The sequence below is a fragment of the Streptomyces sp. NPDC020780 genome (genome assembly GCF_044334475.1).
Lineage (GTDB): Bacteria > Actinomycetota > Actinomycetes > Streptomycetales > Streptomycetaceae > Streptomyces.
This window is the reverse complement of the sequence record NZ_JBIRTB010000022.1, coordinates 1-56,835: the sequence shown is the minus strand read 5'-3', so window position 1 is coordinate 56,835 and position 56,835 is coordinate 1. Positions and strand designations below refer to the sequence as shown.

Sequence of the window (56,835 nt, the reverse complement as noted above, 5' to 3'; positions counted from 1 at the left end):
TCGTCGTCCATGGGAAAGATCCTGGAGCCTCCAGCCGCTGGAGACTCAAGAGCCTCAGTGCGACCACCCGTGAGTTCTCCAGAGCTCTGCTGAGTTCCCTCACCCCCGCCGGCGCCGACAGCATGCGCCTCCTCGCTTTCGATCAGACCGCAGATTGATCAGATCGAATGAGGAAACCTCAGGAATTCCGAAGTTACGTCACCCGCTGGCCGAGCACGCAAACGAGACTGAGCCCCAGGCCAGGGGCTCAGGACCCCAGCAGGGGCGACGGGAACTCACGAGATGTCGCACATTCGCGCCGGGCGCGTCGTCTATGCCGAAAGAAAAGACCCCCCTCGCCTGCCGTTCCCTGGGAAAGGGTCGTGGGGTCGGTTCCGTTGATGTGTGGAGGTAGCCCGTGGGCCTGGACCTGAGCCGTGTGATGCGCTCTTCGCCGTACTGGCCGGTGATCAGTCACACGACGCTGCGGCGGGTCCTCCCGGGGTTCGCCGTCTCCTCGCTGGGTGACGGCATGGCCGTGGTGGCGGTGAGCTGGCTGGCGATCGAGCTGGCGCCGGCCGCGGAGCGTAGCGTCTGGGTGGCGCTGGCGGCGGCCGCCTACACCCTGTCCGGGGCGGTGGGCGCGCTGCTGCTCGGCCGCTTCCTGCGCCACCGCCGTCCCACCCAACTGGCTGGCTGGGATGCGGCGTTGCGGGCGGGCGCGCTGGGGGCCATCCCGGTGCTGCACGCCTTCGGAGCGCTCGGCATCGAAGGGTACGTCGCGCTGCTGGCGGTCTCCTCTGTACTGCATGCCTGGGGGCAGGCGGGTGTCTACACGCTGATCGCCAGGGTGCTGCCGGAACGCGACCACCTGGCGGGCAACGCCGTGCTGTCCGGTGTGGGGTCGATCGCCACGGTGGTCGGGCCGCCCCTGGCCACGCTGCTGATCGTGTTCGGGGGCCCAGCGACGGTGCTGGCCGTGGACGCGACGACGTTCCTCGTCCTTGCGGTCACCCACCTCGTCGCCGTCCCCAAGGACGCGGTCCCGGAGCCCGAGGACGACACGGCCTCGCGAACGGCCGGTTTCGCGGTGATCCAGCGCATCCCCGCACTGTCCGGCCTCCTCGCCCTGAGCTTCGCGTTCTTCTTCCTCTTCGGCCCGGTGTACGTGGCACTCCCGCTGCACGTGTCGGACGACCTGGGCGCCTCGGCCGGTGTGCTGGCGGCGTTCTACACGGCCTTCGGCATCGGCGCGGTACTGGGTTCGGTGCTCACCGGCTTCCTCAGCCGGTGGCGGTTGTGGCCCACAACGGTCGGCATCGTCATCGGCTTCGGCGCGCTGATGCTCCCCCTGGGCCTGGGTGCCCCGACGGCCGTGTCGGTCGTCTGCTTCGGGATGACCGGACTGCTCTGGCCGCCGTACTCGTCGCTGTCGACCGCCCTCTTCCAGCGCTCGGCACCCAGCGCGCTGCTGCCGCAGGCACTCGCGGCGAGCTCCGCCGTCCGGGTGCTGTCGGTGCCCCTGGGCACCGCACTCGGCGGACCGCTGGTGGCCGGCCTCGGCGCGGTCGGAGCGCTGCGCCTGTCCGGTGCGGGCATCGCGGTGGTGGGTGTGGTCGCCGCCGCCGCGCTGACCCTGCGCGCCGCGCACACGCGCCCCGAGCCGACGGCGGGCGCCACGGAGTCGGCCGGCACGGACACGGGGACAGGGGCGGAGGCACGGCCGTAGCCCGGCAGCTGAGGGCTACCGCCTGGGCGGGGGCGCGATAGGCCTGTTCGGGTCGGCGACCTTCAAGGCCGAACAGGTCCTGCGGCGCCGCCCCAGCTACGACGAACGCTCACCCGACAGGGTGGCCCGTGGTCACGAGCCTCCGACGGGATCGCTGCACCCCGCCCCAGTCATTGGCAACTGTAGTTGACTATCTTCGTTAGTCAACTACAGTTGCTTGCATGTCCGTCGGTGAGAATTCCCTTCCTCCTGAGCCCGCTGACGCTCTGGCGGCTGTCGTGGCGTTGCGGCGTCTTGCCGATCAACTGGAGGACGCCGCTGTCGAGCAGGCCATGCGGACGGGCTGGAGCTGGCCGCAGGTCTCCGAGGCTCTCGGTGTAACCCGCCAAGCCGTCCACAAGAAGCACGCCAAGCGGCTCATCGCTTCCGGAGTCAAGCTGAGGAGGCGCGGCGATGAGCGCGTTTGACAAGTACCTGCATGCGGTCATCGTGCGGGCGATGGACGAAGCTCAGGATGATGGGTCGGCGACCATCGACGCGCACCATCTTCTGTTGTCGCTCGCCGCCGATCAGGGGTCTACCGCTCAGCAGGTCCTGGCCTCGGCCGGGCTCGATCGCGCTGCTGTCCGCGAGGCACTGGATCGAGAGTTCGAGCACAGCCTGAGCATGGTTGGAGTGTCTCCAGCCGCATATGGCCTTCCCCAGCCGGGCCACGCTTCCCAGCAGCCAAAGATGGGTGCGTCCGCCAGACTCGCACTGGAGCGGAGCTTCGCCTCCGCTCGCAAGGAGGACCTGCAGTCAGCGCATCTGCTGCTCGGGATCCTGCAGGCTCGAATCGGCACCGTGCCACGTGCTCTCGCCTTGGCCGGTGTCGATCCGGCCAAGCTGGCGGACCGCGCACGGCAGACGCTCACCAGCCAGGATCAGTGACCACCGGAAACAGCTGACCCAGCCAGTTCACCCGGCGGCCGTGCCCTTGCCGTGGTGTGCAGTGAGTCCTGAGGCGTGCGTGATGTATCGCACGCTGAGCTGGGCACTAAGCCCCAGGTGAGAGCGGGTTGGCCAGTGATTCACGCTGTGGAGAGGGGCCGGGCGGTCATCCACGGGTCACATACGACAAGGAGGACCACATGCACCAACACACCGCTCATACAGACAACGGCCGACCGGGTGCCGAACCGGCCAAAGCCGGGGACGCGGTATCCGAGTCCGCGCCGGCCTCAGGGGCCGAGGGCCACGAGGCGGTCCAGCGCTTACTTCAGCAAGCTGTGACTCAAGGTGGCCTTCCGGGCATTCTCGCTGAGATTTGCGACGGCGACCGGCAGTGGTTCGGGATCGCAGGTGTGGCCGACACCCGAACCGGCCGCAAGCGTTCACAGCAGGACCGGTTCCGCATCGGTAGCATCAGTAAGACGTTCGTGGCCACCGTCGTGCTGCAGCTGGCGGCGGAAGGCAGGCTGAGCCTGGATGACACCACGGAACAGTGGCTGCCCGGCGTGATCCACGGCCACCACCACGACGGTGCCAGGGTGAACATCAGGACGCTGCTCAACCACACCAGCGGGATCTTCAACTACACCGATGACCAGGAAGCGCTGAACCGTTACGAGACACACCCGCCTGAGTCGCTGGTGCAGATCGCCATGTCCCATCCGCCCACCTTCACCCCGGGTTCGGGCTGGGCGTATTCCAACACCAACTACGTCCTCGCGGGCATGATCATCGAACGGGCCACCGGCCGCGCGCTTGCCGAGGAGATCACAGAGCGGATATCCCACCCATTCGGCCTGACTGGTACGTACCTGCCGCACAACAGCGACCCGACGATCCACGGGCCACACTCCCGGCACTACACGAAGCTGTTCCAGATCGACCCCGGCGCGCCGGTCCACGACGCGACCGAACTTGATTCATCCATGTTCTGGGCAGCCGGCGGCATGATCTCCACCGCCGGGGACCTCAACCGGTTCTTCCGCGCCCTGCTGGGGGGCCGGATACTGCCACCGGACCAACAACGCGACATGTTCACCACCGTGCCCACCCACGACTGGATTCCCAACGCCGCCTACGGCCTCGGCGTATCCTCAGTGAGACTGCCCTGCCGGGAAACGGTCTGGGGCATGGGGGGTGCGCTCTTCGGATCGTGGTCCTATGCCTACGGCAGCCGCGATGGCGAACAGATGATCACCATCAACGTCAACGGTGACTGGAGCAATGGCGGTTGGGACGACCCCATCGGCATCTTCACCGATCTACTTCAGGCGAAGTTCTGCCGCCGGAGCCATACCTGAACACCGATCACGGGTTGGCCTTGGCCGGCTCCTGATACTCACGCCTGCCCGTCGTCGTCCTCGTCCAGCTCCGGCGCACCCGGGTCGTACAGCGGGCGCAGACCACCGTCGACCGGGGTGGACGTGCCTGTCCTCGGCGTGTATGTGAGGGCACTGTGGCGGAGCCGGTGGAGCGTCCAGCCACCAGGTCCTCGATGTCGTTAGGTGAGGCCAGCGGATTGGCCAGCAGCCGTGTGTTCTCCTCGAAGATCTCCTCGGCCCGGCGGTAGGAGAGCCGGGCCCGGCGGGTCTCCTCGCACACGTCCAGCGTCGCCGTCCCGGCCGGCGCCCTTCGGCCGGTGCGAACAGCGGGCCGCGCGGGCGGCGGGCGATGAGGCGGGGCAGGGGCGGGGCGGTGCCGGACTGACTGCCAGTGGATCCACTCCGTCGCCCCGCCCTTCGCAGTGATCTTCCCGCGCTTGTCCTGCGGGTATAGATCCTCCGCGCTCAGGCAGAGCACGTCATCGGCGCGGGCGGCGGATTCGTAGAGCATCCTCCAGAACGACTTCTCCCGCAGGGCGACGTCGAGACGCCACAGAGCGGCGATCTGGTTCTCCGCGAGGGCTTCGGTGCGGTCCGACGGTGCCCTCCGCCGCTCGATGCCGATCGTCGAATCGCCGAGGATCCAGCCCTGGCGCTGCCACCAGCCGATCGCCTTGCGTACAATGGACTGCTCTCGGTTGACGGTATCGGCGTCCATCTCGTCAGCCCGCGCGGCAACCGGCTCCGCCAGGACCTCTGGCAGCGCGGGAGTGTCGATTGCGGCCACCGGGGAAACGGGCGGCTTCGCACCCTGGCGGGCCGGCCCGGTCTGCGGCGATTCGCCGGCGAACATCCACCCCATGTCGGCAGCGAGATCCGGTAGACCCTGGCGGAGGACTTCGCGATGCCCGCGCCGGTGAGGTATCGCTCGACCGCTGCGGTGAACGTGGCCGGAGGCGCGGACAGGGGCTTCACCCGGGCGCGCGGCAACCTGAGCGCGCCCCCGGTCGCGATGATCACAGTAGGGGCTCTGGCGCGGTAGATCCGACACTTACTGCGGCCGCACCCTGATGAGCCATCGGGCCACGAAAGTCCGAGAAGCCGACCTTGCAACCGCATCGTCGCTGCCAACCGCTGCACCGCAAACCTTCACGGCGAACGCACCCCCGAGCGTTACCCAGCGCTACATGTCCGTTCGCCGTAGCCACTCGAGAACAGGGCCTGGACGACCGGGGACGGCCGTAAGCCGTTCTTCGACGCAGCTGCGGGATGGCTGCGCGGCACTGGGAGGACATCCCCGACAGTTGGCCGGCCGTCTCACTGGTCGCGCCGTTGTGCGCTGGTGACGGCGAGCACGGCTGCGGTGAGCGCCCACACCGCATAGACGGTCCAGGCTCCGCCGGTCGTCCACGGGAAGTCGGTCTGGCGGGGGCCTACCTCCACGAGCCGCAACCACGCCTGATAGAGCGTGGCGTGCCCGGCGACCGCCGACCAGTGGCGGCCTTCGGTGAAGACGATGGGCAGCACGAGGATGACCGCCACCGCGGCGATCATGGTGGCCGAGGTGTGCCTGATGACGGAGCCGATGGCCATGCCGACGACCGCGCACACGGGCGCAAGGAGGGCGGACGCCACTACGGCACGCAGGGCGCCCGGGTAGCTGATCGAGATGCCTGCGTCCCGGCCGTCGAGGATCGCCTGCGTCAGGCCGAACGAGGCCCCCGCGACGATCAAGCCGAAGACGGTGGCGACCGCGGTGACGACCACCGTTTTGGCGGCCATCACCGAACGGCGGGCCGGAACGGCCGCGAACGTCGTACGAATGGTGCCCGTGCTGTACTCGCCGATGATCGCGACTGCGCCGATGGCACCGAGGGCGAGCATCATGACCACGGCGGCGTTCGCCGTGAACGCCTCCTGCAGCGGAATTCCGGCCCGGACGTAGTCGGCCCGGTCTGCCGCGCTCCGCTCCGGCCAGTAGTTGTAGGTGTCGTAGGCGGTCCCCGCGTTGAACGCGATGACGGCCAGGGCGCTGGCCCCGTACGCGATCCAGGTCGAGCGCAGCGACCGGAGCTTGATCCACTCGGCGACCACCAGGTCGTAATAGCGGGCGCGGGGTTCGTCGGGGCCAAGTCCGCCAACGGGAGCGTACGTCGTGGTCACTGGGGGTCTCCTGCGAGGTATTGCACGCTGTCGGCGGTGAGCTCCATGAACGCCTCTTCCAAGGAGGCGGACCGGGTGCTGAGGTGATGCAGCGGAATACGCTGCTCCATGGCGATCTCACCGATCCGGACCGCGGTCACACCAGTCACAGCAAGCAGTTCGCCCGCCGTGTCCACTACCGCGCCCTCGGCCGTCAGCAGATCTCTCAGGACGTCAGCGGCGGGCGTACCCACCGTGACGCTCAGCCCAGTGCCGCTAGCGGAGAACTCCGTGAGGCTCTCGGCCGCAATCAGCTCACCGCGGCCGATGACGATCAGCTCGTCGGCGGTGTGCTCCATCTCGGACATGAGATGGCTGGAGACAAACACCGTGCGGCCCTCGGCGGCCAGACGCCTGAACAGGTCACGCACCCACTTCACGCCTTCCGGGTCAAGGCCGTTGAGCGGCTCGTCGAAGAGCAATACCGGTGGTTCGCCAAGCAGGGCGGAAGCGATGCCGAGCCGCTGCTTCATGCCGAGCGAGAATCCGCCGATGCGGCGCCGGGCGACCTCGGCGAGGCCGACCTCCCGCAGAACCTCCTCCACCCGGCGCTGCGGGATGCGGTTGCTGCGGGCCAGGGCGGACAGCTGCGCCACCGCGCTGCGCCCGCCGTGCACATCGTGCGCGTCGAGAAGGGAGCCGACATGACGCAGGCCGCGGGGCCGGTCGCGGAAAGGGCGGCCGTCGACGGTGACGGTGCCACTGGTGGGCTCATGCAAGCCGAGGATCATCCGCAGCGTGGTGCTCTTGCCGGCGCCGTTCGGACCGAGAAACCCGGTCACCTGGCCGGGCCGCACAGTGAAGGTCAGATCTTTGACGGCCGTCGTGCCGCCGTATCGCTTCGTGAGCTCGTTGACTTGGATCACGGGGACAACGGTGCCGGTGGGCGACCCCGCCCGTAATCGGACCACCGATGACAATCGGAGAGGACGGGTGTCAACCCTGGTTGTACGGCCACGGTCGGATGTGCCGTCAGATGCAGGTGCCTACGATCAATGCATGTCCGCCTCACCGCCGCTGCCGTTGCCATTGGTCAAACGCATACCGCCGGGCCTGTGGACGGCACTGGCGTGGTACGCGGCAGCAGTGGAACCCATCGTCGAGTACGTAGTGATGCCGCAAGTGCCGACATACTCGCTCAACTACCCCCAGGACGGGCTCGACTCGCTCGGAGCCCAGGCGCTGCTCGCCGTCGCCTTCGTGCTGATCCTGGCCGGCAGCGCGGTGCTGCGTCGCAGGACCTCCGCGGCGTACGGTCTGGTGATCGTCGGTACGGTCATCTCGACGGCGGCCTGGCGTCAGGATGAGATTCCGCCCACGCAGTTCCTGGCCGTGGATATCGCCCTCTGCTACATCGCAGCCACCCGGCCTCGGCGGAGCTCGCTCACCGCGGCCGCCGCAGCGCTCGGCACACTCGCCGGCTACCTCGTCCTGCGGTTGATCACGGGCGACGATTCCAGCATCGCACAGGAGCCGTTCGTGGCGCTGACCGTGGTCATCGCCTGGCTCATCGGTAATTCGTCGCATCAGGCCCGGGCCCACACCGCAGAGTTGCACGCCCGGGCCGCCGCCGAGGCCGTCACCGCCGAACGGCTGCGCATCGCCCGCGAGATGCACGACACCGTCGCCCACAGCATCGGCATCATCGCCCTGCAGGCCGGCGCCGCAGCCCGGGTCATCGAAACCCAGCCAGCCAAAGCCCGCGAGGCGATGCTCACCGTGGAGATGGCGGGCCGCGAGACGCTGTCCGGGCTGCGAAGGATGCTCGGCGCGCTGCGCCAGGCCGACCACGGTGAGGAACGCCAAGGCCGTGCGCACGGGCCGGCGCCCCTGCGCCAGGCCGCCGGCCTGGCGAACGTGGAACAGCTCGCCGCGACGACCACGGCCGCCGGAGTCCGCGTGGAGGTGCGGTGGCAGGGCAGGCGTCGCCCGCTGCCAGCCGACATCGACCTCGCGGCGTTCCGGATCGTCCAGGAGTCGGTGACCAACGCCGTACGGCACTCGGGTGCCGATTCCTGCCAGGTGCGCCTCGACTACCGCGCGGACGAACTCGCCGTCGAGGTCTCGGACCGAGGGAAAGGCGGCGGCACCAGCACGGACACCGGATACGGCCTGATCGGCATGCGCGAGCGGGCCGCCCTGCTGCATGGCGATTTCACGGCCGGGCCCCGTCCCGGGGGCGGCTTCCTGGTAGCGGCCAGACTCCCGGTACCGGCCGGGACCGAGGCAGAAGCGAAGGCAGGAGCCAGATGACCATCCGTGTCGTGCTCACCGACGACCAGCCCCTGGTCCGGGCCGCCCTGCAGATGGTCATCACCGACACCGCTGACATCGAGGTGGTGGGCGAGGCAGAAGACGGCGCGGAAGCGGTACGACTGACGGAGGAACTCGCCCCCGACGTCGTCGTGATGGACCTCCGGATGCCCGGCATGGACGGCATCGAGGCCACCCGGCTGATCACGACGGGCACCGGCTCCACACGCGTCGTCGTCCTCACGACTTTCGACGACGACGACTACGTCTACGGGGCGCTGTACGCCGGCGCCTCCGGATTCCTCGTCAAGGACATGGCCCTGGACGACATCCTCGCCGCAATCCGGATCATTGCCGCCGGGGACGCTCTGATCGCACCAGCCGTCACACGCAGGCTGATCAAAAGGTTCACCACCCGACCCCCAGCGTCACCGCCGCGGCGGTCGGAGCTCGACGGCATCACCGCCCGGGAACGCGAGGTGCTGACCCTCGTCGGCCGGGGCCTGTCCAACACGGAGATCGCAGGCGAGCTCTCCATCAGCATCGCCACCGCCAAGACCTACCTGACCCGCCTGCTCGCCAAGCTCAATGCCCGTGACCGGGTGCAGCTGGTGATCCTGGCCTACGAGGCGGGCCTGGTGGCAACATCCCAGTGAGTGGACGGACTCCCCGCACAGCGAGCACCGGCGGACGGTGCGCGATCCACCCGAGTCCTATCCAACCCCGCCTGCCGTCACCCTCTCTGTCAGCCTTGGGTGAGACACCTCGCCGCGGTGGGTTAGCCTGAGAGGGCACGACAGGAGAATCACCCCTTATGCCACGCGCTGAGCCCGTCGGGTCCGATCCGGCGCCGAGGCCGAAGCGCCGTACCTTCACCTCGGAGTACAAGCTGCGAATGGCTGCTGCTGATCACGCCCTGCAGGACAGATCGTTGCCAGCGGGTGAGGAACTGCTCGGCTCTCCTGCTGGAATGCGCGAGAGGAGTTGCCCATCACCGCGGCGACCGGTGCGTAACGGAGACCAGCTCTTTCGTCCTTGCAGGGTCTCGCGTTTGAAGGTCGCGTTGAAGGACTCGGCGAGTGCGTTGTCCGCGCTGGACCCGACCGCGCTCATGCCGCGCCGGACCCCTGCTGATCTGCAGGCTTCGGCGAATGCCCTGCTGGCGTACTGGGCTCCGTGGTGGGTGTGCATGATCGATCCGGCGAAGCTGCCGCCGGTGCGGACTGCCGCGGCGAGGCCGCCGGTGAGGAGGTCCGCGCGCATGTGGTCGGCGATCGCCCAGCCGGCCAGACAGCGCGAGGCGAGGTCGATGACGGTCGCCAGGTAACAGAACGTCCCGCCGCCGATGGGCAAGTAGGCGATGTCGCTCTCGTGGTCACTGACGAAGAACATGGTGTGATCGCCGCCGCCGATCACGCCAAGCTGGGCATTACTGTTCCTGACCCCCAGGCGTGAACGGACCGCTCGCGGGGGCCACGCATGTCTCGACGACGGTCGCCTCGCCGGCCGCCGATCCCTCCAGGCAGAGCCGGCCGCCCTTCTCCCGCAGGTCGAGGAAGAACCGCGTGGTCGCACCGGACTGCTCCAGGTCATAGATGCGCTCGTCGACGTAGCCCAGGTTATTCAGGATCGTCTTGACCTTCGTGGGGGTGGGGTCCGCCAGATCCCAGAGGGCCTGGGCGATGCGCTCCTCGTGGAGGTGGCTCGCGCACCAGTCGCGCCCGTCCAGCTCCACTTCCGGTCCCGCCGTGGGCGAGATCGGCACGACCGTGTCGAGCGGCGGCTCCACGCCGGGCGGTGCCGCCGGCGGAGTGCTCGGCTGGGCCACGGGCGGGGCGCCCGGAGGGGGGCACGACCGCTCGATGTACTCCTGTATCTCCGCAAGGGGCGGATCAGGCTGCTGGCTTTCCACGGCCTGTGCGCGCACGACCTGCTCTTCGCCGGCGGTCGTCTTCATGGTGCCGCACCCGCCCAGTGCCAGCACGGCGAGGGCGGTAAGGGCCAGGGTGAGCCGCGGCCGACCCGAGGAGCGGGTGAATGTTCTGGTCGAGGCGGGGATTCGTCTCATGGGCACAGCCTCTACTCAAGCCGCCCCCCGAGCGTGAGTACGCGTACTCACGTGGGCCGCAAGAGTCACTCACACCTTGGTGACGGGCCAGGACGTCGAGGCGCGGGCCGGCGGTGTCCCCCTCGGGCGGGACGTACCGCAGGGCGACACGGGATCCGTCGCGCCCCGCCGGGGAGCCGGCCGCTGAGGGAGCGCGCGGTGAGCCCGGGTGTGCTGTACCTGGGCAGAGGGCGGCCTGGTTGCTCCTGCCAGGTGGGCCGAGGCTGGGGTCACCGTCCCCCCGGCCCGGGCTCCGCGCCCTGGCCCGATGAACAGGATCCCCTCTTGAGTTCCTCCGACACCACCAGCCCGGCTGTGCTCGAACAGCTTCAGCAGCGGTCCGCCGACCCGAGGCGGCGCGTCCTGTTCGCCGGGGCGACCCTCGTCACCATGGACGCGGACCTCGGTGTCCTGCACGGCGCCGACCTGCTCGTCGAGGGCGACACGATCACCGCGATCGGTACCGGCCTGAGTCGGGACGGTGCGGTGGTCGTCGACGCGGCGGGCACGATCCTCACTCCGGGCTTCGTCGACACCCACCGACACGCCTGGCAGACGCAGCTGCGCCGGATCATGCCGGACGTCGACGACCTCGGCGCCTACGTGATGTCCACCCTCGCCGGATATGCCACCGTCTACCGGCCCCACGACATGTACGTCGGCACGAAACTGGCCGCGCTGACGGCGATCGACAGCGGCATCACGACCATGCTCGACTTCTCCCACAACTCCCGCACTCCCGAGCACTCCGACGCCGCCGTCCAGGCGCTGATCGACACGGGCATCCGCGGGGTGCACGCCTCGATGGGGCCGCACTTCGGGGACTGGGACAAGCAGTGGCCCGGTAACCTGGCCCGGCTCAAGGACTCGTACTTCGCCGCCGGGGACCAGATGCTGACCCTGCGCCTGGCCGCTCTGGCCACCGACGAGATCGCCGGGCCCGCTCTCGCCTACGGTCCCGAACTCGCCCGCACGGCCATGGATCTGGGCATCGGGGTGAGCGTCGACGCCGTCTTCGGTGCCTCCTCCTCGGCGGCCGTCGTGAAGTGGGCGAAGGACGGCCTTCTGGGTCCGGACCTCACCCTCGTCCACGCCACCGGGCTGACCCAGGCGGCGTGGAAGGCGGTCGGGGAAAGCGGTACGACGATCGCCCTGGCCCCGACCTCGGACGCCCAGATCGGTCTGGAGACCGCGATCCCCGCGATCGACGAGGCCCTGGCCGTCGGGGTGCGACCCGGGTTGAGTATCGACGTGGAGGTGGCACTGGTCAGCGACATGTTCACGCAGATGCGGACCCTGCACGCCATCCAGCGGATGCGCGCGGTCAACGCCGTCCACGGCACCGAGCAGCAGCCTGCCCGGATCACCACCCACGACGTCCTGGACTTCGCCACCCTCCAAGGCGCCCGCACCAACGGCCTGGAAGGCGTCACCGGCTCGCTCACCCCGGGCAAGAAGGCCGACCTGCTGGTCATCCGGGCCGAGGACCTCAACAACATGCCGCTCAACGACGCCGTCGGCACCGTCGTGCTCGGCTCCGACGCCCGCAACATCAGCGCCGTCCTCGTCAACGGGCAGCCCCGCAAGTGGAACGGCCAGGTCCTCGACGTCGACCTGCCCGCCCTGCGCGACGAGGTCCACGCTTCCCGCGAGTACGTACTGAACACCCCGGCGGCCTGATCCCGCCGCTCCTTCCGGCCGCGACGGCCCCCTCCCCCTGCTGCCCCTCCTGCTTCCCGCAGGGCGGCAGTAGGGGCAGCCGCTCTCCTCTCCTTGCGACCGAAGCAGGTACTGGCATGTCCTTCGCCCTTGGTTGAGCCCTCACCGTGACGGCAGCGCGCTGCGTGACCCGCGCACACCGCCTCGCCACAGCGAGCGGCTTGTCCTCGCGGCTGGGCCTGGCCGCGGTCACCGTGCCGGCAGCGTTCCTGCTCCGCGGCCCCGGTCGTGCTGGTGGTGGCGCGGCTGAAGTTCGCGGCGCCGTAGCGACCGCGGCACCCGCCGTCGTCGAGACCGTCGACGCCACCACCCGGCACGCGGTGCGGCCGTCACCCTCTACGGGTGCACCACGAGTAACCGGGTGCGGGGCTCTGCACCGGGGTTACTGCTCCGGGGCGCTCCCCCGCTGGTGAGTGGCGTGGAGACTACCGAGCAGCGAGAGCGCCTGGGCGCTGGAGCTTCCCGGTCCGGCGTGGTAGATCACCAGCTGCTGGCCCGGCGCACCGCGGACGTCGAAGGTCTGATAAGTGAGATCGAGGCGTCCGACGTCGGGGTGGAGAAGGACCTTGCCATCACCTGACTTCCCGTGGACGGTGTGCGAGGCCCATAGGGCGGCGAACTCCTCGCTCTCTTCGGTCAGAGATTCGACGAGGTCGTGCAGGCGCGCATAGTGCGGGTCGAGACCCGTGGCGTGGCGCAGTCCGGCGACGACCGCCTTCGCCGCCCGCTCCCACTGGGTGAAGAAGCTCCGGGCGGCGGGGTCGAGGAAGGTCATGCGGGCCAGGTTGTCCATGGTCTCGAACGGGGAGAACAGCGCGTCGGCCAGCGCGTTCGAGGCCAGGAAGTCGTCGGCCGGGTTCAGGACGAACGCCGCGGCGTGCGGGTATCCGTCCAGCAGCTGCCGCAACGGGGTACTCACCACTTCTCTCGGCCGGGGACGCTCGCCTTCCGGTGCGGTGCCTGCCAGGCGGAACATGTGCTGGCGCGCTGCATCGTCCATCAGCAGCGCGCTGCTGATCGCTTCGAGGATCTGCGGAGACGGGCTGCGCTCACGGCCCTGTTCGAGACGCGCGTAGTAGTCGCTGTTCATGCCCGCCAGGACGGCGACCTCCTCCCGTCGCAGCCCCGCCACCCGCCGGGCGCCGTAAGAGGCGAGCCCGACGTCGTCAGGGCGCAGGCGGGCGCGGTGGGCGCGCAGGAATTCTCCAAGATCGTTGCTGGTCACCCCTGCAGGCTAAGCCGCGCCCTGGCCCATGTCCTGGGTGCGCCGTACCCAGGCACGACTCGCCCTGGCTCCCTTCCCCCGTACCGAACAGGCTGGTGGCCACACCCCCCGAGCGAGAAGGAGCGCATCGTGAGGAACCAGTCAGGCCCGCCGCAGCACGCTGTCGGGCGACGGGCCGGTGACGTGGACGTGGTCGGGATGTGGGTGACCGCAGACGGGCACATCCGCCAGGAACTGCGTGCTGACGGCCGCTACGATGAAGCGCGCGGCACCCGCCCCAGCGCGTACACCGGCCGCTACACGGTCACCGGCAACCACCTCGACTACGTCGACGACACCGGCTTCACCGCCACCGGCGACATCCGCGACGGCGTGCTCTTCCACGAGCACCTCGTCCTGTACAGGGAAGATTTCCCCCGGGAGGGGACGACGGGTGAGTAGACGCCCCACCCGGTACGAAACCGCAGGTGAGAGGGGTGTCAAGACAGCGCCAAGACAGCAGGGAAGCCTCACACGGTGCCCGCCGCCTCCGGGCAGGACGCCGTGGTCGGGCCCGTCGGTCCGGCAGCCGTTCTGCATGGCTACCGGGTCCCGGATGACAGCTCCCACGGCACAGCGTCTGACATTCTCGCCGCAGCCGACACATCTGCGGACTTGACGAGCACCGGGCCGCATGTGGTCCGCGGACAACACGCGAGACCGAGGCGCCCCTGAGGCTACGGCGACGTCGTCAGGCCCTGGACCATCGGGAAGGTCACTGTCTCGGCGAAGAAGGACACCGGGCCTGGTCACCCGCGGTGCGTGCGGACTTGGGCACCCCGGACCTGCTCGCGCTCGTCAGCGCCGTCTCGCTCGCCGCGGTGGACGACGACGGCACGCAGGCGGACCGGCTGCTGGGCATCACGATCGACGGACTACGCCCACGCGCCTGAGTCGGGGGCTCCACGGTCATGGCTCCTGTCCTCACAACCCCGCAGCAGACCGGCGCGTCGAGTCGGCAAGTCGGCCAAGCGCCTGAAGTCTTCTCCCTGACCACCCGCCCCGTCGGCGGATCAGGAAAGCGCCGGAAGCCGGTGTGACGGAGGAAAGACGGGAGGCCAGGATGAACAACCCCATCCGCCTGTATATGTCGATGTCGCTCGACGGCTATATCGCCGGCCCGGACGATCAACCAGGGCAGGAGCTCGGACGCGACGGTGGACGGCTCTTCAACTGGCTGGACGACCGGGAGTCCGACAGTCCGAGCGGCCAGGTCTACCGCGAAGCGCTGGCGACCGGCGCGCTGATCTCCGGCCGTCGGACCTTCGAACTCGCCGGGCGCTGGCAGGGCGATCACCACGACGGCGTGCCGATCTTCGTCCTCACCCACCAGGTGGATGACGGGGACGTGCCACCCGGCCACGCGCGTTTCGTCACCGATGTAGAGGAGTGCGCGCGTCTGGCTCGCGCAGCTGCTGGTGACCGGCCGGTCATGGTCCATGGGGCGGCGGCAGCCCAAGCACTGCTCCGCGCCGGGCAGATGGACGAGATGGAGATCCACCTGATTCCGGTCCTCCTCGGGGACGGTCGACAGCTGTTCGATCACGTGGGGAGCGAGCACATCGAACTCGACCTCGTGCGAAGGCTCGAGGACCGAGACGTGACGCATCTCCGCTACCGAGTGCATCGACCCGGGGAGGCGTGAAGACACTCTTCACCTGGGCCGCGCAGATCGCGCCGCACCACCCCTGGCCGGACAAGAAGGACAAGTCGTTCGGCCCCCTGTGGACCGGCTGGGCCGGAGCGGACCGTACGGCGCTGCACACCCTGACCCTTCCCACGCTCCCCTGGGGCTCCCATGCCCGCTGAACTGAAGGATCGATGCAGGAGTTACCGCTCATATCGAGTGCCGACCCCACACGCGCCCTCGACGCGCTGTTCGTGAACGCGCCGCTGCGCGACTACGGCCGGCGGCCTCGCACCAACGACTACACCCTGCCGGTACTGGGCATGGCGTACATCGCCACGTACGCCCAGCGGGCCGGCTTCAACGTCGGGGTACTCGACGCGGAGGCACACGGACTCGGCCTTGCCGAGACCGCCGAACTCGTCAACACTCCCAGGCCCCGGTGGGCGGCCATGAACCTCCTCCCCCCACCTATGAGATGTCCGCACGCATCGCGGCCCGCCTCGACCCCGGCATCGCACTGATGGTCGGCGGTCACCACGCCAAGGCGATGCCCGACCGGATTCTGGCCGACCCGCGTATGGCCCATCTTCGGGCCCTCGTTCTCGGGGAGGGAGAGCTACGCGTCGCCGCGCTCCTGGAGGACGAACAGCGTCGCCGTGAGCTGCCCGGGGTGCTCTGGCGCGACCGGCTGCTCGGCACCCGGGCCGCCGGCATCCCGTCGGGCAGACCGAACCCGCGGACCAACCGCAGCACCTCCTCCACCGGGGATTCAGAGGGAGCGCGGAGAGCCGCCCATCCGGTGCGGCCCACGGCCTACGCAGGAAGGCAGCTCGGATGCGTGGCCCAAAGCTTGACGTGCAGCAACCCAAAGGGGAAAAACTTCCTGTCCGCCGCAAAAGCGACGCACAGAATGATGCCCTGGAGGGCCGAACTCGACCTTCTCGGTATGGCGAGACCTGTGCGTACCCGAAAGGCTCGCAGGTGGGCATACGGTCGTTTCCTGCCTCCCCTGGGCGGAGGGAAGGCGCCCGAGAGGCTGGAATCGGCTCCGGTGGTCGAGCGACCAAGCTGACCCATCGGCTCTTGAGTGACTGCTGACGCAGAGAACCGAACCGGACGCCCCCAGCTGTCACCCGTGCGCGAGACTGCAAGGACGGCCAACGTGGCGGCTCCCACCGGCAACAGGGTCCGGACTGCGGGGTCGGTGCGAGCGCTTTCGCGGTGCGCCGGTGAGACGTTCGTTCAATGCCGCTCAAACGCGGCCTGGTGGTCATCGAGCAGAACACGCAGCAGTCGCTGGTCAGCCGTCAGGATCCCGGGGGGCGACGCCTTCTGTCCCGCGACTACGCCATCCCGGGTCGCGGTGTCGGGTGATGCTGTGGGCATGCGCGCTGACGCCGATGACGCGGCGGAACCACGTGGCGAAGCTCATGGCCCCCTACAGTGCGCTGACCAAGCGCAACGACTCAGGGGGCCGGGCATGTTCGGCGGCTCACAGGGGCGATGCGGGCCGGTAGATGGGCCGAGACGACCGGGACGCAAGACCAATGAGTCATGCGGACAGCAACTGGTTCAGCTTCAACGAGGAAGGGCAATATTACGGCGTAATACTCTTCTTTACTAGCGCGCCTATCCTCACTCTGACCTTGCGTGTTAGTAAGGTATCCACCATGACTTCGCCCTCCCCCAGCGGCGACCGCGAGAAGGTCGTCTCCAAGATCCCTGCGTCGCTGCAGCTTGACCTCAAGATCAGGGCCGCCCAGCACGGGATCGACATCCAGCACGCAGTCGAGGCCGGCATCGAGGCATGGCGTGGCCTCGGTGCCAACCTCTCCCCCATCGATACCTCAGGCGCCAAGTCCTTTGCCACCTTCCTCCCGGAAGGCCAGTGGGACGGCTTCCGCGCCGACTGCTCCTCCCGCGGTGTATCCCTCATCCAAGGACTGGCGCAGTCCATCCAGATGTGGCTCGAGACCAACCCCGCACCCACCGTCGTGCGTCCTGAGCACCCGCGACGGATCGTCGTCTGCAACCAGAAGGGCGGTGTCGGAAAAACCGCAATCACAGCCGGTACCGGCGAAGCGTTCGCTGAGGACGCCAACCAGCTCCACCCCGTGCGGATCTCCAAGCACTTCGCGGCCGCGCTCTCCGAACCGGACGATTCCCCACTCCAGTACGAAGACCTCCCCGGCATCGGCCTGCGCGTCCTGCTGGTGGACTTCGACCCGCAAAACCACCTCACCAAGCAACTCGGTCAAGAACCCCTGCCGCTGGACGGTGACAGCCTCACCAAACACATGGCCGGCGAAGCCAAGGGTGACCTCCGTGACTTGATCGTGCCGGTAGCAGATCCGCGCTTCGGAGACCGTCTACACCTGCTGCCTGCCTGCACCGACGCCTTCCTCCTGGACGTCAAGCTCTCGGGCGTACGCGCACGCGAGGCCGCCCTGGAAAGAGCCCTGGCCCCGATCGAAGACGACTATGACGCCATCCTGATCGACTGTCCTCCCAGCCTCGGCCTGAGCATGGACGCCGCGGCCTACTACGGTCGCCGTCGCTCAGCAGAAGCCCCGGGCAACTCAGGCATCCTGGTGGTCGTTCAGGCCGAAGACAGCTCCGCTGATGCCTACGGGCTGCTTACGTCCCAGATCGAGGACCTGCGAAACGACATGCACCTCGAGCTCGACTACCTGGGAATCGTGGTGAACCACTACGACGCACGGCGCGGCTACATCGCCACCTCTTCCCTCGATTCGTGGATGGACATAAAGGACCCGCGAGTGGTCGGCGTGATCGGCGACCTCAAGGAACAGAAGGAAGCGGTCCGGGTGAAGAAGCCCTTGTTGGCCTACTCCCCCCGCTGTGACCAGGCCGTCGGAATGCGGGCACTCGCCCGGGAGATCTCATGAGCAAGGCAGCCAAGCTGGGAGCTGGCACATCGTTCGGCCAGACACAGACCATCAGCGCACGCCGCGCGGCAATCAACGCAGTCGCTGCAGCGCCTACGGAAGGGGCTCCCCCGCCCGTCAAGTTGTCGGTCGATCTCGTCAGCCTGAACCCTGACAACCCGCGTACTGTGCTGGGTGATCTGACGGACCTCGGAGCCAGCCTCCGGGACCACGGCCAGAAGACCGCGATCAGCATCATGGGCCGCTTCGCCTACATCGAAGGCAACCCTGGGCGGGAAGCGGACCTGGAGCCAGGTACCAAGTACGTCGTCGTTGACGGGAACTCTCGTCTTGCCGCCGCTCGAGAGGTCGGGCTCACCGAGATCAAGGTCATGCTCGACGACGAACTCGGCAGTGACCCCGACGGGATACTGGAGTCGGCCCTCGTCGCCAACATCCACCGTCAAGACCTCGACCCACTCGACGAGGCGAAAGCCCTTGAGCAACTCCTCAAGGCACACGGCACGCAGGAAGCTCTCGCGCAACGGCTACACCGCTCACAGGGATGGGTCTCCCAGCGACTCGCCCTCCTCACTCTCACCCCCGAACTGAAGCAGAAGCTGCAAGCAGGTGAAGAATCAGCCGCCCTCCTGCGCCGGGTGGGGAAGAAGAAGGCAGAGGAACAAGAGGAGCACCTCAAGCGGCTGAAGGAGAAGGCCACCCGACAGACAGCAGACGCAGGCCAACTGGCTGAGCAGCGCTCCAGCAGTGACGTCGAGCACAAGGCGCCCGTAGCCCAGCCTCGCGCCGGCGCGGCAACCACCCGGCGGACGATTGAGCAGCCGTCGCACACCTCGACCCAGGCACTAGGCCAGCCGCACACAAACAGTCCCGGCGCTGGCCGATCGCAGCTTCCGTCGCACGACCCCGAGACCCTGTACGAAGTGATCATTGCCGAGCTCGACGTTCCGACGAGACGACGGCTCACCGAACTGCTGGTGGACTACAAGATCAAAGAGTCGCTGCGGATGAAGGGCGAAGGAGAACCAACTCCCTGACACCACTGACGAACCATGCAACGGCCCCGCCGCCTTCTCACTGGAAAGCAGCGGGGCCGTTGCATGTCCCAGGGAAGGATGGCGGGCCTGCGACCTCGACGGCGATTATTACGCCGTAATGAACCAGCGGGTGCTGGCGCCAAACAGTCCGTCATTGGCGTTGCGTCCCGCCGTCAGCTGTGGCTGCCCCCGTGACAGACGCCCGGTCCTCGGGTGGCCGTGACCGGCTAGTGCTCAGACCACATTGGCTCGCCGGTTCGGTGGTCAGGACGCGTGGATGTGCGGTGATGTCCAGTCCGAGGACTGGGGGTGCGGTGGCCGAGCTCGTCCGCGTCCGCGGGTTGACCGACCAGGAGGGGCAGAAACTGCTGCAGATCCTCCGCCGAGGCGGCACCCGGAGGTCGCGCAGGAGGTGAGGCGCTCGGTCGCTTCCGAGGAGGCTTCACCACCACCATTCACCTGACTGCCGACGGGCGCTGCCGTGCACTTCCCCTGTTACTGACGGCAGGCCAGCGGGCGGACTGTACGCAGTTCAAGCCAGTCACAGGAACGCATTCGGGTGTCTCGACTCGGGCCCGGCCGCCCGCGCACCACACCGGACAGCGTGAGCGCCGATAGCGCGTACAGCAATCGCCGGACCCACCGCTACCTGCAGCGGCGCGGTATCCGCCACGTCATCCCGGAGAAGAGCGATCAGGCCGTGAACCGCGTACGCCGGGACCGGGCACGAGGGCAGCTCACGTACACCAGCAGCATGGCCTCCATACCGGCACCGTCTGCGCCCGGCCGGACCCCGGGAGCCCCCGTGCAAGGCGCGCACAACCAAGGTGTCTTGGCCTTGTCAACGCCACTGGCGGGAGACTTGCCCAGCTCAGGTCGAAACTGTGTTCACCGCGGACCGGCGCGGTCTTGAGGGCTGTCTCATCGCCGACAGACTGTCGTGGATGCGGCAACGTACTTGGGGGATGCGTGGTGCTGGTGTCAGAGTTCTCGACCGAGAATCTGCCCGTGGCCGAACGGGTGGTTCGGCTCCTGGCGCGACATGACGACCAGCGCGTTGATACCGAACGCGCTCCGCAGCGACCACGAGGCGGACTTCCGGGCGAGCGTGCGACTGCTGGCCCTGAGGCGCGTTGCAGGTGCCCCCGTCGGCCCACCCCCCGCCGGAGACCCGCCGGACGGCGAAGCTGATCCGGCCCTCCGATCCCGAGTCCTACCAGTTGATGCTGAACCTGCGCGGGAGCCACCGGCTCGTCCAAGGCGGCCGGGACAACGCCAGCGGCCGCCCTTTCCGCCGCCACTACACCCCAGGCGTCGCCCGCCGGGCGTATCGAAAGCGTGATGCCCTCAGCCCCAGGGCGGGGGCGCGGCAGGCCGCGCCCGTAACGATGAGACCAGCCGGGACAGCCAACCCGCTCTCTTCGTCACTCCTCGCCGAGGCTTCCGAATCCGTGCAGAGGGCGCGGGCCCTCCAGTAACTCAGGGAGCTGGGGGGCAAACGCCAAAGAAGCCTGGGGCGCGCGGACGGGGCGGCAGTGCTGTAGTCGGGCGCCCTCGAGGCAGGGGGACCGAACCTCTTCAGTCCCTGGTCCGTTCAGTCCCTCTGCAAAAGCCCAGGTCAGAGCGATCTGCTCGGGACCGAAGGGACTGAAGGGACCGAAACTCCCTGTTCCAGCTGCGTGGGCGCGTGCGTATGCGCGCGTACGTAAAACGTAGTACCTATATCTCTGGTGCGCTCATAACTAGAGAAATGAGTCCCTTCAGTCCCTCGGTACCTGGCCACATGTGCTCTGACCTGCGGAAATAGGAGCGGGACTGAAAGGGGACCGATGAGTCCCTCGCCCTTGGCAGGCTTTCGGTCCCTCCGGGGGGCACGGTCGGGGCGGACCTGCCGGGGCACTGGCCCCCCTCGCAGGCGGAGGGACCGAAGGGACTGATTCTGCAATACGTGCTCATGCCTCCCACGGAGACACGGTGCCGTGCGCTACGCTCGATCCGCTATATGGAAAGTTCAGTCCCTTCAGTCCCTCAGTCCCTCGCTTCACCTTTTCTGAGCTGGGGAAACTGTGAGCTCGGGGGAGGAGGGACCAAGTCTCACCGCACAAGAGGACGGATCGACGAACGTGCAGCGCCCCGCCGACACCGCCTCGTCCGAAGTCGCGCAGCAGCCGCGACCCGCGGACGTGGCCCGTTGGCTCGCAGGCCGTCGGTGGCCGGTCCATCCACTGGCTCCGGGACGGAAGACGCCGGCTGCCAACTGTGAGCAGTGCCGTGCCCGCAGGCACGAGCCCTCGCAGTGCCCTTGTCACGAGCAGGGCAAGTGGTGTCACGGCTTTCACAGCGCGACCACCGACCTGGCGCGCATCGCCGACTGGTGGAGCCGCGAACCCCGCGCGGGCGTCGGGGTGTCGTGCGGGCCGGCGAACCTGGTGGTCCTGGACGTCGACGCCCACGCGGCACAGGTACCTGACCGTGACCGGCTCCTGCCGGGCATTCGGATCCCCGAACAGGTCGACCTCTCCGGGCTCGCCTCCGGCTTCGACACGATGGCCCTCCTCGCCGCGTACCGCAGGGAACCGAACCCGGCGGAGGACGAGACGACGCTGCGTGTCCGCACGCCGTCCGGGGGACTGCACATCTGGTACGTCAACCCCGAACCCGCCGTCCGCTACCGCTCGTCCACCGGATCCAGCCCCAGGACAGCGTTCGCCTGGCAGGTCGACGTACGAGCTCACGGCGGATACATCGTGGCCCCCACCACCCGTACGTCGGCGGGCATCTACACACCCGTCGGGCCTGTCCGGGACCCGGCCCCGCTCCCCGCGTGGCTGTCTGCCGAGCTGAAGCGCACGGGTCATGTCATAGAGGCGTCCCCGGTTCCCCGTCCGCGGCCGGCCCGACAAGCCGGGCTCCCTCGGACCGGTGCCGCGCAGGCGCTCCTGCGGACCCTCGTCGAGACCGTCCGGGAATGTGCGGCCTTCGCCGAAGGCACCGGCTTCACGGAGAAGCTCAACTGCGCGGCGTACACCGCAGGAGGACTCGCAGGAGCCGGGCACCTTGATCAGGCCGAAGCCCGCCAGAAACTGACAGAAGCCGCTCACTATGCTCGTCCGCATCAGACCCGCCGTAGTGAGACGATCATCGACGCAGCCCTTTCCGCAGGCGCCAGCCGCCCGTTCCATCCCAAAGGACTCGCATGAGTAGCGCCGAGAGCAGCCGCTTCGACGCGGCCGCCGCCGCTCAGCAGATGCTCGACTTCGAGGCTGCTGCCCCCGCGTGGGTCCCTCCCCAGCAGGTACAGGCCCCTGCCGCGCCGGACTCCCCGGTTCTGCTGCCGCCCATGCTCACCGACCGGGGTAACGCCAAGCTCTTCGCCCAGCTGTACAGCGACCAGTTCCGTCACGTCGAAGGGCTCGGCTGGTACAGCTGGGACCAGTTCCGCTGGAAGCGGGTGGGCGGCGAGAAGGCCGCCCTGTGGGCCGCCGGAGACATGGCGGAGCAGATGTCACCCACCGACCCCCGGGGCGTCTTCAGCGACCGGGAGATCGCCCAGCACCGCCGCCGCACCATGTCGACGAGCGGGATGAAGGCGCTGCTCCACCAGGCGAAGGCCGCGCCCGCGCTCAGTCTCGACCCCGACGTCCTCGACGGGGACGCCTACTCCCTGTGCACGCCCGCAGGCGTCGTGGACCTGCGTAACGGCCGCCTGCACAAGCCTGATCCCCTGCGGGACCTGCACTCGCGTGCCACCAACGTGGCTCCCCAGGCCACGCCGACCCCGCGCTGGCACGCTTTTCTGGACGACACCTTCGGCGACGACGCCAAGGGTCAGGAGATGATCGACTTCCTGCACCTGCTCCTCGGGTACTCCATCACCGGAGACGTCGGCGCACAGGTCCTGCCGTTCCTCTGGGGCAAGGGCGCCAACGGGAAGTCGGTGCTCCTCGACGTCATGATCCAGGTGATGGGGGACTACGCCGACGCGGCCCCGCCCGGCTTCCTGATGGACAAGGGCAACTTCGCCGAGCACTCGACGGAGCTCACGGAGCTGCACGGCCGGCGCATCTTCGTCTGCAGCGAGCTGAAGCCGAACGACAAGTTCGACGAGGCCCGGGTCAAGCTCCTCACCGGGGGGGACAAGATCAAGGCTCGCCGCATGCGGCAGGACTACTTCAGTTTCACCCCGACCCACAAGCTCTGGCTGCTCGGCAACCACCAGCCCGAGGTCGGTACCGGCGGGCACGCCTTCTGGCGCCGTATCCGCCTCATTCCCTTCGAACGCGTCGTCGCCGCCGACCGGAAGATCGACAACCTGGCCGGGGAGCTCGTCCAGGAGGAGGGCCCCGGTATCCTGCACTGGCTGATCCAGGGCGCGATGCGCTACCTGACCAGCCGTGACCCGCTCACCGGCCCGTCCTCCGTGCGACTGGCCACCGCCGCGTACGAGACCACCGAGGACCACATCGGGCGCTTCCTGGGCGAGTGCTGCATGCGCCAGGGACCCGACACCGGGGACCTGCGCGTCGAACAGGGGCTCCTCTACGCGACCTACACCGCATGGTGCAGCTCCGAAGGCATCAGGGCCGACACCGCCCGGGCCTTCGCCGGCCGCATCAGGCAGGAGATCGGACTCGCGTCTCCTGCCGAGATGCTGAAGTCCAGCGGCAAGAAGTACTACCCCGCCCTGGCGTTGCTGCCGGACGATCTCGTCCGCTCCGACGGACAGGCAGGTAGACGTTCATGAGCCGTCAAGGCGTGATGCCCAGGATCAGGGCATTCTTCTACCGTGGGCATGTCCCCGGTCACCGTCCCGCAGGGTCCGCACCGAGTTGCTGTGTCGCCCCGCACCACCACATCACCGACAAGGAGCTACGTCCATGAGCTCGCTGCTGCAGGAAAGCCAGCTCACACACGAAGCGAACGTGGTGTGGCTGGAAGACCCTCACGAACTCGACTACGTCCGCCAGGCGCTCGACAAGAGCGCCCGCCGCAGTGGGAAGCCCCGCTACGCACGGGACGGACGCATGGTCGGCTACGCGGAACTCGACAAGGACGCCGAGGCCAACCCGGACAGCGGTCTCTTCCAGCGCCGCACCTTCTTCCTGCTGCCCCACGACAGGCCCAACGATCCCGAGGGCCTCTACAAGGAGGGCGCCCCGGGCGAGGCGGTCGACCCGCGGACGATCGAGCCGCGCCGGGTGGGGGAGAAGACCCCGCGTTCGCAGGGGAAGCACAGAAACCAGATAGTGCCTTCCTGACGGAGCCCTCGAGCGGAGCCCCACCGGCCGAAGAGCCCGCGTTCCCACGTTCCTGCAGTTCACTGGCAGCGGGAGGACTCGGTGGACGGTCGGCGTGAGCGCCGTGGTTCCCGCACTGCGGCGTCGGCGCCCAGGGCTGTCCCGTGATCCCAGGTGGATCAGCGCGCGGCGTCAGATGCGATGCATCGCAAGGCGGAGGGACATCTGCGTACCGGATGTATTCGGGCGTTCCGACAACGCGGCGAGGCGCCGTAGCTGACGCCGCGCGCCCGCCAGGGATCACGGGACAGCCCTTAGGGTGGGCACTCGGGACACACGAGGGGTGGGGTCGAGCTATGGCGAGACGGCCGGACGGCGCAGAGGTCACGGCGATGGTGCAACGGATCTTCCGCGACGGGTTATTGAGCGGGAGGTCGGCGTTCCAGCCGGAACTGGCCGCGTGGACCGACGCGACCGCTTCCGATCTGCGCGCCCGCTTCGTCGACCGGCCCGACGAATCGTCGGACACCTTTCTCGTCAAGCTGCGCCGGCAACTCTCCGACGCTCCTGACGAGACGATCGTCCTCGCCGCCGAACTGCTCTTCGTGAACATGGCCCCGCTGGTCCCCGCGCAGATCGGCCTTCCGAAGAAGCTCGAGATCCTCCGCGAGGTGCTGTCCTGGGCCGGCCGGCGTCTGGACGTGCCCCCGGACACGAAGCCCGCCCTGACGGGCTTCCTCCACGGTGGGCAGGGATTCCTCAACTACCGCTGGGCGCAGTTCCAGATCCTGGTCCTCCTCGTGGAGCGGCTGGCCAGGACGGAGCGCCCGGAGCGGAAGGCACTGCTCGAAGACCCTTGGCGGTTCCGGGCCCTCTGCTTCGGGATCCAGGATTCCGTCGGCCACAAGAAGGGCCGTGCCCAGATCCACGTACTGCTCTACACGCTCTTCCCGGACGACTTCCAGCCCATCGCCAGTGCCCATCACAAGCACGAGATCCTCACGGCGTTCGCGGACGAGCTCCCGGACCCGACCGGCAACGACGACAAGGACCTGCTGACGCTCAGCGGAACGCTCGAGGCCCAGACAGGCCGGCCCGTCGACTTCTACGACGAGCCGTGGGTCGGCCGCTGGCGCAAGGGTGCCGTGCAGCATGAGCAGCGCGGCTGGCTGGTCCGCGGCCACAACGTCGACGGTCACGACTTCGTCCCGGCCTGGCTCGGCCAGGGCTACTGCTCGGTTTCCTGGCGGGAGGCCCCGGAGATTCCCGCCGGTGCCACCAAGGAGCAGGTCCGGCAGGCGGTCGCCGAGGCCCTGCCCGAAGCCACCGCCCGGATGCGCGCGGCAGCCGCCTACCAGCTCCACGTCTTCCTGACCGTCATGCAGCCCGGCGACCTGGTCGTCACCGTCACCACGGACGAGGTGCACGTCGGCACCGTCCAGGGCCCACCGGTGTACGACCCCTCCGAAGGCCTCGACAACGCCCGCCGCCGCCCGGTGCGCTGGGCCACCGCCGAACGCCCCCTCGTCCGGGCCGACCTCCCCGAGAAGGTCAAGGCACGGCTGCCGTTGCCGCCGACGGTGTACGACATCAGCAGCGTCGCCGCCGACCTGGCGGAACGCGCGGGTCTCGAAGCGGTCGTCGCCGAGGAACTCGCGGACGTCGACGTCACCAAACCGCTCGAACTTCCCCCGGTCACCCAGGAGCTCGCGGACGAACTCCTCATGCCGCTGGACTGGCTGGAGGAGACCGCCGAACAGCTCCAGGACCAGCTGCAGCTGATCCTGCACGGTCCGCCCGGCACCGGGAAGACCCATGTCGCCCGTGCGCTGGCCAGACATCTGGCGGGCCCGGACCGGGTGGAGCTGATCCAGTTCCACCCCTCCTACACCTACGAGGACTTCTTCGAGGGCTTCCGTCCCGTGCGCGGCGACAGCGGCTCGGTCGTCTTCGATGTGCTGCCGGGCCCGTGCAAGCTGCTGGCCGAGCGGGCGCGGAGAGATCCGGCGAACCCGTACGTCCTGATCATCGACGAGATCAACCGGGCCAACCTGGCGAAGGTCTTCGGCGAGCTGTACTTCCTGCTGGAGTACCGCGAGGAGCCCGTCACCACCCAGTACAGCCCCCACGAGCCGTTCCACCTGCCCGCCAACCTCTTCCTCATCGGCACGATGAACACCGCCGACCGCTCGATCGCTCTGGTCGACGCGGCGATGCGCCGCCGTTTCGCCTTCCGCCGGCTCTCCCCCGAGAAGCCGCCGGTGCGGGGGCTCCTGGCCCGCTGGCTGCACGCCCGAGGCCTCCCGGACACCGGCGCCCGGCTGCTGGACGAGCTCAACTCCCGCCTCGGCGACGCCGACCGCGCCATCGGCCCGTCGTACCTGATGAAGCCCGGCGCGGCCCGCCCAGGGGGCCTGGAGCTCATCTGGCGCACCCAGATCCTGCCGCTCCTGGAGGACCAGCTCTACGGAACGGGCGTCGACGTCGAGGCCACGTACGGCTTGGACTCCCTGCGCGAGACCGCCGCACCGCCGAACTCCCCGGCCGGCCTCCCCTCCCAGGCCGTCGCCCCGCCGGACACGCCGGTCGCTCCGTCGCCCCCGGCCGCCGAATCGTGAGCCCCGATCTCACCCTCACCGTTCAGGAGACCGGTTCCGGCGACACCCACGAACTGACGGGCGACCAGGTGGCGGCCCTCATTGCCGTGCCGCACCTGGTACGGCTGACGCCGGCACCGGGTGGGCGCTGGAGTGTGCGTGGCAACCAGAAGGTGGGCACGGTGCGCCTGCGCACGCGATCCGGCGGGGCGATCCATCTGCGTCTGCGCCCCAAACTCGGCATCCGGGACCTTCTCTTCCTCCTCACGTACGCTCCCACCGACCCCTGGCGCCCGGAACCGGTCACCGCGGCCACGGCGGACGACCTCCTGCCCGCCCTCGCCGACCTCCTGGCCCGCATTGCCCGCCGCACCCTGGAAGCAGGTGTCCTGCACGGCTACCGCGAGGTGGAGGAGGAGCTTCCCCTGATCAGAGGGAGCATCCACACCACGGCTCAGCTCCGCCGCACCGGCCTGCCGCTGCCGATATCGGTCCGGTACGACGATCACACCCCGGACATCGCCGAGAACCGCATCCTGCTGGCCGCCCTGCACCTGGCCGCGTATCTGCCGGGCGTACCCCAGCGGACGCGCCTGGCCCTCCGCCATCTCGCCGACCGTCTCCACGGGGTCCGCCGCCCCCACCCCGGCGAACCTCTTCCCAGCTGGACCCCGACACGCCTGAACGCCCGCTACACCCAGGCACTCAGGCTGGCCGAGCTGTTCCTGTCCGGCCGCTCGATACGGCAGGCGGGCGGCGCACCGACCGCGGCGGACGGCTTCCTGCTGGACCTGCCGAAGGTCTTCGAACGCTTCGTGACCGTGACACTCGGCGAGGCCCTGTCCCGCCACGGCATTCGCTGCGTTCCCCAGGACGGCCACCGCCTGGACGAAGCCGGCCGGGCTTCCATACGCCCTGACCTGGTTCTCTACCGCGGGGGTCGCCCGGTTTCCGTGATGGACGCGAAGTACACGTTCCTCAGGATCACAGCGCCACCCGTGGAGCACCTCTACCAAGTTCTTGCCTACTGCACCGCCCTGGGCATCACCCACGGGCACCTCGTTTATGCGGCCACGGCCTCCGGTACGGCTCCCGTCGACCACATGATCCGCCGTTCCTCCGTCACGGTCACCGCCCACGCCCTGGACCTGCACGAACCCCCCGCCCGCATCCTGGCGCAGATGGCAGCCCTGGCCGATCTGGCCGCCGGAACGGCGACGGCCGCCCCTTCTGGGCTCGCGTAGAGGACGCGCCGGTCACCGGTGGCCCGCACCCCCGCCTCAGACCGACTTCGCCACTGCGCACGCCCGCAGTACCCGGCTCACCGCCCAGATCCGGCGTCTGGAGTCCCGGGGAACGCGGGCGAACGCGCACCTGGTTCTCGGTGTCGGGGGCACGGGTGCGGGGCGGTCAGTCGGTGGATGCCCGGGACGCGCCGACGGGGGAGCGGTGCTGAGCCACGATTCCCTCGACGATTCTCATCAATCGGTCTCCCGCTCGATCGATGCTTCCGTTGTGGGCGCTGACCTGCGCGCCCTCTCCGGCGCCGACTCCTCCTGATGCGGCGTTTCCGTCGCGCCGGGCTGGTGACGTTCGGGCGTACCGCGACACCGGAGATGGCCTACAGCAACACGACGGAACCAGTGCTGTGCGCCTGCTCGAATCCCTCGGCCACCAGGTGGAGGAGGCCGAGGTCGGCCTCGGGGTCGACTGGGAGGAGTTCGTCCTGGCCAGTGCCCGTCGGCCCCGCGCCGGACGGATCGACGGCCGACGTAGGACCGCTCCGGTTCCCGCGCCCGGAGCCGGCGGGCGTCAGCCCCGTACGGGGCGGGTGCGGCGTGCGGTGTGTGCGGGCCGCCCGACTGCGGCATACCAGACCAGGGCCGTACATATGAAGGCCGTCGCCGCGGAGACCAGTGACCTTGTGAGGGTGTCGCTTCGTGCGCCGGAAACGAGAGCGATGGCCAATGCCACCGTCAGGGTGACGACGGTCAGCGCACGGGTGCTCCGTGTGGCGCCCGGCGCGGCGGTCGGCGGCAGCAGCCAGGTTGCGAGGCCGTAACAGGCACAGGCCAACAGCGTGGCCCCCAGCACTTCGCTGGGCCGGTGGCCGCCCATGGTCGCGCTGGCGGCGGCGATGCAAGCGAGCCACAGCACACCGGCCGTGGCGACATACGGGCGGATGCGGGGGGAAACCACGAGGACGGCAGCGAGAGTCAACGCAGCGGGGATGGCGGTGTGCCCGCTGGGGAAACCCTGATCAAGGAGATTCTCGGGCGCGCCCACCAGATCGGGGCGGGGCAGGGTCGATTTGAGCACCTCCTTGCCCCCGGTCGTGAGAACGACGACCCCGAGCGCCGCGCACCCCGGCCACCAGCACCGCCGCACCAGGGTGAGGACCACGATGACGGCCAGGCCCACCATCAGGGTGGGTTTGGCGCTCAATTCCATCGGCGGCAGGGGCGTCGAGCCGTACGTCGCGCCGGACAGGGGGTAGATCCATGCTTCTTCGCTGCCCTGTTTCCCCAGACCGAACAGGGCGTTCTCAGCTCGTTGCCCCCACGGGGTGCAGATGGCGAGCAGATAGACCGTCAGGAACCCCAGGGTGTACAGCAGGGCCGGCATCCACGGCCGTTCCGTACGCGACGGGCTGGGGGTGTCGGCGGCCTCGGGGGCTTGCATCGAGGCCCCCGGACGGTGCGCGGGCAGGGCCGGAGAATCGTGCTGAGCCATCGCTCTGTTTCTTTCGTCAAGGGGAGTTGGGTCACGCACGTCGTGTGGCATGACGTGGGCCGCCGGGCTCGGCCGCCCACCAGGGGGCCGCTCCTATTCGGAGAGTGCCTGCCCCTGCCGGCGTCGGGCGGTGATCGCCAGGGCGGGAAGGGGCGCGATCAGGAGGAGGAGAACGACCAGCTCCGGAAAGGACTGCATGAACGCGTCCGGCTGAACGACGATCGCCTGCGTGCGGACGATCGCGACCGCCGCGACGGGGATCAGCCACCGGTGGTCGCCGGTGGCGGCCGTCGCCACCCACGCGCCGAGCAGCGCGGCGACCTCGAGGACGAACAGGCCGCGCTGGAAGGCCGGGCTGACAGAGATGACGTGCAGGCCTCCGGCCACGAACATGGCGAGCACGACGGGGGCCAGCCACCGGTACGAGCGGCGTCGCAGTCGGCTGGGCCGGCAGAGTGCCAGCACGGCGCACGCGGCGCACAGTGCCCCCGAGAGCGCCAGGTCACGGGCCGTCAGCGGGGCGCCCAACCCGTAGTAGCTCAAGCCCGCCTTGCCCTCGCTGCCGAAGAGGGTGCGGCCGGGGGAAGTAGCGCCGGCCCAGATCATGGCTGCCGCGGCCGGCAGCGCGATCCACGCTCTGCCACGCAGCAGGGCGATCAGGCAGCCCAGCGGGAGCAGACCGTAGGGCAGCAGCCGTATCCGCGTGGGACCTCCGGCCCACGGATACCAGCCGGAGAACTGGAAGGCGATGGCGTGTTGTCCGGGGTCGATGTGCAGGGCCCAGTGCCACACATCCTGCAGGTACGGAACGAGCGCCAGCGCGGCGAGGGCCAGGGCGGCCAGATGGATGCCGTCCAGCCACCACGGCCGAGTGGTGTCGTCGACGGTGGCACGGGCACGGGCCTGCACCCCGGCGCGCACCAAGGCGGCAACTTCCCGCGGCGGGGGCCAGGAGCGGCCGGGATACGCCTCGGCCAGGCAGGTCAGCAGCTCCTCGCCCTGCCGGGAACGGTAGGGCTCGGGATAGGCCGCAAGCAGCAGACGGTTCATGCCAGAGCCGCTCCGGCGTCCCGCGAACGTCCGATGACGACGGCCGCCGCCTGCTGCATCCGCAGCGCCTCCCGGCCGAGCATCGCCGTGCCGTCCTCGGTGAGCCGGTAGTAGCGCCGCGCCCGCCCGTCCACGATCTCCTCGTCGCCGGCGGCCACCAGTCCCGCCCGCTCCATCCGCTCCAGCGCGCCGTAGAGAGTACCGACAGGGATCCGGAGCCGCCCGTCGGTGGCCTGCTCGGCAGCCTTGATGATGCCGTAACCGTGCAACGGCCCGTCCATGAGTGCAGCAAGGATGAAGTATTGCGGTTCCGTCAAGGACGGGTTCTGCCGTGTCATGCACCGAGTATATATCGAGACACGAAATATATCTGCCACCCTTGGGTGAGCACCGGTAGTGCCTGCACGCCTGCGGCGAGCGCCCTGTCCTCTACCGGCCGGCGGGCGCGGAGGCGGTGCTGACGTGCACCGACGCGGACCGGAGCAGGTGCGGGGCGAGCATGGAGACCTCCCTTCGGGCGCTCGGGAGACGCGCTGGGGGCTGGTAGTAGGACTTACCAGCCTCCAGGGTGACGTCACGGCATGCCCACCCGTCCGACTGCGTGTGGTGCCGGTACAAGTGCGTCGTGATCAACAACGCCGGGCGGGGCCCTGCCGCCGCTGCCCTCACCCTTGTGTCCCCGCTTGCCGCCTCTGCCGTCCAGGCTGCCGATGTCTCCGCCCTCGTTCCGCGCGGCGAGGCGGTCGAGAAGTGTCACGCCGTCGAGGGCGGCCGGCAGACCCTGAGCAACCTGGCTGCCTACGGCACCGAGATCGTTCGGAAGGGGGCGGAGGGCTGATGGCCAGGAAGGTGTTCTTCAGTGTGTCGATGTCGCTGGACGGGTTCATCGCACCCGGTTCCCTCGGGGACCTGATGGGGAAGCAGTGGATGGAGCTCCAGCGGTGGATCTTCCCCCTGCGGTTCTTCCGGGAGAACCTGAAGCTCGGCGGTGGCGGCGAGGAAGGGCGCGACAACGACATCGTGCGGGAGACGTTCGAGCGCACCGGCGCGAGCGTCATGGGCAAGCGCATGTTCGACGCCGGCGAGAAGATGTGGCCGGAGGAGGCGCCGTTCCACACTCCGGTGTTCGTCGTGACGCACGAGAAGCGTGACCCCTGGGAGCGACCCGGCGGGACCACCTTCCACTTCGTCAACGACGGCATCGAGACCGCGCTCGACCGGGCCCGCGAGGTCGCCGGCGCCCGCGACGTCCGCATCGCGGGCGGCGGCGCGACGATCCTGGAGTACGTGAACGCGGGCCTGGTGGACGAGTTCTCGGTCGCGCTGGCACCCGTGCTCTTCGGCTCCGGAATCCGCCTGTTCGAAGGCGTGGACGCGAGCCGCGTGGCCCTGGAACAGGTCCGCGCCGAGCCCTCTCCAAGGGTGACGCACTTGACCTACGCCGTCCGGGAGCGGTAACCGCCCCGAACTCGGCGCTCTCCCGCCGAGGCCGACTGCTCCCCGTGTGCGGCCCGGCGGTGCGGCGGACGGTGACATGCTCACCTACGGGGCGGGGCGTCGGCCACGTACGACACGCTGTCCGGACCGCTGTCCGCAGCGATCCCGGCACCCGGCCCTCCACCCGGGCAGTGATCAGCACGACCGTCGAGGAGCCCCTGAAGAAGCCCGGGTAGAAGCGTCCAGGCGCCCGGGAGGCTTACGACCGGGGGAGGGGTGTCAGCTCCCGGATCTGCCTGGCGGCCTGGGGCTCTGCGCGATCAGGATGCCGCTGAGGAGGAGCGACGCCGGTCAGGCGGATCGCGGTCGCCGCAGTCGTGACCGGCGCGGCTCGGTCAGGGAGTGGACCTCAGCGGCGGTGCCTGCCACGCGATCAAGGGCGGCTGGAGCAGGGGCGAGGGCTCGGGTCCGGGGTCATCGGTGTCGACGACTCCGGCGGCCGTGTGGTCGAAATCGGCGGGCCAGCGGGTGCACTCGCTGGCCAGAGCGCCGGTCAGACGTGCTTCTGCAAGGTTGGCGGTGCTCAGGTCGGCGCCGCGCAGGTCGGCCATGCGGAGGTCGGCGCGGTGGAAGACCGCGCCGTGGGCGTCAGCCTTGCGCACGTTGGCCTCGCGCAGATCGGTCTCGGTGAAGTCGGCGTCACGCAGGTCGGTTTCGACCAGCTTCGCGGCCCGCAGGTCGGACAGGACACAGCGGGCCCGGCGGAGAATCGCCGTCGTGAGATCGGCGTGCCGCAGGTTGACGGAGACCAGGGACGCCTGGGTCAGATTCGCGTGGTAGAGGCTCGCCGCCTCCATGCAAGCGCGGTCGAAGTTGACCTCGGGGAACCACAGTCCGTCGCAGTCGGCCCGGCGCAAGTCGGTGAGGCTGAGATTGACCCAGGACTGCTCCCTGTGCTGGCACAGCACGCCGAGCGCGGTCAGCGCCACCTGGGCGTCGGCGGCACGGGTCTCCAGGGGTGCGATGTCGTTGATGGGCACATCTGCCGCCGGTGCTGGGGGCCCGGCCGGGGGCCAGGGCAGGTGTGTACGCAGATACGCGGCCTGGATGGAGATGATGGCCTCCCGGTCGCGGGCGGACTGCTCCGCGATCCGCCACAGCGCGTGCAACCCGCCGATGCGCACATCCAGCTTGTCGCTGCCGAGCTGGTCGACGGCCCGGCTGAAACGGTCGGTGACGTAGCCCTCCTGGGTGGCGCGCAAACCGTCCTGACTCACCCGCAGTTGCCGCCAGGTGGCGAACGCGCCGAAGAGCACGACCAGGCCGCCGACCACCTGCAGAAGCGTCGTACGGACATCGTTCACCGCCTTCAGCCGATCCTGCGGGGCAACGCTCGCCCCGGCGAGATCATGGTCGACCACCACCCCTGGCAGTACGACGAACACCGTGCCCAGAACGACCAGCCCCGCCCCCGCCAGCAGACCTGCGGCTGCACGACGCCCGAGGTGCCTGTCACGCCATACCCGGCGCCTGCGGTCCGGTTCCCCTGTCTCCACGGACATGGGAGCCTAAGCGCCGCACAGAAGACGATCAAGAGTGCCGTGCCACCGGCCCGTGAATGGGAAAGGCCGTACGAGTCAGGAGAGTTGTGAGGTGTACCCGGGCCCGTGCGACCTGTGCACATCCTGCCCTGTCCGGCATCCCGCGCGCCCGCTACGGCGAGTTGTCGAAGAACTCGCGCCCCGGTGACAGGCCACGCGGAAGTCGGCGCTGCCCGAGCGGCGTGGCGGAGACCGGAGGCGGGCGGCCGGCGCCGGGCCCGAACACGACCTCTCAGTATCCCCAAGCGGCGTAGATGGTGACGTTCTCACCATGGTCCCTCGCTCCGACGCACACATCACGCCAGTCGAGCAGCCAGCCGCTGGGGCGGCAGCTCTCCTTCTGGAGGCCCAGTTCGCGGATGATCTCCGGGCGGGACAGGCCGTCCTCGCTGGTGACCGTCGCGGCGCGCCAGCAGCCGCCGGAACCGCAGCCGGTGCCTTCGTCGACCATGCTGATGCCTGGCGGCAATGAGGGGAGGGCCTTGGACGGCGGGGCGTCCGAGCCTTCGCCGAGCATCAGCGCGTACAGGAGGCCAGCCACGAGAGTGAGGGCGAACTGCGTCCCCAGGAAGCCGATCGCTCCGTTGCGGCGGGAGGTCCATTCCGGGGGAGGAGAGTGCTCGTGCCGTCCTTCCAGTCCCGCGCCGCACGCGATGAGCAGGGGCGCGAGAGCCGTGAACGCGAGATGGGCGTCGGGTCCGGGGGCCTCGATCCAGCCCTGTTGGACACCGATCAGCAGACCGGCTCCGGCGAGCAGCGTGCCGCCGATCGCGAAGCCGACGGCGCGGGTGCGGGCGATCGTCGTCCAGACGACGGCAGGCGCGACGGCGAAGAGTATCCCCAGGACGATCAGCATGTACGGGGGGACGTGCGGTTCCGGGCGCCCGGTTCCCCAGGGCTCCCGCGCCGCCGAGGGCCGCACTTGTGGGCGGACCGGTGGCCTTCGAGGGTACGGTCGCGGATGCACGCGCGCTCCGTGCCGGACAGGGCGGCGAGCACGGGGAACGCGATGCCGGAGGGGCCGTGCGCGCCCTTCAGCTCTCCGGTGCGGAACCCCGGGCCGACGTCGCTCAGCCAGGGGGTGGCGGGGAGCAGCCGTCGACGGGGCGTGGGCGTTGCTGTGTCGATTCACCGGTGTCCGCGACCAGGCGGACGAGGGTGTCGACGAGTTCGTCGGCGGTGGTGCGCCATGTGTCCTCGCTGAGGTGGCCGCTGAGTTCCATGTCTGCGATGCCGTGGGCGCCGGCCAGGAGCAAGGCTCCGTAGCGGCGTGCGTGCCGCTCCCCTACGAGGGCGGCGACGATCGCCAGGAACTCGTCCTGAAAGCGCGCTGAGGCGCGGACGGCTGCGGCGGGGTCGCCCTCCGGTCCGCAGAACTGGCGCATGACGCGGTCGAGCCCTTCACCGCGCTCTCCCGGACCGTGCCCGGGCCGCTTGAACAACAACTGGTACCTGTACGGCTGGTCCCTGCCGATGCCGATGAGGGCGCGGAGAGCGCCGCACAGCTTCTCGGAGGCCGGCAGGGCCGGGTCGGTCCGCAGGGCGTGCACCTGGTCGCCGATCCGATCCCAGCTCTCGGTCGCCACGGCATCCAGCAAGCCGTCCTTGCCCATGAAGTGCCGGTACGGTGCTCCCCGCGTCACGCCTGCCCGCGCGCCGACCTCGCGCAGGGTGACGGCTTCCGAGCCGCCGAGGTCGAGGAGCTCGGCGGCCGCGTCGAGCAGAGCTCGGCGGGTGAGGGCGGCGGATTCCGAGCGGGTGACCATGGCGCCCATCGTACATTCAGTTGACGATGTCATCTGAGGGGGTAACGTGGTTCAGGTGACAATGTCATCTGAAACCCAGAAGCTGATCGTCGTAACCGGCGCCTCCACGGGCATGGGTGCGGCGGCCGCCCGCGCACTGGCCCGTCAGGGATTCCACGTCCTGGCCGGGGTGCGACGCGTCCGTGATGCCGACTCCATCCGATCGGCCGGTATCGAGCCGGTCATCCTCGACATCACCGAGCCCGAGCAGGTGGAGGCACTTGCCGCGCGCGTCGCCGACGACCCGCGCGCGTTGCACGCGCTCGTCAACAACGCCGGCATCCAGGTGAACGCCGCTGTCGAAACCCTGCCGCTCGCGGAGTGGCGGCGGGTGTTCGAAGTCAACCTGTTCGGCCACATCGCCGTCACTCAGGCGCTCCTGCCCGCACTGCTGCGCAGCAAGGGCCGCGTGATCAACATCAGCTCGGTCGGCGGCACGGCCGCCATGGCCACGTACGGCGCTTACGCCGGCACGAAGTTCGCTCTTGAGGCGGTCAGCGACTCACTCCGTCGTGAGGTCGCGCCGCTGGGCGTACAGGTGGTCGTGGTCCAGCCCGGCGGCGTCCGCACGGAGATGGCCGCTCGCGGGGTCCAGGCGGCGAACGAGCTGGCCGCCGGGATGACGCCGGAGCAGGACGAGCGCTACGGCAGCCTCATCCGGGCGAACAACGAACTGATGGCTACGGGCACCGCATCGGGCCTGACCGCCGACGCCGCCGCCCGGGTCATCGCGAAGGCCGTGACAACCCGCAAGCCGCGCACCCGCTACACCGCCGGCCGGGACGCCGCCCTGATCACCCGCCTGGTCCGGATCCTGCCCGACCGCATCCTCGACCGCGTCCTCGCCACCAACCTGCGCCGACACCACCCGAAGGGAGCCCTCGCTTGACGACTCCACACCCAGCTCCAGTCGTGGAGCGGCCACCGATGAGCTGGGCGGCCGGGTCCTCGTCCGTGGCAGTCGGGTCCTGGCGCATGACGCCGGAATCGCGGAGCGCACCGTCCTGATCGAGTTCGACAGCTTCGAGCAGACCGTCGCGGCACATGAGAGTGCGGCCTACCAGGAGGCGCTGGTCGCGCTCTCCGGCGGCGTCGAGCGTGACTTCCGTGAAGTCCGCTGGCACACGCGCGTTCGATGCTCCGTCCGTGCAGGCCGCAACGATCCGGGCCCGCTCCGCCGCACGAGCTGGGACGCACCACACAAGGCCGCGTACCTCACGTGTGATGAACTGGGGCCCGGTTTCGAGATGTTGATCTCGTCTCGAACAAGAGAGTGGGAGGGACCGTGGGCCTTGGTGGGGGGACGTGGCAGCGACTGACCGCCGTGGTGCTCGTCATGGCGGTGGCGGCCGGGTGTACGGGGCAGGGCGAAGGCGCGGGCGACGGAAACGACGAAGACCTGCTGCGGAACCACGACTGGACGCAGATGCCGGGTACCACCGCGCGGAACGACGTCCTGCGGGTCAGCGCATTGGATCGGCACATCGTGGAGCAGGACGCCTCCGGCGGCCAGCCCAACCCCCCGCTGAACCTGGCCGGCCCTCATCTCAGGTCCGATGGCGACTTCACCGTCACCGCGCGCATGTCCGGTGTGGATGACGATGACGGCGACTCATGGCTGCGGCTGTACGGACGTGTACCGGTCATCTACGACGAGTGGCGGCAGGAGCGGCCCTCACTCCGCGTCGGCGTGACCGCTGACGGACACGTGAAGGTACAGATATGGGACGGCGAGGGCGATGAGCCAGCCACCTCCAAGGAATTCGACTGCGGCTGCTCCGGGACGGTGACGCTCGCGGTGTCGAGCATCGGTGACACCATCCGCGTGAAAGCCGACGGGCGGCGGCTGGGAACCGTGCCGGACCCGGGGGTGTTCGCCGAGGGCACTGTCTGGTTCGGTCTGGAGGCGGACGCGGGCGAAGACGAGCGCCGCGAGGGATGGCGTCTGACGCAGCTGACCGCGCGGGCGGAGAGCGGTGACTCGCTCCGCGTGATCAAGGCGCCGCAGCTACGCCAGGAGCAGTCCGGCGACTCGCTGCGTGCGCGGGCCGCAGACGTGGGGCGGCCGTTCGACGTCGGCACCGCCCTGGCCGAGAACCCGCTGCTCACCGACTCACGCTACCGGGCGCTCGCGGGGAGCCAGTTCTCCATGCTCACTCCGGAGAACGCGTTCAAGCCACAGTTTGTCCACCCACGCCGGGGCGTCTACGACTTCCGCGACGCGGACCTACTCGTACGCTTCGCCCGCGCGAACAACATGAAGGTGCACGCGCACACCCTCGTCTGGCACGAGGCTCTGCCCGACTGGATGCGGGAGAACGACGACCCCGAGGAGGTGCGCCGGACCATGCTCCGGCACATCGCCATGGTCGCCGGGCACTTCAAGGGAAAGGTCGCGGAATGGGATGTGGTCAACGAGCCCATGTCCGACGACGAGAAGAGCTACACCAACGGGGATCTCGGTCTGCGCTCCGAGCAGAGCCCGTGGTTCGAGGCCATGGGTGAGGAGTACATCGACGAGGCGTTCAGGGCCGCCCACCGGGCCGATCCGAAGGCACGGCTGTTCCTCAACGAGTACGGGGCCGAGGAGGAAGGCGAGCGGTGGGACGCCCTTTACGATCTGGTCACGCGGCTCAAGGAACGCGGCGTACCGATCGACGGCGTGGGTTTCCAGAACCATGAGTACGCACCCGGCGACCGCATCGACCCGGAGACCTTCCGCAGCCATGTGCGGGATCTGGCGGAGCTCGGGGTTCAGGCGCGGGTGTCGGAGATGGACGTCCCCGTAGGTGAGGACGAGGAGGACGGGCAGCAGACCCAGGCTGATGAGATGGCGGGCAAACTGCGGGTCTGCCTGGAGGAGCCGAACTGCACATCGTTCTCCACATGGGGATTCACCGACCGGTACGGTTCCACCGCCGACACCAAGACCTATCCTCCGCGCACGGCCGATTCCCTGCCGTGGGACGCGGCCCTGCGGCCGAAGCTGGCGTACGAGCGCTTGCGCGAGGCCTTTGACGACGCGTGAGGAAGCAAGGTGCGATCTCTCGGTTCGGTGTCGATGGTAGTGAGAGTCGAAGAGCGTCTTGTTCGGCCCGGTAGTCCTAGCTCGGACACCAGGGAACAAGTAACCCGCCAGTAGGTTCCGGAGGCTCAACCTTTGCGGCGGGCGGCCGGGTCTCGCTCGGCGACGTGTCGGGCGACGGCGTCGACGCCGGGGCGGGCGTATCGCTCCAGGGAGCGGACGGAGGCGTGGCGGGAGCGGGCCAGCAGTATCGGGGTGGAGGTGCCGCCCTCGGCGTCGTGCGTCAAGGCGCTGGGGCGGAGTTGGTGCAGCGTGAAGCCGTCCTGGTCCTCGATGTCCTCGGGTGAGGCGAGGGGTTGGCCAGCAGTCGGGTGTTCTCCTCGAGATCTCCTCAGCCCGGCGGTAGGAGAGCCGACCCCGGCCGGTCTCCGGGCACACGTCCGGCGTCGGTGTCCCGGCCGGAGCTTTGCGTCCGGTGAGGAACAGCGGGCCGCGGGTGCGGCCCGCGATCAGGCGGGGCAGGAGCTGGGCGGTGCCGGACTGCCAGTGAATCCACTCGGTCGCCCCGCCCTTGGCCAGGGTTCGGCCCGCTTGTCGCCCGGGTACAGGTCTTCTACGTTCAGGCACAGCACCTCATCGGCTCTCGCCGCCGATTCGTAGAGCATCTTCCAACACGTTTTCTCCCGGAGTCCGACCTCCAGGCGCCACAGGGCGGCGATCTGGTTCTCGGCTAAGAGGTCCTAACAAAGGCGTTGGACGTGGCGGTGGGTGATGAGGCAGGTCGCGAGGCCGAGGAAGGCTTCGTGTATGTCGTCGCGTCTTTCCCACCGGACGCGGAGTCGTCGGAAGCCGTGGAACCAGGCGATCGTGTGCTCGACAACCCAGCGATGAACACCGAGGCCGGAGCCGTGCGCTACTCCGCGGCGGGCGATGACCGGCTTGATGCCCTGAGCCCGGACCAGGCGGCGGTACTTGTCGTGGTCATAGCCGCGGTCGCCGAGCAGGACGTCGGGCCGTCGACGTGGCCGTCCCACGAGTCCTGGGACCGACGGGATCTTGGCGAGCAGGGGCATCAGCTGGGTGACGTCGTTGCGGTTTCCGCCGGTCAGGGACACCGCGAGGGGGATGCCCTGGCCATCGACCAGGATGTGATGCTTGCTGCCCGGCCGCGCGCGGTCGACCGGACTGGTGCCGCTCTTGGGCCGCGCCGAGCGGCCCGGACGTGGGGGGAGTCGATCACCGCCCGCGACCAGTCGAGCTGTTTCGCCGCTCGCAGCCTGGCCAGCAGCACGACGTGGAGCCGGTCCCAGACGCCGGCCTCATTCCAGGCAGCGAGCCGGCGCCAGCACGTCATGCCTGAACCGAAGCCCAGCTCCTGCGGTAGATACTCCCACTGGATCCCGGTATGCAGCACAAACAGGATCCCGCAGAGCGCTTGACGGTCAGGAACTCTCGGCCGACCGGACACCAGCTTCGGTGCCGGAACAGGCAACAACGGCTCTACCAGGGACCACAGTTCGTCCGAGACGATCCACGGACGTGACTCTCTCTTCCCCACGAACAACCCAACGAGCAACCAAGCCGACAGTCACATCATCTGAGGCTTCTGTTAGGACCTCTTAGGGCGTCCGCCAGTAGGTCATCTGATGCGTGGGTTTCGAGGGCGGGTGTTCCAGCGGTAGAGGGTCCAGGCGCGTCAGATCAGGCAGCGGACCGTGATGACGGTGCAGGGATCCGGCCAATGGCTTCGGGTCAGGTCCGCTTGCGGCTCGCGATCTCCTCGGAGAGCCGCTGCACGTGGGCGGGGTCCGCGTCCCGGGCAAGGGCGACGTAGTGGTCCCTGACGGCTGGCCGGTAGCGCACGGGCAACGTCTGTCCTGGGGCGAGTCGGGTGAGCTCGGTGATCGTGAGGTCTTCGTCTGCGATACCGCGGAACGAGCGGCCGCCGGCGGTCTCCACGTCGAACATCAAGACCACCCGCGGGTTGCTGTTGATCTCCCGCCAGTCGACGAGAACGCCGAGCGCAAGCGCCCCCGTACGCAGTTCCGCATTGCGCTGCCGTGCATCACTGCTCAGGAGCGGGTTCGGGGCGACGCCCGGGAAGTCGGGCCCGACACCGAGCGATTCCCGACTCAGGTCGGGCCTGAGCTGCGCCATCACATCGTTGAGCTTCTTCTGCGAACTGAACATGTTGATGGTGAGCTTCTTCTTCGAACCGCACATCCTGACCCCTCCCTCACGCCGGTGCCGGAATCTCGGCCGGGTGCTTCGCACTCCGCGCGATTGTACGAGCGTCCGGCAGTAGGTGCTGGCAGCAGGGCAGGCACGGTTCACCCGATCATGGAGTTCTCTACGCTTCATGATCACCGAGGGATCCGTGCCTGCCGTCCCATCATGCATTCTCGACCCGATCCGCGACCAGTTCCTCGCGCTCGTGCCCGTGCGCGAGGACCGGCACCCGCTGGGCTGTCACAACCCCCGGATCAGCGACGCCGTCGTCTTCGACCGGCTGGTGCAGGTCCTGGTCCTCGGCTGCGGATACGAACGCGCCGCCTACGAACACTGCTCGGCCACCACCTTGCGCCGACGCCGCGACGAGTGGATCTCCGAAGGCGTGATGGAGAGCCTGCGGCTGCTCGCGCTCGCCGCCTACGACCGCATGATCGGCCTCGAACTCGACCGCCTGAGCGCCGACGGCTGCATCACCAAGGCGCCCTCCGGCGGTGAATGCGCCGGGAAGAGCCCGGTTGACCGTGCCAAACTCGGTCTGAAAAGCTCGCAGTTGACCGACGGCACCGGCATACCCCTGGTAGCTTGGGCCGACCCCCGCGTCCGTAGGCGGCTGCATCGGCGGTGGCGGCTCGGTAACGGTCTCGGCCGCCGTTGCGGGCGATCTCACGGGAGACGGTCGAAGGAGATCGGCCCAGCCGCTTGGCCAGCTGCCGGGCCGATTCTCCCGCCGCGATGCCGCGAGAGATCTCCTCCCTCTCGCGGCCATTCAAATGCCGCTCTGACCGCGCTTGCGGAGCGAGGCGGACGCCGCCGCTCTGGCACAGGAACCGGCGGGCGCTGTACATCGGTGCCCCGAGCGCCCGCCCGATCAAGCTGAACGACTGCCCCTCGCGCCAGCGTCTCCAGATCTCATCCTCCTGAGCTGGCGAAAACCCGTAGTCACGCACCTGTGCCTCCACGATCACATGATCACCCGTGGGTGGTGCGTTGATCACTTGAGGGTGCCATCGTTTGACGACACGCGCGGCTCAGTGGACGGCGACCGGCTCAGGCCGTACGCAGGCAGAAAGGGTGTCCGGCCGGGCTGGCGTAGACGCGGCTACCGGTGCGGGTTTCCGGGGTGATCTCGTCGGTGGGGCGCAGTCGGGTGGCGCCGGCGTCGGTGGCCGTGCGGTCGGCGGTTGCGAGGTCGTCGACGCCGAAGTCGAGGTGCATCTGCTGGGAGGTGCCGTCCGGCCAGTTCGGGGCGGTGTGTCCGGGGGCGGACTGGACCACGATCACCGGGAGGCCGGGAGCCTGAACGAAGTGGTGCGTCGGCGTGGGGGTGAGGGAGCCGCCGAGCAGCCGGTGCCAGAAGGAGCTTTCCTTCTCGATGTCGGCGGCGTCGATGATCACGGAGGCCAGGGTGATGGGCATGGGGTGTCCTGTTCGTGCTGTCGGTGGTTGCTCAGACGGTCGGGATGATGCCGCCGTCGACGCGGAACTGCGCTCCGGTGAGCCATTTCGCGCGGTCGGAGGCGAGGAAGGCGATCATCTCGGCGACATCCTCGGGATCTCCGGGGCGGCCCATGGGGACGTTCAGGTGGTCCACGATCCGCCGGGTGACCTCTTCAGTGGTCATGCCCTGCTTCTCGGCCATGCGCTTCAGATGGGCGGTGGCGCCGTCGGTGACGACGAAGCCGGGAAGGACGCAGACCACGCGCACGCCATGCTCACCGACCTCGGTTGCCAGTTCACGGCTGTAGGTGTTGAGCGCCGCCTTAGCGGCGGCGTAGGACGCCTCGGTGCGCTGAGGCAGTTGGCTGGCGATCGAGGAGACGTGCACGACGACGCCGGAGCCCCGCTCAACCATTCCCGGCACCAAGGCCCGGTCCAGGCGCACGGCGCTGAGGAGGTTCATCTCCAGGTCCGCCTGCCAGGATTCGTCCGACCGGCTCAGGGTCGGCGCCGGGGCGCTCGCCGCGCCCGCGTTGTTCACGAGCACGTCCACACCGCCCACCTGGTCGACGACCCGGCGGCCGAGTTCGGCCACACCCTGCTGCGTGGAGAGGTCTGCCGCAAGGAATGTGGCACCGCTGTCCTTCTCGGGCCGGCTGCGGGAGGCCGTCAGCACGGTCGCGCCCGCGGCGACGAAGCGGCGCACGGTCGCCGCGCCCAGGCCCCGGCTGCCGCCGGTGACCAGTACTCGAAGGCCGTCGAGGCTGTTGTCCGTGATGGCCATGGGGTTTCTCCTCCGTAAGATGAACCTGACTCCGGAAACGGTACACACAAACGGAACCAGACTCACCTTATGGAGGTTTTCTTGTCGGCATCACGCCCGCTGCGCGCCGACGCGCGACGCAACCGCGAGGCACTGCTGTCTGCGGCCCGCCAGGCGTTCCTCGGCGGCGACACCGACGCGCACGTCGAGGACATCGCCCGCAGCGCCGGCGTCGCCGTCGGAACGCTCTACCGCCACTTCGAAACCCGCGACGCTCTGATCGAGGAGGTCTACCGCAAAGAGGTCGACGACCTGTGCACCGCGCCCGGCGTCCTGCTGGACCAACACGCTCCGGAGGAGGCGCTGCGGCGCTTCCTGCTGCTGCTCGTGGACCACGCGGCGGTGGGCAAGGGGATGTCCGGTGTGCTGGAAAGCATCATGGCGACGGACTCACCGGTCTTCGACGACGCCCGTACGCGGATGGCCGGCGCCCTCTCTCTACTGCTCGAAGCCGGCAGCGCGGCTGGCACCGTCCGCGACGACGTCACAGGGCCCACTCTGCTGCGTGCCCTGGGCGGCATCTGCGGAATGCGCGCCACGGAGGGCTGGCTGGTAGAGGCCCGGCAGATCACCGCCCTCCTCTTCGACGGCCTGCAACACGGCGCCCCGCAGGCACTTTGAGTCGGAGGCCGCGCGCCGTGCGCCGTCGGCCAGGTCCTGCTCGTCACTCCTGGCTGCTCCCGTCGTCGTCCTCGTCCAGCTCGGGCGTGTCGGGGTCGCGCAGCGGGCGCAGGGCGCCGGCGACAGGGGGGGAGGCGGTGAAGCTGTAGCGGCCGAGCAGGTTCAGGTTGCGGTCGATAGATGAACGCGAGCGCATGCCCTGGCTATCGGGGGGATCGCCGAGGTGAGCCCAGAAGCCGCCAGTAGTTGCTCTTGGAGGCGTCGGTGCTTCTGGCGGGCGGCGGGGTCGCGTCCGGGGCGTCGGGCGACCGCGTCGACGCCGGGGCGGGCGTAGTGTTCCAGGAGTGCGTCTACCACCGTGAAGGAACAGCTGAGGCCCGGCGCGGGCAGCCAAACTACGTCCTTGGATGCACAATGCATTTTCCCGATCGATCGCACAGTCTCCATGGCTGGACAATGAAACCCCACGTCTGTCGGGCGTCCGCGGGTAAGGAGTCGGTGCGTATACGCAGGGGCTTGCCGTTGCCGTCCTTCAGTTGGACCCAGCGTGCGGTCTGGTAGGGGTCGGTGTAGCGGACGTTGATGCCCCACTGGCACGACTTCCCCCATGGGGCGATCGCGTTCACCTTGAGACCGCCTGAGGACTGGCCGCCTCCGACCTCGATGTAATGGGTGCTGAAGTAGGACTCGCCTTGTCCATCGGTCTCATCGGTCAGCACCGGTTCGCCGACGAGGGGCGGAATATGGAGCTGTAGACCTTCGTAGGTTGTTCCGCCCTGCTCCGGAAGCACGACGACGGTGTACCCGGTCATGTTCCGGCAGGTAACGTCGGTGACCTGCCAGCCGTTGATGACCACCGAGGTGGACCGGGTGCTCATCACGTTCATCTGGAACACGTCGGCGTACCCTCCGAGGGTGCTTGACACCAGCTGATCCGTGTACCGCTTGGGGGCGTTCTCCAGCGTGGCCACGGAGGCGAGCGGGCGACCGCCCAGTTTCTTCAGGTATGAGAAGGCGCCCGAGCGGTCGTTCTCGACGGCTACCAGTTTCTGCTTCTCTTCGGGCGTCAGTGCCCGGTCGAGAACCACGGCCCATGCCTCGGGCTCGTCTTCCTCGGGCCGCACGGACACCGTGAACGGCACCTTGTTGGCGTCGTACTCCTCGTTGGCTTCGTTCTCCCTGTTCACACTGGGTTTGATCATGAGGTAGCCGGTCAGTGTGTCCCGGAAGACGGCCATGAAAGCGATCGACAGCATCACCGTGTTTCGAGCAGGCCGAGGACCGCTGTCATCGCAAGGTCATCTGTGACATGGCCCGGGCCGATCACGGCCTGGATGTGGCCGCCTTGGGCTAGGGTAGCCCGCCTTGGGCTAGGGCAGCCCGCCTTGCCCGCGTGTCAGGCCGGGTATCTGCTCGACGAAGGTACGGCGTGCGCAGCCCGAGTTCCCGCAGGTGAACCGACGGACCTTCAGCCGGAGGACAACGCTTCGGCCACCGCTCGGCACATCTGTGGAAACCGCAGGCAGGAACCGTGAACCCGGTTCGACCAAACTCCGCAGACCGGGCACACGGCGCCGTCCGCGATGCATTGCGCATCAACGCGCACCATCTCGATGCTCACGTCCACGATCGACGGGAACAACAACTCCTTCAGCTGGAGCACGACCTCTTCGTCTCGAAGGGGCCTGGCTGTCACTCCGAGTGGCCGAGTCACAGAAGTAGGGCCAAAGGCGCTTGCCGCTTACGAAGCCACCACCCCGTGGCTCACTTCAGCACCAACAGCACCGCCAGAGCGACGAGGAGGGAGTCGATCCGGTCGAGGATGCCGCCGGAGCCGGGCAGCCACCGGCCGGCGTCCTTGGCGCCGGCGCCCCGCTTGACCATCGACTCCAGCAGGTCCCCGAGCGGGCCGCCGACCGCCACGGCCACCGCCGTCTGCCACGTCAGGGAGGACAGCACGGCCAGTGTGAGGAGACCGGCCGCGGCCCCAGCCAGCGTGCCGCTCCACCGCTTGGCGGGCGACAGCACGGAGAGCCGGGGGCCGCCGATTCGGCGACCCGCCGCGTACGCGACGATGTCGGCGATCGACACGGCCACGAACAGGACGAGGCCGAGGGCGCCGGACGATACGAGGCCGGCCAGGGCGCCCAGCCACACGAGCCCCAGCAGGCCTGCCCCCAGGCGGCGGAGCCCGTGCTCCGCGTCGCCCGAAAGCAACGGCACCCCGGCGATGGCAAGCGCCCCGGTCGCCGCCACCCGGAGCACCTCCCCGGGGGCCAGCCAGGCGGTGAGGACGAGTCCGACGATCGCCGCGCCCAGCACTGCCCGGTCCACCGGACCGAGCAGGAGCAGCCCGCCGAACTCCGCCACGGCGACCACACCGACCACAGCCACGAGCACCGCGATCCCTGGTGGACCGAGCCAGAAAGCGGCGGTCACGAGGGGCACTCCGAGCGCCCACACGCACCAGCGGACCATCAGTTCACGGCGCCGGGTCGCCGCCACGGTGACGCCTCCGACCGCCAGTGCCCCGCCGAGGTACGGTACGAGACCGGCGACCGTCGTCACCGGGAGGCCCGTCCCGGCGCGGCCGACACCACTGCGGCCGGCGTGCGCAGCGCGTCCAGGGCGCTCTGGCACGCCGCCACGATTCTCGCGTTCTCCGCCGTGTCGCGCACGGCGATCCGGACGGTCCGCCCCTCGTACGCCGGGGACATCGGCGACAGGTCACGCAGGAACACGTCATGCCGCCGGCACTCGCGTACCAGCCGTGCCGCGCTCGGTCCGTCCGGCGGCAGGGTCACCGTGAGGAAGTTCGCCACCCCCTCGTCGACCGAGGAGAACCCGTCCAACTCCTCGAGGTCGTACGCCAGCCCCCGGCGCAGCACATGGGTGCGGGCCCAGCGCTCCGCGTAGTATGCGGGGTCGCGCAGCGCTGTCACGGCAGCCAGCTGGGCCGGCAGGCTCACGGGCCACGGCGGCGTCCAGCGCCGCAGATCCCCGGCCGTCTCCGGACCAGCCACCAGGTACGCGGCCCGCATCCCCGACAGCGCGTACATCTTCGACAGCGAGGTGCAGACCACGACCCGGGCGTCGACCGCGGCGAGCCCGGCGAGCGAGTCCCCCGGATTGACATACCCCAGGTACGCCTCGTCGATCCACCACCGGGTCCGCACGGGCGAGGCTTCGATCACCGCGCGCAGCGCGTCGGCCGGGGCGTGGCGGCCGGTCGGGTTGTTCGGATTGACCACCACCACGAGGTCGTACCGTCCATCGCCGGTCGCGGTGGCGAGCAGGGCCGGGTCGAGCAGCCAGCCGTCCTCCCGGCGCAGCTGGAGCCGGTCGACCCGGCAGCCGATCACCCGCTCGGTGACATGGGCGTACTCCCCATAGCCGGGATCGAGCAGGAGCACCCGGCTCCCCGGCGTCAGCCACCGGCCGAACGCGCGGAAGATCAGATCGGACGAGCCCGCCCCGACGACCAGCGACTCCGCCGGGAGCCCACGGACCGCGGCGATCTCCGCGAGCAGTCCCTCCGCGCCCGTCGGTGGCGAGGTCCGGGCCGCCCACCCCGGATCCTCCGAGAGGACCGCGCGGACGCCTGGGGACGGTGGGAACCAGGCGTCCAGCACATCCGCCGCGACCACCTCGTGACGGCGGGGCAGGGTCCGGAAGTCCGGGCCGATCGCCGAGAAGAACGCCCCGCCGTGCTCACAGCCGTCCGCACGCGGCGTGAAGGGCACGTCGAGCCGCCAGTCGAGGCCCGTCCTCAGCCGCTCAAGGACCCGGCCGTGCCGCTCCGCGACCGTCCTCGTCAGCTCGGCCACGGAGCCGCTGAGGACCTCGAACGAGATCGCGCCCGAGCGGACCGTGCGCCCCACCGGCCGCAGCCCGGCGGCGAGGTACATGTTGAGCAGTTCCGTGCGTCCCATCGCCACCACTCGGCGGCCGCCCCGCGCCGCGACCCAGCGCAGCGCCGCGTACATGAGGAGTGGCGCCACCGCGGTGGACCGCCAGTGTTCCTCGACGGTCAGGACGCGGACCTCGAACGGCGCCTCCTCGGTCAGGACCGGCAGCTCCTCGCGCGTCAGGTACTTGTCGAGGGAGTAACGGCCGACCCACGGCGGAGTGAGGCTGACGAAGCCGATCCGTGTCTCGCCGCGCGCGGCCACGAGATAGATGTTGTCGCCGTCGAGTCCGTCACTCAGCCTTCCCGACGGATCCACCGGATGCTGACCGAGCTCCTCCGCGTACACGCGGTGGCGCAGTTCGTGGATCCAGTCGTGATCCCGAGGCGTGGCAGTGCGCAGCTGTAGGGCGTGGTCCATGCGTATGTCCCCCGAGACGGTCCGGCGTTCGCGCCCCAGCATGGAGGAGTCCGGCAGCCAGCACCTGAGTACGCGTACTCAGCCGGGCGGCGAAGGAGTTGGAAGCGGCGCAGGTCAGGGCCGAGTCCATGGGCAGGCGCCGAACCACCGGCGCCGGCCGTGCCCCGGCACAGATGTTCGGCCGCTGCTCCCCAGAAGTTGTGCCAGAGCCCGATCTCGTGAACAGAGCCAACCAGTCCGACTTCGGTGGCGAACAATCCAACGTCGATGTCAGAGGACAGCGCGCGCGGAGATGGGAATCCGCCCAGCCGAGTTCGAGGCAGCATGGCTCGAAGCGCGTCATATCGGCAGCGAGCAATGAAGGACGTCGCCACCGCGCAGCGTTGTCAGACGAGATCCACCAGGAACCCTGGCAGCATCTGTCTCACCGAACACAGTCCGCGCAGGTCAGCAGGACCCACCCGACTAACTTCGTTGCGACAGGTCAGGCGCGAAGTGTCGCCGCGCAGAGCTCGGAGACGATCGCGAACGAGGTCGTCACCATCGGCACCGACATGGCCGGCGGCATCACCGCGTGCGCGGTGTGGCCGTGCACCAGGCGGTTGCGGATCTTACGCCCGTCATCAAGGTACTCCGCCTGCCGGGCCGTGAGGAGGCCCGCGTCGGCGCCCTGCTTGATGAGCTGGTGCAGCGGCTTCTTGCCCGCGTCCGGGATGCGGTCGCGCAGCACGATCTCCACAGCGATCAGGGAGTGCATGACCGCCACGGTGGAGAACTCGTAGCAGTAGTACGACTGGCCCAGCAGCTCGCGTGCCGTACGCAGGACCGTCGCCGCGGCCTCGGGCACACCACCCGTCTACCAGGAGCTTCGCTGTTCTGCAGAGCTGTCCAACACGCGACCAGCACCGTCAGGTTGGAAAAGGCTCATTCTACGGCCGGGCCTGGGCCGGTATGTGGCGGATGCCCTAGCCACGGGGGCCGCGTCGACGGTCGCCTTGACCGTCTTCACCCCGGTCGATCGCGCAACTGGACGCCGCCATGGCGCAGCAGGCCGACCCTGGTAACTCGGCTCCATCCACCAGCTTGACTTCTTACCCCCCTGAGATGTCTTGCCCGGGTCCGCTACCGGCCACGGTCAGACCGCGGACAAGGGGGTCGGTTGCACGCTGCTCCCTCGAGTCCCCACCCACCAGGGCGGCCCGAAGCGAAGGAGCCACCGCGATGACCACGCACCGACCCACGGCAGGCGCCCGGCGCGCCCGCCCCGACCACGGGCCCGACCAGCACCGGGCAACCCGCCCCGGCCTCCTGCGGTGCGCACCCGGGAGGCCACTGTGGAACCCACTTTGGCGCCCGGCACCGAGCCGGATGAAGAAAGCCCAGGTCACCATGCGGATACGGCCGCGCGCCGCGTTGTCACAACCCTCTTCTCTCCTCCTCTCACTGACCAAGCCCTGGGAAATAGGTGGGGTTGGGGTGTCAGTGGTGGAGGCCCGCTGTCGAGCGCCACCCTGGACCTGGTCGCCGGCCTGGTCCGCGGCCACCTGAAGAAGATCCGCTCCCGCTGGCGCAAGCTCCCACCCGGCCGGATCGCCCTGATCGTCCTGGCAGTCCTCCGCCACGACCAGCGGCTTTCCGACATCGCGGGCGGCAACGACGTCTCCGCCTCCACCGTGCGCCGCTGGCTGCTGGAAGTGATCGAGTTACTGTCGGCCCGTGCCCCGCGCCTGGACCGCGCCCGGAAGAATGGGTCGTCGTCCTGCTCGACGGCACCCTCGTCCACACCCGCCGACGCACCGGGGATAGGAACAGGCCGAACTATTCGGGCAAACACAAGGCCCACGGCCTGCTGTTCCTCGCCCTGACCGACGAGACGGGCAAGCTGATATGGATCTCGGCGGCGAAGCCGGAACGCTCCAGCGAGGTCACCACCGCCCGCCACAATAGGATCACCACCCGCCTGCGGGAAACCGGTCTGGGCGCCCTGGCCGAGAACCGCATCCGCGCTGCCCGCCATTGGACTGCGCCAGGGGAAACTTGCCGAGACCCACGCTGCAAGCGCTTACAGTTGGGCCACTATCCAATTTCCAACGATTCGGTTGTGCCCGATCTGTTGGATGTGAGAAACGGGGGGAGCTCTTGTTCCGCCGATTAATCTCCGCAGCGGTGATGATGGCCGGGCTGGCAGCGTTACTTGTCGTTCCGGCCGCTGCCACCGATTTCCCTGCGGCCTCCACGCCCTTGATCTCCTGGAACATGCAGGGGGCCAGTAACAGCGACGAGAACGGCAGCAAGTGGTCCAACACGGTCCAGCAGCTGGCCTTGCAGGCACCGATCCTGATGCTTCAGGAGGTCGGCCCGCACCCGCCTTGGGACAGCGACCCACAGCCTGACCAGACCTTCACCACGGTCGACAGCCAGGGCGCCACGCACCAGTTCACCGTGCTGCACCGTACCTGGATCGTCGGCAGCGGTTACCGCAATGCCATCCCGACCCGTGAGGTCTACTTCCTGCAGACCGGCGACGACGCGACCAACCCGCGCCGGATCGGCGGCCGGGTCAACAGCGCGCTCGTCCTGAGCGAGGCGCCCGACGAGCTGATCGTCGTCGGCAACCCGATCGACGCCGGCCGGAACGCGCTCGGTGCGCGGTTCGGCAACGAGTGGTATTTCACCATGCACGGCCTGTCCAACGGTGGTGGTGACTCCGGGACGATGCTGAACGCCATCGACGACCGGATCGAGGCCCTCGGGAACCAGCGTGGCGTCACCTACCACGCGACGATCGGTGGCGACTTCAACGTCGACCCGCAGGTCCTCGCCGGCCGGGACAGCTTCCCGCCGACCATGCGGATCCACCGCTCGGGTCAGGCGACCCACCAGCACGGTGGTGAGCTGGACTACTTCGTCACCACCCACTTCGACCACACGCCGCCGGTCACGGTCCGGTCCGAGGGCAACTCCGACCACCGGCCGGTCCAGTCAGGCCAGCTCAACGCGGCCGGGACCAGCCCGTCGCCCAGCGCCGACCCGCCGATCGACGAGCTCCGGGTGATGCCGGTCGGTGACGGGATCACGGTCGGTGCGAACAGCACCGACGAGACCGGCTACCGGGACGGACTGAGCACCCAGGCGAAGGGCATGACCGTCGCTGCGTTGTTCGGTGGCGCGCTCATCAGTCTCATCTTCAAGCGCACGGATTTCGTCGGTGAGCAGAAGAACGGCAAGCGCGGCGACCCCGACCACATGGGGTTCGCGGGCAAGGGGATCGACGACATCAAGGCCCAGACGATCCCCGCGCTGACAACACTGCGGCCGAACATGATGACCCTGATCGCGGGCACGGCCGACCTGACCGGCGGTGCCGACGGCGCTGCGACGGCCGGGAAGATGCGGGGCTTCCTGGACGAGATCTACCGGACCTCGCCGACGACGACTGTCCTGCTCGGCACCCTGCCGCTGTCGACGAACCCGACGTACCAGGCCCGGATCGACGCCTACAACAGCGCGCTCCGCACGATGGCCTACGCCAAGATCCAGGGCGGCGCACGGCTAGTGCTGGTCGACATGGGCGCGGTGACCACGGAGGACATCACCAACGAGATCTACCCGACCGACACCGGCTACAAGAAGATCGCGGACGCCTTCGCCGCAGGCACTCGGATCGCGCTCCTGCAGCACATGATCAGCGGCCGCTCGTACGTCTGGAAGCCGATCGGCAAGATCCGGGACGCCGCCGCGACCGGCTCGAAGATCGCCTTCCCCGACCTGAACGGCGACGGCAAGGCCGACTACGCGGTGGTCGGTACGGACGGCAAGGTCACCGGCTGGCGCAACGACGACCCGACCAAGGAAGCGGTCTCACTGGGCGACATCAGCCCGGCCGACCGCGGGAGCAACTCGGACGAGGTCTACTTCGCCGACCTGGACGGTGACGGCAAGGACGACTACATCCGGATCCTGCCGCCGGCCGACTCGCCGACCGGCATCGTCGCGATGCGGATGTCGCGCAACACCAGCAGCGGCAACAGCATCAGTTGGGGCACCGCGACGATCGTCGCGAACAACCTCGGCTACCCGCCACAGATGTACTTCACCGACCTCGACGGTGACCACCGCGACGACCTGATCACGGTGGACCGGATGAGCTTCCCGACCGCCTGGCAGAACAAGGGCAAGGAAATGCCGACTCCGGGCGGCTGGAGCAAGATCTCGGGCTTCGCCACTCCGGGTGAGTCAAGCGCCGCGCAGGTCGCCTTCGCCGACATCACCGGTGACGGCAAGGCCGACACGGTCCGGGTCGAGTTCACCACCGGTGACGTCCGGGCCTGGGAGAACACCGGCTCGCCGTGGAGCGTCACCTCCGGCTGGAAGTCGCTGGGCGTGATCCGCGCCGACGACCCGTTCCAGGGCACCACCGGGGCCTTCGCCGACCTCGACGGCGACGGGATCCAGGACTTCACCCTGACCCGCTCCGGGGCTACGACTACGGCTACGACGGCGAAGACCGTCCTCAAGGCAGCCAAGGCGGCCCAGGAGGCCGCGGCGAGTGGTGCCGGTGACATCGAGGGCTGGCTGGTGCCGAGCTACGGCGACGGCAGCCGCACCGACGGCGGCGCCGGTGATCTCGGTGTCAATGGCGGTGTCGGCGACCCTATGGAGTCGCACCCCGGTGGCGACGACGGCGGTACGCGGCCGGCCGCGACCGGCGACTGCCGACCGGACGGTCTGGCGACCACTCCGGGTGTGGCGACGCCGTACTGCAAGATCTATCAGAGCGACGGCCGCGAATGGCTCGGCGAGGGCCGCAGCCGCCGGGTCGTGGGCTACTTCAACGGTGGCCGTACGGGCGCCGACGGCACGCCGCACTACCTCGTGAAGAACATCCCGTGGTCGAAGGTGACCCACCTCAACTACGCGTTCGCGTCGGTGGAGAACAACAAGATCAAGGTCGACTCGAACGCCACCCAGAAGGAGTGGCCCGGCGAGGTCGGCGCCGAGATGGATCCCTCGCTGCCCTACAAGGGGCACTTCAACCTGCTGACGAAGTACAAGCGCCTGCACCCGCGAGTGAAGACGCTGATATCCGTCGGTGGCTGGGCCGGTTCCGGTGGCTTCTACACGATGACCACCAACGCCGACGGCTCGGTCAACCAGGGCGGGATCGACACGTTCTCGAGCTCGGTCGTGGACTTCCTGCGGACCTACGGGTTCGACGGTGTCGACATCGACTTCGAGTACCCCACGGTCCTCGAGGACACCGGCAATCCGGCCGACTGGGCGGTGTCGAACCCGCGCCGCAAGGGCCTGCCCACGACATACGCCGCGCTGATGAAGGCGCTACGGGACTCGCTGAACCGGGCTTCGGCCGCGGACGGCAAGTACTACCTGCTCACCTCGGCGTCGTCGGCCTCCGGCTACCTGGCCCGCGGGATGGCGAACCAGACCGCGCTGAAGTACCAGGACTTCACCAACCTGATGGCGTACGACTACCACGGCACCTGGAACGACGTCGTGGGCCCGAACGCGGCTCTGTTCGATGACGGCAAGGACCCCGAACTGGCCGACCAGTACGCCACCCCGGAGAACGGGAAGATCGGGTACTTCAACACCGACTGGGCGATGAAGTACATGCGCGGCGCGATGCAGGCCGGGCGCGTCAACATCGGTGTGCCCTACTACACGCGCGGCTGGCAGAACGTTACCGGCGGCACCAACGGCCTGTGGGGTACGTCGCCCAAGCCGAACGGCTGCGAGCCGGGTACGGGCATCAAACGGCCGTGCGGTGACGGTGCCTTCGGCATCGACAACATCTGGCACGACGAGACCAACAACGGCAGCGAGCTCGGCTCCGGGACGAACCCGCTGTGGCACGCCAAGAACCTGGAGAAGAACATCACCCCGGTCTACGCCCCCAGCGTCGGGCTGAAGCCGCACACCGACGTCACCGACCGGCGCACGGGCCACTACACCCGGTACTGGGACGACACCACCAAGACGTCGTGGCTGTGGAACGCCGAGAAGAAGGTGTTCCTTTCGACCGAGGACGAGCAGGGCATCGACGCGGTCACCGATCTGGTCAAGTCGACCGGTGCGGGCGGCGTGATGATGTGGGAACTCGGCGGCGACTACGCCTGCCCGGCCGACGTCCAGCCGGACACCTCGTGCGGGATGGGGTACACGCTGACCACCCGGCTGAACCAGAAGCTGGGCAATGCCACGGCCTACGACAACAATCTGCGCACCGGCAGCATCGGTGCCGCGCCGACAGTGACGGCCAACGTGAGCGTCGAGTTGGTCAACTACCCGACTTCGACGGCGAACCTGTGGCCGTTGCAGCCGACCGTCCGGATCACCAACAACACCGGGCGCACGCTCGGCGGTGGCAAGGACACCAAGCTGTCGTTCGACATCCCGGCCTCGACGTCATGGCTGGTCAAGGACGGCAACTGGCAAACCGATGCCCAAGGCGGCCAGTGGAAACTGACACCCGGTACGACGCTCCACCGGATCAGTACGACGCTGGACTACTGTCAGATCATCCCGGCCGGGAAGTCGCTCGACTTGCCGATCGTCTACTACCTCCCGATCACCGGTCCGGTGAACACGAGTCTGTCGATCGGCGGTACGGCGTACGCGCCGGTGACCGACAACCTCAAGGGACTCGGTACGGCGACCCCGCCGGCCGGTGGCTGCAGCGCCGGGAACTGGGACGCGACCAAGGTCTACTCCCCGGCCAGCCAGCCGATCGAGCAGACCACGGTCAAGTACAACGGCAGGGTCTGGAAGGCCAAGTGGTGGACGCAGGGCAATGCCCCCGGCACCGGGGCCGACGCCGACCACGAGCCCTGGAAGCTGATCGGCAACGCCAGCTGACCGTTCTCAGCCACCCAGCCTGACACTCCACGTCCTGACCGAATAACCGGAGAGTGCTTCTGACCTGCAACGATGGGACATGTCTAGGGTCCTGTTGGCTGCACGGAAAGAAGCACTCTCCAGGTGAGCAAGCGTGTCGGGTTGTACCCGCGTGCTCGTGTCGAGGGCGGTGGCAGTGGGTTGGTCTCGCAGGCCGGGGCGGTGCCGTTGGTTGAGACGGTCCGCAAGGTGGGCCTGGACACCGCGATATCGGCGGCCCCGACGCCGTGGCGCAAACTGCCGACGGCGCACGACCCGGGCACGGTCCTGCCGGATATCGCGCTCGCGACGGCTCCGGGCGGAACCTGCCTGGCCGATGTCACCATGCTGTGGGCCGAGCCCCACAAGTTCGGCCAGGTGGCATCCGACCCGACGGTCTCCCGGCTGGTTGATGTCCTTGCGGCGGCAGGGCCGAAGGCGCTCACCGCGATTCGCACGGCACGAGCCGAAGTGCGCCAGTGTGTGAGGGAGTCGGCCGGTGCGGACGGTCCGGCCGCCGAGGGCGGCGTGATCGTGCACCTCGAACGGTGGCCCCAGCTGTGTATCGCTTCACGCACGCGGCTGGACCTGTCACCGATCCGGCTGGCTCTTTTCTGAGAATCTCAACCCGAGCGACCGATTTTCGGTTCGAATGGTGCCGTGGCAAGGAGAATGCCCCGAGCAGGGGCCCGCAGAGTGCAGCTTCAGCGCGTCCTGCAAAGGAGGAGACGGGCACCGCTCCGGCGGATCTCCGCCCCCTTGGGAGCGCGACAACGCGGGCAGCGGCGAGGAGCCGTTGAACGAACAAGCGCGGGCAGTAGTGCATCCCGCACTGTAGAAGCAACCACGAGTGGAGATGACGGTGCCCCCGTCAGTTGGTGGTCGCGTCTCGAACGTGCCGTCGGGCTGCTCGCCACGATGGCCACGCTGGCCGTCGCCGCTTTCACCTGGATATCGATCACGCAGGTCCGGGATGAACAGGGCATTGCCCGCGAGGGACAAATTACTGACAGGTACAATGCAGCTATCGGAAACCTTGGCGATGACTCTCCCGACGTCCGCCTCGGCGGCGTCTACGCCCTGCAACGCATCATGCAGGACTCACAGCGCGATCAGCCCACCGTGATGAACGTGCTCTCGGCGTACGTCCGCGCTCACGCTCCCCTTCCCAAGGATGACAAGCCCGGCCCGTCAGATCCGCCCCACGATGTCGCGGCCGCACTCGTTGTCCTGAGCAACAGAGACCGACAGCGCGACGGAACAAGCACCGTGGACCTTCAGTGGAGCTACCTCAGGCGCGCCGCATTGGGTTCCGCGGACCTCGGTAGGGCGAAACTGGTCGGCTCGGACCTGAGCGATGCATGGCTATACGGTGCGAACCTGGAGGGCGCGGACCTGGACCTTGCGACGCTGCAGGGTGCATACCTGGGCGAGGCGAACCTGCGCAAAGCACAGCTGCTCAATGCAAACATGAGGGGCGCGGATTTGAGCGACGCGGACATGGGCCGCGCGAACCTGGACGAGGCGGATTTACGCGATACTTCCCTGACGGGGGCGAACCTTCACAGCGCTTACCTCAGCGGCTTGGACTTGCGCGGCGCCTCCCTAATCGACGCGGACCTGCGAAATGCTGTCCTGGAGCATGCGGATCTACGCGGCGCGAACCTCGGCCGCGCGGACCTGCGCGGCGCGAGCCTGCTAACTGCGAATTTGCGTGACGCAGATTTGGGCGGCGCGGACCTGCGGCGTGTGGACCTTCGCGGGGCGGACCTTTCCCTTAGACCGTGTCCTATGTGGTGAGTCGAGCGAGTCGTTTGTAGCAGCAGAGGGCGGCGGCGATGCCGAGAAAGGCCAGGTAGTTGCGGGGATGACGT

At 68.8% G+C, this 56,835-nt stretch carries 51 protein-coding genes and 6 pseudogenes (1 of these 57 only partly in view); 31 read left to right on the top strand and 26 right to left on the bottom strand.

Going from position 1 to position 56,835, the window contains the following annotated elements:
* A protein-coding gene (locus tag ACH4VO_RS30255; protein ID WP_360996315.1) for a MerR family transcriptional regulator crosses the window boundary here: on the bottom strand, nt 1–11 show its 5' portion. Its footprint begins 901 nt before the window's first position; only the first 11 of its 912 coding nucleotides appear in the window; the start codon lies at nt 9–11; its stop codon lies beyond the left edge, outside the window.
* A 386-nt stretch (nt 12–397) separates the two neighbouring features.
* Here ACH4VO_RS30255 and ACH4VO_RS30250 point away from each other — a divergent pair, with 386 nt between their 5' ends.
* The 4 genes from ACH4VO_RS30250 to ACH4VO_RS30235 all read left to right on the top strand — a co-directional run bounded on the left by ACH4VO_RS30250 (nt 398) and on the right by ACH4VO_RS30235 (nt 3,999).
* Nucleotides 398–1,708 carry an MFS transporter gene (locus tag ACH4VO_RS30250; protein ID WP_360996318.1) on the top strand — a complete coding sequence of 437 codons (1,311 nt, stop codon included), beginning with the start codon at nt 398–400 and terminating at the stop codon, nt 1,706–1,708.
* A gap of 221 nt (nt 1,709–1,929) precedes the next feature.
* Nucleotides 1,930–2,175, top strand: coding sequence for a hypothetical protein (locus tag ACH4VO_RS30245; RefSeq protein WP_360996321.1), 246 nt, complete (start codon nt 1,930–1,932; stop codon nt 2,173–2,175).
* Nucleotides 2,162–2,638 (top strand): Clp protease N-terminal domain-containing protein, encoded by a 477-nt coding sequence (locus tag ACH4VO_RS30240; RefSeq protein WP_360996323.1) that lies wholly within the window; start codon nt 2,162–2,164, stop codon nt 2,636–2,638. Before ACH4VO_RS30245 ends, ACH4VO_RS30240 begins: the two co-directional genes overlap by 14 nt.
* A gap of 200 nt (nt 2,639–2,838) precedes the next feature.
* A complete protein-coding gene (locus tag ACH4VO_RS30235) occupies nt 2,839–3,999 on the top strand; it encodes a serine hydrolase domain-containing protein (protein ID WP_360996326.1) in 1,161 nt (386 codons plus the stop codon).
* Nucleotides 4,000–4,006: 7 nt separating this feature from the next.
* Here ACH4VO_RS30235 and ACH4VO_RS30230 read toward each other — a convergent pair whose 3' ends face one another.
* The 3 genes from ACH4VO_RS30230 to ACH4VO_RS30220 form a co-directional block, all read right to left on the bottom strand.
* Entirely contained in the window at nt 4,007–4,807 is an 801-nt protein-coding gene (locus ACH4VO_RS30230; RefSeq protein ID WP_360996329.1) for a hypothetical protein, read from the bottom strand.
* Nucleotides 4,808–5,337: 530 nt separating this feature from the next.
* Nucleotides 5,338–6,183 carry an ABC transporter permease subunit gene (locus ACH4VO_RS30225; protein ID WP_360996332.1) on the bottom strand — a complete coding sequence of 282 codons (846 nt, stop codon included), beginning with the start codon at nt 6,181–6,183 and terminating at the stop codon, nt 5,338–5,340.
* Nucleotides 6,180–7,088, bottom strand: a complete 909-nt coding sequence (locus tag ACH4VO_RS30220) for an ABC transporter ATP-binding protein (protein WP_360996335.1) — start codon at nt 7,086–7,088, stop codon at nt 6,180–6,182. Before ACH4VO_RS30220 ends, ACH4VO_RS30225 begins: the two co-directional genes overlap by 4 nt.
* 133 nt (nt 7,089–7,221) lie before the next feature.
* Between ACH4VO_RS30220 and ACH4VO_RS30215 the strand changes: the two genes are divergently transcribed.
* Both ACH4VO_RS30215 and ACH4VO_RS30210 read left to right on the top strand, forming a co-directional pair.
* Nucleotides 7,222–8,475, top strand: a complete 1,254-nt coding sequence (locus ACH4VO_RS30215; protein ID WP_360996338.1) for a sensor histidine kinase — start codon at nt 7,222–7,224, stop codon at nt 8,473–8,475.
* Nucleotides 8,472–9,131 (top strand): response regulator transcription factor, encoded by a 660-nt coding sequence (locus ACH4VO_RS30210; protein ID WP_360996340.1) that lies wholly within the window; start codon nt 8,472–8,474, stop codon nt 9,129–9,131. Before ACH4VO_RS30215 ends, ACH4VO_RS30210 begins: the two co-directional genes overlap by 4 nt.
* 361 nt (nt 9,132–9,492) lie before the next feature.
* Here the strand turns inward: ACH4VO_RS30210 and ACH4VO_RS30205 are convergent.
* A pseudogene (locus ACH4VO_RS30205) lies at nt 9,493–9,840 on the bottom strand (transposase); the annotation flags it as partial.
* 64 nt (nt 9,841–9,904) lie between these two features.
* A complete protein-coding gene (locus ACH4VO_RS30200; protein WP_360996343.1) occupies nt 9,905–10,543 on the bottom strand; it encodes a hypothetical protein in 639 nt (212 codons plus the stop codon).
* Between the two features lie 324 nt (nt 10,544–10,867).
* On the opposite strand from ACH4VO_RS30200, the gene ACH4VO_RS30195 reads away from it, so the two are divergent.
* Nucleotides 10,868–12,262: an amidohydrolase family protein gene (locus tag ACH4VO_RS30195; protein WP_360996346.1), complete on the top strand. Its 1,395-nt coding sequence runs from the start codon at nt 10,868–10,870 to the stop codon at nt 12,260–12,262.
* Between the two features lie 421 nt (nt 12,263–12,683).
* Here ACH4VO_RS30195 and ACH4VO_RS30190 read toward each other — a convergent pair whose 3' ends face one another.
* Nucleotides 12,684–13,526 carry a helix-turn-helix transcriptional regulator gene (locus ACH4VO_RS30190; protein WP_360996349.1) on the bottom strand — a complete coding sequence of 281 codons (843 nt, stop codon included), beginning with the start codon at nt 13,524–13,526 and terminating at the stop codon, nt 12,684–12,686.
* Between the two features lie 198 nt (nt 13,527–13,724).
* Here ACH4VO_RS30190 and ACH4VO_RS30185 point away from each other — a divergent pair, with 198 nt between their 5' ends.
* From ACH4VO_RS30185 to ACH4VO_RS30125, 13 genes are all read left to right on the top strand, one after another.
* Nucleotides 13,725–13,967 (top strand): Atu4866 domain-containing protein, encoded by a 243-nt coding sequence (locus tag ACH4VO_RS30185; protein WP_360996451.1) that lies wholly within the window; start codon nt 13,725–13,727, stop codon nt 13,965–13,967.
* Between the two features lie 356 nt (nt 13,968–14,323).
* On the top strand, nt 14,324–14,458 hold the full coding sequence (locus tag ACH4VO_RS30180) for a hypothetical protein (RefSeq protein ID WP_360996352.1): 135 nt from the start codon (nt 14,324–14,326) through the stop codon (nt 14,456–14,458).
* A gap of 170 nt (nt 14,459–14,628) precedes the next feature.
* Nucleotides 14,629–15,210, top strand: a complete 582-nt coding sequence (locus ACH4VO_RS30175) for a dihydrofolate reductase family protein (RefSeq protein ID WP_360996355.1) — start codon at nt 14,629–14,631, stop codon at nt 15,208–15,210.
* Entirely contained in the window at nt 15,207–15,374 is a 168-nt protein-coding gene (locus tag ACH4VO_RS30170) for a hypothetical protein (RefSeq protein WP_360996358.1), read from the top strand. The genes ACH4VO_RS30175 and ACH4VO_RS30170 overlap by 4 nt, the downstream gene beginning before the upstream one ends.
* A gap of 12 nt (nt 15,375–15,386) precedes the next feature.
* Entirely contained in the window at nt 15,387–15,716 is a 330-nt protein-coding gene (locus ACH4VO_RS30165; protein WP_360996360.1) for a hypothetical protein, read from the top strand.
* 724 nt (nt 15,717–16,440) lie between these two features.
* Nucleotides 16,441–16,569 (top strand): hypothetical protein, encoded by a 129-nt coding sequence (locus ACH4VO_RS30160; RefSeq protein ID WP_360996363.1) that lies wholly within the window; start codon nt 16,441–16,443, stop codon nt 16,567–16,569.
* Between the two features lie 296 nt (nt 16,570–16,865).
* Nucleotides 16,866–18,104: a ParA family protein gene (locus tag ACH4VO_RS30155; RefSeq protein ID WP_360996365.1), complete on the top strand. Its 1,239-nt coding sequence runs from the start codon at nt 16,866–16,868 to the stop codon at nt 18,102–18,104.
* The gene (locus ACH4VO_RS30150) at nt 18,101–19,141 is read left to right on the top strand and encodes a ParB/RepB/Spo0J family partition protein (RefSeq protein WP_360996368.1); all 1,041 of its coding nucleotides are present in this window, start codon (nt 18,101–18,103) and stop codon (nt 19,139–19,141) included. The genes ACH4VO_RS30155 and ACH4VO_RS30150 overlap by 4 nt, the downstream gene beginning before the upstream one ends.
* A gap of 2,183 nt (nt 19,142–21,324) precedes the next feature.
* Nucleotides 21,325–22,341, top strand: a complete 1,017-nt coding sequence (locus ACH4VO_RS30145; protein ID WP_360996454.1) for a bifunctional DNA primase/polymerase — start codon at nt 21,325–21,327, stop codon at nt 22,339–22,341.
* Nucleotides 22,338–23,885 carry a phage/plasmid primase, P4 family gene (locus ACH4VO_RS30140; RefSeq protein ID WP_360996371.1) on the top strand — a complete coding sequence of 516 codons (1,548 nt, stop codon included), beginning with the start codon at nt 22,338–22,340 and terminating at the stop codon, nt 23,883–23,885. The genes ACH4VO_RS30145 and ACH4VO_RS30140 overlap by 4 nt, the downstream gene beginning before the upstream one ends.
* Before the next feature lie 133 nt (nt 23,886–24,018).
* The gene (locus ACH4VO_RS30135) at nt 24,019–24,399 is read left to right on the top strand and encodes a DUF6009 family protein (RefSeq protein WP_360996374.1); all 381 of its coding nucleotides are present in this window, start codon (nt 24,019–24,021) and stop codon (nt 24,397–24,399) included.
* Between the two features lie 371 nt (nt 24,400–24,770).
* Nucleotides 24,771–26,996 carry an McrB family protein gene (locus ACH4VO_RS30130; RefSeq protein WP_398441726.1) on the top strand — a complete coding sequence of 742 codons (2,226 nt, stop codon included), beginning with the start codon at nt 24,771–24,773 and terminating at the stop codon, nt 26,994–26,996.
* On the top strand, nt 26,993–28,219 hold the full coding sequence (locus ACH4VO_RS30125) for a restriction endonuclease (protein WP_360996379.1): 1,227 nt from the start codon (nt 26,993–26,995) through the stop codon (nt 28,217–28,219). The genes ACH4VO_RS30130 and ACH4VO_RS30125 overlap by 4 nt, the downstream gene beginning before the upstream one ends.
* A 166-nt stretch (nt 28,220–28,385) precedes the next feature.
* On the opposite strand, the pseudogene ACH4VO_RS30120 reads toward ACH4VO_RS30125, so the two are convergent.
* The 4 genes and pseudogenes from ACH4VO_RS30120 to ACH4VO_RS30105 form a co-directional block, all read right to left on the bottom strand.
* Nucleotides 28,386–28,514 (bottom strand): annotated as a pseudogene (locus ACH4VO_RS30120) (TetR family transcriptional regulator); the annotation flags it as partial.
* 273 nt (nt 28,515–28,787) lie between these two features.
* Nucleotides 28,788–29,708, bottom strand: a complete 921-nt coding sequence (locus ACH4VO_RS30115; RefSeq protein ID WP_360996382.1) for a phosphatase PAP2 family protein — start codon at nt 29,706–29,708, stop codon at nt 28,788–28,790.
* A gap of 93 nt (nt 29,709–29,801) precedes the next feature.
* Nucleotides 29,802–30,758, bottom strand: a complete 957-nt coding sequence (locus ACH4VO_RS30110; protein ID WP_360996385.1) for a hypothetical protein — start codon at nt 30,756–30,758, stop codon at nt 29,802–29,804.
* Nucleotides 30,755–31,096 carry a helix-turn-helix transcriptional regulator gene (locus ACH4VO_RS30105; protein WP_360996388.1) on the bottom strand — a complete coding sequence of 114 codons (342 nt, stop codon included), beginning with the start codon at nt 31,094–31,096 and terminating at the stop codon, nt 30,755–30,757. Before ACH4VO_RS30105 ends, ACH4VO_RS30110 begins: the two co-directional genes overlap by 4 nt.
* 287 nt (nt 31,097–31,383) lie before the next feature.
* Between ACH4VO_RS30105 and ACH4VO_RS30100 the strand changes: the two genes are divergently transcribed.
* Together ACH4VO_RS30100 and ACH4VO_RS30095 are read left to right on the top strand one after the other, a co-directional pair.
* A complete protein-coding gene (locus ACH4VO_RS30100; protein WP_360996391.1) occupies nt 31,384–31,596 on the top strand; it encodes a hypothetical protein in 213 nt (70 codons plus the stop codon).
* Nucleotides 31,596–32,216, top strand: coding sequence for a dihydrofolate reductase family protein (locus ACH4VO_RS30095; protein ID WP_360996394.1), 621 nt, complete (start codon nt 31,596–31,598; stop codon nt 32,214–32,216). Before ACH4VO_RS30100 ends, ACH4VO_RS30095 begins: the two co-directional genes overlap by 1 nt.
* 374 nt (nt 32,217–32,590) lie before the next feature.
* Here the strand turns inward: ACH4VO_RS30095 and ACH4VO_RS30090 are convergent, their stop codons facing one another.
* The 3 genes from ACH4VO_RS30090 to ACH4VO_RS30080 form a co-directional block, all read right to left on the bottom strand.
* Nucleotides 32,591–33,751, bottom strand: coding sequence for a pentapeptide repeat-containing protein (locus ACH4VO_RS30090; RefSeq protein ID WP_360996457.1), 1,161 nt, complete (start codon nt 33,749–33,751; stop codon nt 32,591–32,593).
* A gap of 277 nt (nt 33,752–34,028) precedes the next feature.
* Nucleotides 34,029–34,652 carry a hypothetical protein gene (locus ACH4VO_RS30085; protein ID WP_360996397.1) on the bottom strand — a complete coding sequence of 208 codons (624 nt, stop codon included), beginning with the start codon at nt 34,650–34,652 and terminating at the stop codon, nt 34,029–34,031.
* A gap of 214 nt (nt 34,653–34,866) precedes the next feature.
* A complete protein-coding gene (locus ACH4VO_RS30080; RefSeq protein ID WP_360996400.1) occupies nt 34,867–35,562 on the bottom strand; it encodes a TetR/AcrR family transcriptional regulator in 696 nt (231 codons plus the stop codon).
* Between the two features lie 61 nt (nt 35,563–35,623).
* Here ACH4VO_RS30080 and ACH4VO_RS30075 point away from each other — a divergent pair, with 61 nt between their 5' ends.
* From ACH4VO_RS30075 to ACH4VO_RS30065, 3 genes and pseudogenes are all read left to right on the top strand, one after another.
* Nucleotides 35,624–36,490 (top strand): SDR family NAD(P)-dependent oxidoreductase, encoded by an 867-nt coding sequence (locus tag ACH4VO_RS30075; RefSeq protein ID WP_360996403.1) that lies wholly within the window; start codon nt 35,624–35,626, stop codon nt 36,488–36,490.
* Nucleotides 36,491–36,521: 31 nt separating this feature from the next.
* A pseudogene (locus ACH4VO_RS30070) lies at nt 36,522–36,716 on the top strand (DUF1330 domain-containing protein); the annotation flags it as partial.
* Nucleotides 36,717–36,886: 170 nt separating this feature from the next.
* Nucleotides 36,887–38,629 (top strand): endo-1,4-beta-xylanase, encoded by a 1,743-nt coding sequence (locus ACH4VO_RS30065; protein ID WP_360996406.1) that lies wholly within the window; start codon nt 36,887–36,889, stop codon nt 38,627–38,629.
* A gap of 125 nt (nt 38,630–38,754) precedes the next feature.
* Here ACH4VO_RS30065 and ACH4VO_RS30060 read toward each other — a convergent pair whose 3' ends face one another.
* The 3 genes from ACH4VO_RS30060 to ACH4VO_RS30050 all read right to left on the bottom strand — a co-directional run bounded on the left by ACH4VO_RS30060 (nt 38,755) and on the right by ACH4VO_RS30050 (nt 40,849).
* On the bottom strand, nt 38,755–38,913 hold the full coding sequence (locus ACH4VO_RS30060) for a PmrA (protein ID WP_360996409.1): 159 nt from the start codon (nt 38,911–38,913) through the stop codon (nt 38,755–38,757).
* A 453-nt stretch (nt 38,914–39,366) separates the two neighbouring features.
* A protein-coding gene (locus ACH4VO_RS30055) for an IS5 family transposase (RefSeq protein ID WP_398441742.1) occupies nt 39,367–40,157 on the bottom strand; the annotation gives its coding sequence in 2 pieces (ribosomal slippage) (nt 39,367–39,827 and nt 39,827–40,157; 792 coding nt in all).
* 221 nt (nt 40,158–40,378) lie between these two features.
* Nucleotides 40,379–40,849 (bottom strand): hypothetical protein, encoded by a 471-nt coding sequence (locus tag ACH4VO_RS30050; protein ID WP_360996412.1) that lies wholly within the window; start codon nt 40,847–40,849, stop codon nt 40,379–40,381.
* A gap of 154 nt (nt 40,850–41,003) precedes the next feature.
* On the opposite strand from ACH4VO_RS30050, the pseudogene ACH4VO_RS30045 reads away from it, so the two are divergent.
* Nucleotides 41,004–41,453: pseudogene (locus ACH4VO_RS30045) on the top strand (IS5/IS1182 family transposase); the annotation flags it as partial.
* A gap of 103 nt (nt 41,454–41,556) precedes the next feature.
* On the opposite strand, the pseudogene ACH4VO_RS30040 reads toward ACH4VO_RS30045, so the two are convergent.
* The 3 genes and pseudogenes from ACH4VO_RS30040 to ACH4VO_RS30030 form a co-directional block, all read right to left on the bottom strand.
* Nucleotides 41,557–41,703 (bottom strand): annotated as a pseudogene (locus ACH4VO_RS30040) (IS30 family transposase); the annotation flags it as partial.
* A gap of 202 nt (nt 41,704–41,905) precedes the next feature.
* Complete coding sequence (locus ACH4VO_RS30035; protein WP_360996415.1) at nt 41,906–42,274, bottom strand: VOC family protein; 369 nt, start codon at nt 42,272–42,274, stop codon at nt 41,906–41,908.
* 31 nt (nt 42,275–42,305) lie between these two features.
* Nucleotides 42,306–43,079, bottom strand: a complete 774-nt coding sequence (locus ACH4VO_RS30030; RefSeq protein WP_360996418.1) for an oxidoreductase — start codon at nt 43,077–43,079, stop codon at nt 42,306–42,308.
* Nucleotides 43,080–43,160: 81 nt separating this feature from the next.
* On the opposite strand from ACH4VO_RS30030, the gene ACH4VO_RS30025 reads away from it, so the two are divergent.
* A complete protein-coding gene (locus tag ACH4VO_RS30025; protein ID WP_360996421.1) occupies nt 43,161–43,739 on the top strand; it encodes a helix-turn-helix domain-containing protein in 579 nt (192 codons plus the stop codon).
* Between the two features lie 43 nt (nt 43,740–43,782).
* Here ACH4VO_RS30025 and ACH4VO_RS30020 read toward each other — a convergent pair whose 3' ends face one another.
* From ACH4VO_RS30020 to ACH4VO_RS29995, 6 genes are all read right to left on the bottom strand, one after another.
* Nucleotides 43,783–43,935, bottom strand: coding sequence for a hypothetical protein (locus ACH4VO_RS30020; protein ID WP_360996424.1), 153 nt, complete (start codon nt 43,933–43,935; stop codon nt 43,783–43,785).
* A gap of 199 nt (nt 43,936–44,134) precedes the next feature.
* Nucleotides 44,135–44,995 (bottom strand): hypothetical protein, encoded by an 861-nt coding sequence (locus ACH4VO_RS30015; RefSeq protein ID WP_360996427.1) that lies wholly within the window; start codon nt 44,993–44,995, stop codon nt 44,135–44,137.
* Between the two features lie 212 nt (nt 44,996–45,207).
* The gene (locus tag ACH4VO_RS30010) at nt 45,208–45,402 is read right to left on the bottom strand and encodes a hypothetical protein (RefSeq protein ID WP_360996430.1); all 195 of its coding nucleotides are present in this window, start codon (nt 45,400–45,402) and stop codon (nt 45,208–45,210) included.
* A gap of 101 nt (nt 45,403–45,503) precedes the next feature.
* Nucleotides 45,504–46,307 (bottom strand): phosphatidate cytidylyltransferase, encoded by an 804-nt coding sequence (locus ACH4VO_RS30005; RefSeq protein ID WP_360996433.1) that lies wholly within the window; start codon nt 46,305–46,307, stop codon nt 45,504–45,506.
* On the bottom strand, nt 46,304–48,067 hold the full coding sequence (locus ACH4VO_RS30000) for a histidinol-phosphate transaminase (RefSeq protein ID WP_360996436.1): 1,764 nt from the start codon (nt 48,065–48,067) through the stop codon (nt 46,304–46,306). The genes ACH4VO_RS30005 and ACH4VO_RS30000 overlap by 4 nt, the downstream gene beginning before the upstream one ends.
* A 484-nt stretch (nt 48,068–48,551) precedes the next feature.
* On the bottom strand, nt 48,552–48,914 hold the full coding sequence (locus ACH4VO_RS29995) for a hypothetical protein (RefSeq protein ID WP_360996439.1): 363 nt from the start codon (nt 48,912–48,914) through the stop codon (nt 48,552–48,554).
* A 487-nt stretch (nt 48,915–49,401) separates the two neighbouring features.
* Between ACH4VO_RS29995 and ACH4VO_RS29990 the strand changes: the two genes are divergently transcribed.
* The 4 genes and pseudogenes from ACH4VO_RS29990 to ACH4VO_RS29975 all read left to right on the top strand — a co-directional run bounded on the left by ACH4VO_RS29990 (nt 49,402) and on the right by ACH4VO_RS29975 (nt 56,761).
* The gene (locus ACH4VO_RS29990; protein WP_360996442.1) at nt 49,402–49,932 is read left to right on the top strand and encodes a hypothetical protein; all 531 of its coding nucleotides are present in this window, start codon (nt 49,402–49,404) and stop codon (nt 49,930–49,932) included.
* A gap of 391 nt (nt 49,933–50,323) precedes the next feature.
* Nucleotides 50,324–54,943: a glycosyl hydrolase family 18 protein gene (locus tag ACH4VO_RS29985; protein ID WP_360996445.1), complete on the top strand. Its 4,620-nt coding sequence runs from the start codon at nt 50,324–50,326 to the stop codon at nt 54,941–54,943.
* A gap of 123 nt (nt 54,944–55,066) precedes the next feature.
* Nucleotides 55,067–55,507 (top strand): annotated as a pseudogene (locus ACH4VO_RS29980) (transposase); the annotation flags it as partial.
* Between the two features lie 372 nt (nt 55,508–55,879).
* A complete protein-coding gene (locus ACH4VO_RS29975) occupies nt 55,880–56,761 on the top strand; it encodes a pentapeptide repeat-containing protein (RefSeq protein ID WP_360996448.1) in 882 nt (293 codons plus the stop codon).
* Nucleotides 56,762–56,835 lie beyond the last annotated feature (74 nt).

Bases quoted from the DNA above. Each gene is read 5' to 3' on its own strand.
- ACH4VO_RS30245 (WP_360996321.1), top strand. From the start codon at position 1,930: ATGTCCGTCGGTGAGAATTCCCTTCCTCCTGAGCCCGCTGACGCTCTG.
- ACH4VO_RS30240 (WP_360996323.1), top strand. From the start codon at position 2,162: ATGAGCGCGTTTGACAAGTACCTGCATGCGGTCATCGTGCGGGCGATG.
- ACH4VO_RS30235 (WP_360996326.1), top strand. From the start codon at position 2,839: ATGCACCAACACACCGCTCATACAGACAACGGCCGACCGGGTGCCGAA.
- ACH4VO_RS30215 (WP_360996338.1), top strand. From the start codon at position 7,222: ATGTCCGCCTCACCGCCGCTGCCGTTGCCATTGGTCAAACGCATACCG.
- ACH4VO_RS30210 (WP_360996340.1), top strand. From the start codon at position 8,472: ATGACCATCCGTGTCGTGCTCACCGACGACCAGCCCCTGGTCCGGGCC.
- ACH4VO_RS30200 (WP_360996343.1), bottom strand. From the start codon at position 10,543: ATGAGACGAATCCCCGCCTCGACCAGAACATTCACCCGCTCCTCGGGT.
- ACH4VO_RS30185 (WP_360996451.1), top strand. From the start codon at position 13,725: ATGTGGGTGACCGCAGACGGGCACATCCGCCAGGAACTGCGTGCTGAC.
- ACH4VO_RS30175 (WP_360996355.1), top strand. From the start codon at position 14,629: ATGAACAACCCCATCCGCCTGTATATGTCGATGTCGCTCGACGGCTAT.
- ACH4VO_RS30165 (WP_360996360.1), top strand. From the start codon at position 15,387: ATGCAGGAGTTACCGCTCATATCGAGTGCCGACCCCACACGCGCCCTC.
- ACH4VO_RS30160 (WP_360996363.1), top strand. From the start codon at position 16,441: ATGCCGCTCAAACGCGGCCTGGTGGTCATCGAGCAGAACACGCAGCAG.
- ACH4VO_RS30155 (WP_360996365.1), top strand. From the start codon at position 16,866: ATGACTTCGCCCTCCCCCAGCGGCGACCGCGAGAAGGTCGTCTCCAAG.
- ACH4VO_RS30150 (WP_360996368.1), top strand. From the start codon at position 18,101: ATGAGCAAGGCAGCCAAGCTGGGAGCTGGCACATCGTTCGGCCAGACA.
- ACH4VO_RS30140 (WP_360996371.1), top strand. From the start codon at position 22,338: ATGAGTAGCGCCGAGAGCAGCCGCTTCGACGCGGCCGCCGCCGCTCAG.
- ACH4VO_RS30135 (WP_360996374.1), top strand. From the start codon at position 24,019: ATGAGCTCGCTGCTGCAGGAAAGCCAGCTCACACACGAAGCGAACGTG.
- ACH4VO_RS30130 (WP_398441726.1), top strand. From the start codon at position 24,771: ATGGTGCAACGGATCTTCCGCGACGGGTTATTGAGCGGGAGGTCGGCG.
- ACH4VO_RS30115 (WP_360996382.1), bottom strand. From the start codon at position 29,708: ATGGCTCAGCACGATTCTCCGGCCCTGCCCGCGCACCGTCCGGGGGCC.
- ACH4VO_RS30110 (WP_360996385.1), bottom strand. From the start codon at position 30,758: ATGAACCGTCTGCTGCTTGCGGCCTATCCCGAGCCCTACCGTTCCCGG.
- ACH4VO_RS30105 (WP_360996388.1), bottom strand. From the start codon at position 31,096: ATGACACGGCAGAACCCGTCCTTGACGGAACCGCAATACTTCATCCTT.
- ACH4VO_RS30095 (WP_360996394.1), top strand. From the start codon at position 31,596: ATGGCCAGGAAGGTGTTCTTCAGTGTGTCGATGTCGCTGGACGGGTTC.
- ACH4VO_RS30085 (WP_360996397.1), bottom strand. From the start codon at position 34,652: ATGCTGATCGTCCTGGGGATACTCTTCGCCGTCGCGCCTGCCGTCGTC.
- ACH4VO_RS30080 (WP_360996400.1), bottom strand. From the start codon at position 35,562: ATGGTCACCCGCTCGGAATCCGCCGCCCTCACCCGCCGAGCTCTGCTC.
- ACH4VO_RS30075 (WP_360996403.1), top strand. From the start codon at position 35,624: ATGTCATCTGAAACCCAGAAGCTGATCGTCGTAACCGGCGCCTCCACG.
- ACH4VO_RS30050 (WP_360996412.1), bottom strand. From the start codon at position 40,849: ATGTGCGGTTCGAAGAAGAAGCTCACCATCAACATGTTCAGTTCGCAG.
- ACH4VO_RS30035 (WP_360996415.1), bottom strand. From the start codon at position 42,274: ATGCCCATCACCCTGGCCTCCGTGATCATCGACGCCGCCGACATCGAG.
- ACH4VO_RS30030 (WP_360996418.1), bottom strand. From the start codon at position 43,079: ATGGCCATCACGGACAACAGCCTCGACGGCCTTCGAGTACTGGTCACC.
- ACH4VO_RS30020 (WP_360996424.1), bottom strand. From the start codon at position 43,935: ATGCGCTCGCGTTCATCTATCGACCGCAACCTGAACCTGCTCGGCCGC.
- ACH4VO_RS30015 (WP_360996427.1), bottom strand. From the start codon at position 44,995: ATGCTGTCGATCGCTTTCATGGCCGTCTTCCGGGACACACTGACCGGC.
- ACH4VO_RS30000 (WP_360996436.1), bottom strand. From the start codon at position 48,067: ATGGACCACGCCCTACAGCTGCGCACTGCCACGCCTCGGGATCACGAC.
- ACH4VO_RS29985 (WP_360996445.1), top strand. From the start codon at position 50,324: ATGCAGGGGGCCAGTAACAGCGACGAGAACGGCAGCAAGTGGTCCAAC.
- ACH4VO_RS29975 (WP_360996448.1), top strand. From the start codon at position 55,880: ATGGCCACGCTGGCCGTCGCCGCTTTCACCTGGATATCGATCACGCAG.